The organism is Streptomyces sp. NPDC051104 (genome assembly GCF_040682835.1).
Lineage (GTDB): Bacteria > Actinomycetota > Actinomycetes > Streptomycetales > Streptomycetaceae > Streptomyces > Streptomyces cynarae.
This window is the reverse complement of the sequence record NZ_JBFBBS010000027.1, coordinates 56,416-100,084: the sequence shown is the minus strand read 5'-3', so window position 1 is coordinate 100,084 and position 43,669 is coordinate 56,416. Positions and strand designations below refer to the sequence as shown.

Genomic DNA, 43,669 nt, shown 5'->3' with positions numbered 1-43,669 from the left:
TCTTCAGTCCACACACCTGACGATGATCAACGGTGGCCGCACCCGTGTCCCCACCGGCCCCTACCAACAAGATCACATCTCCGGCTGGAGTACTAAGCGCTCACCCCCACGGCACGGATGTACGGAAAGCGCCGGTCACAGGCCCGCGGCCGGATTGTCGGCGGCGGCCGATAAAGTCGCAGGCATGGCACGGATTGCGGTGATCGGCGCCGGGATGGGCGCGATGGCGGCCGCCGCCCGGCTGGCCGTCGCGGGCCACCGGGTGGTGGTGTACGAGCGTACGGAGACGTACGGCGGTGCGGTGCGCCGTTTCTCGCGCGACGGCTTCTCCTTCGACACCGGCCCGGGCCTGCTGCCGCTGCCCGCGGTCTACCGCGACCTGTTCGTCAAGACCGGCAAGGAGCCGCTGGAGGACTGCGTCGAGCTGGTCCAGGTGGACCCGTCGTCACGGCACGTCTTCGCGGACGGCACCGAGGTGGCGCTGCCCAACGCCTCGCGCGCGGGTGTGGTGTCCGCGCTGGAGGCGGCGCTGGGTGCGGGAGCGGGCGGGCGCTGGGGCGACTTCCTGGTGCGGGCGCGCGAGGCCTGGGACCGCACGCGCCGTCCGCTCCTGGAGGAGCCGCTATGGCCCAACTGGCAGGTGCTGGCGGAGAAGGAGCCGTATCCGGCGGTGCCGCACAAGCGACTGCTGCGCACGCGCCGGGCCGGCACGCTCGCCGAGGTCGGCGCCTGGGAACTGCGCGATCCGCGGCTTGTGGCGGTGCTGGAGAGCCATGCCCTGGCCTGCGGCCTGGATCCCCGGACGACGCCGGCGAGCGCGGCGGTGCTGCCGTACCTGGAGCACGCCTTCGGGATGTGGTACGTCCGGGGCGGGATGCGGGAATTGGCGCGTGCCGTGTACGAGCGGTGCCTGGCCCGCCGGGTGGAGTTCGTCTTCGGCGCCGAGGTCACCGGGATCGTCGAGAAGGACGGCCGCGCGGCGGGGGTGGACCTGGCCGACGGTGTCGCGGCGGAGGCGGACCACGTGGTGGCCGGGGTCGCGCCCACTGTCCTGGACCGCCTGGTGCCGGGGACGGCGGCGCGCGGTGCGGACGAGGTCGCGCCGCAGCACGGTATGCCCAGCCGGCTGACGGTGCTCCTGGCGTTGCGCGGGGGCCGGCCGGAGGGCGCCGCGCACCGGACGGTGGTCCACGCGGCCGGCCGTGAGGGCGAGCTGGACCGGCTGTTCGCGGAGCCCGCCGGGCTTCCGCCCTCCGCGACGGTGACCGTGCTGCGCCCGGACGACCCGGCGCTGGTGCCCGACACGGCGCACGAGGCGGTCACGCTGACGGTCACGGTGCCCAAGGGGCTGGAGGTCTCCGAGTCCGATGTGGACCGGATCGTCGCCGCCGCCGGGCGTGCGATACCCGGCCTGGCCGACCGTGTCCTGTGGCGCGAGGTGCGCACGCCCGCCGACATCGCCGAGGACACCGGAGCGCCCGGCGGCGCGGTACCGGCGCCGGCTCTCGCCGCGGCCGGGGGCCGTCTGCTGCAGCCGTCCAACAAGACCCGTACACCTGGCCTGTTCACGGTCGGCGGCTGGTCCCACCCCGGTGGGGGCCTCCCCCACGCCGGCATGTCTGGCGCCCTGGTGGCCGGGCTCATCGTGGAGGGGCCGGACTTCCGGGGCTCTCAGTGACCGTCCCGGGGCCCACGGCTCCGGGACGTCAGAAGCGGTAGCGCTCGTCGTAGCCGTTGCCGTGCGGGGTGCCGTTGTGCTGGTAGGGGTACGGCTGCTCGGGCGGGAGTTCGCCGTCGAACGCTTCGTCGGTGGTGCGCTGCTGGGGCACCCAGACACCGGCGGGCGGGGTCTCGCCGTAGGTGCCGGTGGCGTACTGGTCCTGACCGTAGGCCTGCTGTGTATACTGCTGCTCGCCGCCGTACGTGGTGTCGTACGAGCCGCCGCCGTAGGTCCGCGTGCCCTGGTACGGGTCGGAGTACCCGCCGTACTGCTCCTGGCCGCCCTCGTAGCCGTAGTGCTGCTGCTGGCCGTATCCGGAGTAGCCGTCGTAGGCGTAGGCCTGCTGCTCCTGGGGCTGTCCGGCGGTGGTGTAGGTGGCATCCGCGTAGACGCCGTAGGAGCCGGTCTCCTCGGGCAGGGGCTGCGGCTCGTAGACGGAGGTGGCCTCGGCCGCGGTATCGGCGGGCGGGGTGGCCCCCGGGCGGGTGAAGACGTCGTCGTGGTCGTCCTCGTCGTACGCGTCGTCCTGGCGGTACGTTCCGGCGGGCATCGTCGTCGCGGCCGTCGGCTCGACGTCGATGTCCTCCGCCGCCTCCTCCTGGCGGGCCTTCTCTGTCCGCCGGCGCTTGCTGCCGGTGCCCGCACCCTCGCGCGGGCGGTTGCCGACGGCCCAGCCGGCCGCGAACCCGCGGCGGAACGACAGGGTGACGTAGGTCTGCCCGACCGCGAAGGCGGCGGCGCCCAGGCCGATGACCACGACGGATTGGATGAGCACGCCGAACACGACGCCGAGGAATCCGACGAACGCGAGCAGCCGCCAGCGAAGGCGTGCCTTGTACTGCAGCAGCACCTCACCGAGCAGCCACAGCGCGACGATGCCGAACGCGATGTAGAGGACCGTCCAGCCCATGTACGCCCCTCTCCCAGTGGCCGCTACGCAGTGTGTCGTATACGGGTGCGGCGGTCTAGGCCCGCTGCGGGTGGTGCAGGCCCAGGTTCTCGTAGATCTCCAGCGTCGCCGTGGAGTTGTTGAGTGTAATGAAGTGCAGTCCGGGGACCCCCTCGGCCAGCAGCCTCGCGCAGAACTCCGTGGCGAAGTCGATGCCGGTCGAGCGTACCGCCGCCGGATCGTCCTTCGCCGCGAGGATCCGCTCTTTCAGGCCGTCGGGGATGGGGGCGTTGCTGAGCTGGGGCAGCCGCTCCAGCATCCGCACGCTGGTCACGGGCATGATCTCGGGGATGACCGGGGTGTCGCAGCCGGCCGCGGCGACCCGGTCGCGCAGGCGCAGGTACGACTCCGGCTGGAAGAACATCTGCGTGATCGCGTAGTCGGCGCCGGCCCGGCACTTGTCGACGAAGTGCGTGACGTCGGTGTCCCAGTCGCTGGAGCGGGGATGCATCTCCGGGAAGGCGGCGACGCCCACGCAGAAGTCGCCCGACTCCTTGATGAGCCGGACGAGTTCGGACGCGTAGGTCAGACCCCTGGGGTGCGGCACCCACTCGCCCATGGGGTCGCCAGGCGGGTCGCCGCGCACCGCGAGGATGTTGCGGATCCCGGCGTCGGCGTACTGGCCGATGATGTTGCGCAGCTCGGCGACGGAGTGGTTGACCGCGGTGAGGTGGGCGACCGGGGTGAGCGTCGTGTCGGCGACGATCTGCTCGGTCTCCTTGACCGTGCCCGCACGGGTCGAACCGCCGGCGCCGTAGGTGACGGACACGAAGTCGGGGGCGACCGCCTCGACCCTTCGGAGCGCGCTCCACAGATTCCGCTGGCCCTTGGGGGTCTTCGGCGCCGAGAACTCGAACGAGTACGTCGTCTTGCCGGTGGCGAGGATGTCGCGCACGGTCCGTGCGCGATCAGTCCTCGTGGATGCGGTTCCGAGGGCCATAGTCGCAGGTTAGCCAGGGCGCGGCGGTCCCCCAACCGGACGCCCGGAATTTGCCCGAAATGTCGACTTGTTGTCCACCCATCGGACAACGCGGGGCAGGATCGGCCTCCAGGCGCTCCTACGCGGCGCGCAGCCGCTTGGCGAACTCGGCCGCCGCCGCGCCGGGGTCGTCAGCCTCCGTGATCGCGCGGACGACCACCACGCGGCGGGCGCCGGCATCGAGGACCTGGTCCAGGTTGCCGAGGTCGATGCCGCCGATGGCGAACCAGGGGCGGTCGGTGCCGAGCGCGGCGGTGTGGCGGACCAGGCCGAGGCCGGGGGCGGGGCGGCCGGGCTTGGTGGGGGTGGGCCAGCAGGGGCCGGTGCAGAAGTAGTCCACACCCTCCTGGACGGCGGCGGCCTCGGCCTCCGCCTCGGAGTGGGTGGAGCGGCCTATCAGGATGTCGTCGCCGAGGATGGCGCGGGCCGCGGGGACGGGGAGGTCGCCCTGCCCGAGGTGCAGGACGTCGGGGCGGGCGGCGTGGGCCACGTCCGCGCGGTCGTTCACCGCGAGGAGCTTGCCGTGGCGGGCACACGCCTCGGCGAAGACCTGGAGGTGCTCCAGCTCCTCGGCGGCCTCCATGCCCTTCTCGCGCAGCTGCACGATGTCGACGCCGCCGGCGAGGACCGCGTCGAGGAACTCGGCGAGGTCGCCCTGGCGCTTGCGTGCGTCCGTGCACAGATAGACGCGGGCGTCGGCGAGCCGGGTGGTGCGGGCGGTGTCGGGCACGGTGGTGTTCCCCCGTTTGTCGGTGGCGTACGGGCCGCGGCGGGGCGCGGTCGGCCGGGGCCGGGGCGTGTCCCTTGGCCCGCGGCCCGTACGCGGACGGTTGTTCTTGTGTGCCGGCCTGATCAGACCGGAACCGGTCCGATCGGGTCCGGTCCGATCGGGTCCAGCTCGATCGGGTCCAGGTCGATCGGGTCCGGTCCGATCAGACCGGATCGATCAGACGGCGAGCGCCTGCGCGCGGCGCTTCACCTCCGTGCCGCGATTCTCGCTGAGAGCCTGCGCGGGGGTGCCGGGCAGGGTCGGGTCGGGGGTGAAGAGCCACTCGATCATCTCTTCGACCGTGAAGCCGTCGTCCCGCAACAGGGTCAAGGTGCCGGACAGGCCCTTGACCACCTTGTCCCCGTCGATGAAGGCGGCGGGGACGTGCAGCGCCTTGTTCTCGCCTCGGCGGACGGCGATGAGCTGGCCCTCCTTGACCAGCTGCCGCACGCGTGTCACCTCCACGCCGAGGGCATCGGCGATGTCGGGCAGGGTGAGCCAGGCGGGGACGAGAGCATCGATCTTTGCGTCAATCTCGGTCACGGGATCAAGCGTGCCATCCCGGACTGACAGTCGGAAGCGGAGCGCCTCCGGCGGGGTTAGGCGGAGGGGGTGGTTGCGCCCTACGCCGTCGCCTCCTTCAGTGGGCGGGACGGGTCCGACAGCAGTGCGGTGTTCATGGGGGTGCCCGATTCGATCAGGCGGCGGCCCTGCGCAAGGTCCCGGGGGCGGCCCACGGCCAGCAGGGCCACCAGGCGGCCCTCGCGCAGCCAGCAGACCGTCCAGGCCGCGCCCTCGGGGTCGCCGCGCCACACCGTCGTGTCGGCGGACGCGTGGTGGCCCACGTACTGGACGAACCGGCCGAACTGCTCCGACCAGAAGTACGGCACCGGGTCGTACGCCACCGGTGTCTGACCGATGATGTTCGCGGCCACGGTGCGCGGACCCTGGAGGGCGTTGTCCCAGTGGTGGACGAGCAGGCGCTCCTCGTAGCGGCCCGACGGGAAGGACGCGCAGTCACCGACCGCGTACACGTCCGGCACCGAGGTGCGCAGATGATCGTCGGCCGGCACCTCGCCGTGCACGCCCAGCTCGATCCCGGACCCGGCCAGCCAGGCCGTGGCGGGCCGGGCCCCGATGCCCACCACCACCGCCCCGGCCGGCACCCGAGAGCCGTCGTCCAGCACCACCGCGCCCGGCTCGATGCGCTCCACGCACGCGTGCGTGCGCAGCTCGGCCCCGCTGTCCGCGTACCAGGACGTCATCGGCGCCGCCACCTCCGCCGGCAGTGCGCCGGCGAGCGGCCGGTCCGCGGCCTCCACCACGGTCACCGCGCAGCCCGCCTCGCGCGCGGCGGTGGCGAACTCGGCACCGATCCAGCCCGCGCCGACGACCACGACGTCGTGCTGCTGGGCGAGCACCGGCCGCAGCCGCTCGGCATCGTCCAGCGTGCGCAGCAGATGCACCCCGGGGACGCCCTCCGCGCCGGGCAGCTGGATCGGTTCCGCCCCGGTCGCGATGACCAGGACGTCGTACGGGACAGGGCCCCGCTCGGTGTCCAGCTCGTGGTCCTCGGGACGCAGGCCGGTCGCCTCGCGGCCCAGCTCGAGCTCGATGTCCAGCGCCTCGAAGTCGACGTCGAAGGCGGAGCCCTCGGCCTTGCCGAGCAGCACGGCCTTGGACAGCGGCGGCCTGTCGTACGGCTGGTGCGGCTCCGCGCCGATCAGCGTCACGCCGCCGGTGAAGCCCTGCTCCCGCAGGGCGACCGCGGTCTGCACCCCGGCCATGCCCGCGCCCACGACGACGACGCGCCGTGCCGTACCGCCCCGTGCCTGCGTCTGCTCGCTCACCTGATCACCATAGACAATTGACGATTTGTCAGTCAGGGGGCGTGCTGAGTGACGTCCTGCACAGCCCTTGCCGGGCGGAGGCCGCCTTACAAGGGCGACGCTCTGCGGGCTAGTGTTGCCACCGTAAGCACTCGCGGGAGCCCGGCGCACCGGGCTGAGAGGGAGGCTGGGACGGCCTCCGACCGTACGAACCTGATCCGGGTCATGCCGGCGAAGGGAGGGGCTGGACGCCCATGTCGCGTACACCGGACGAACCGTCGACATCGCGCGATGCGTCGACCGTGTCGGACGTCCTCGTCATCGGGGGCGGGATCATCGGCCTGGTGACCGCCTGGCGGGCGGCGCAGCGCGGGTTCGCCACGGCCGTGGTGGATCCGGATCCGGGCGGCGGAGCCGCGCAGGTGGCCGCCGGGATGCTGGCCGCCGTCACCGAGCTGCACTACGGCGAGCAGACGCTGCTCGCCCTGAACCTCGCCTCCGCGCGCCGCTACCCGGACTTCGCCGCCGAGCTGGCCGAGGTTACCGGCCGGGACCTGGGCTACCGCCGCTGCGGCACGCTCGCCGTCGCGCTCGACGCCGACGACCGCGCCGAGCTGCGCGAACTGCACGCCCTGCAGCAGCGCTCGGGGCTGGAGTCGGAGTGGCTGAGCGGGCGGGAGTGCCGCCGTCTGGAGCCGATGCTCGCGCCGGGCGTGCGCGGGGGGCTCAGGGTCGACGGCGACCACCAGATCGACCCGCGCCGCCTCGCCGCCGCCCTGGTGACGGCCTGCGAACGCGCCGGGGTGGTCTTCCACCGGGTGTGGGCCGAGCGGCTCACGGTGGTGCGGGAGCGGGCCTGCGGGGTGCGGACCGCCGACGGCACCGAGCTCGCCGCCGGGCAGGTCGTCCTCGCCGCGGGCAGCCTCAGCGGGCGGCTCGCGGGCGTCCCGGACGACGTCCTGCCGCCCGTACGTCCCGTGAAGGGGCAGGTGCTGCGGCTGACCGTGCCCGAGCGGTACGCGCCGTTCCTGAGCCGTACGGTGCGCGCCGTCGTCCGCGGTGGCGCGATCTACCTCGTGCCGCGCGAGAACGGCGAGCTGGTGGTCGGCGCGACCAGCGAGGAGCTGGGCTGGGACACCACGGTCACCGCGGGCGGGGTGTACGAGCTGCTGCGGGACGCGCACGAGCTGGTGCCCGGGATCACCGAGCTGCCGCTCACCGAGACGCGGGCGGGTCTGCGCCCGGGCTCCCCGGACAACGCGCCGCTGCTCGGCCCCACCGAGCTGGACGGCCTGCTGCTGGCCACCGGCCACTACCGCAACGGTGTCCTGCTCACCCCGGTCACCGGCGACGTCATGGCGCACGTGCTGACCACCGGTGAGCTTCCCGAGGAGGCCCGCCCCTTCACCCCCCGGCGCTTCACCGCCGCCGCACTCACGGAGCAGCCGGCATGAACATCTCGGTCAACGGGGAGACCCGCGAGGTCACCCCCGGTGTCGCGCTCGACGCGGTGGTGCGGAGCCTGACCGCCGCCCCCTCGGGCGTGGCCGCCGCCGTCAACGAAACCGTCGTCCCGCGCGGGCAGTGGGCGTCGACGTCCCTCAGCGAGGGAGACCGCGTCGAGGTCCTCACCGCCGTCCAAGGAGGCTGACCATGGCTGACGATCCCTTCGTCCTCGGTGGGACCACCTACTCGTCCCGGCTGATCATGGGAACGGGTGGCGCGCCCAGCCTGGACGTGCTGGAGCGGGCGCTGGTGGCGTCCGGCACGGAGCTGACGACGGTCGCGATGCGGCGCGTCGACGCCTCGGTGCACGGTTCGGTCCTGTCCGTGCTCGACAAGCTGGGCATCCGGGTGCTGCCGAACACCGCCGGCTGCTTCACCGCGGGCGAGGCCGTGCTCACCGCCCGCCTGGCGCGCGAGGCCCTCGGCACGGATCTGGTCAAGCTGGAGGTCATCGCCGACGAGCGGACCCTGCTGCCGGACCCGATCGAGTTGCTGGAGGCGGCCGAGACGCTGGTGGACGACGGCTTCACCGTGCTGCCGTACACGAACGACGACCCCGTGCTCGCCCGCAAGCTGGAGGACGTCGGCTGCGCCGCGATCATGCCGCTCGGCTCCCCGATCGGGTCCGGGCTCGGCATCCGCAACCCGCACAACTTCCAGCTGATCGTGGAGCACGCGCGCGTGCCGGTCATCCTGGACGCGGGCGCGGGCACGGCGTCGGACGTGGCGCTGGCGATGGAGCTGGGGTGCGCGGGTGTGATGCTCGCCTCGGCGGTGACCCGGGCGCAGGAGCCGGTCCTGATGGCGGAGGCCATGCGGCACGCGGTGGAGGCCGGCCGGCTCGCCCGCCGGGCGGGCCGTATCCCGCGCCGGCACTTCGCGGAGGCGTCGTCGCCGATGGAGGGCATGGCCCGGCTGGACCCGGAACTGCCGGCCTTCTGAGCCGGACCGGAGGTCGCGTCACAGGTCGGCTGCAGTCGGGCCCCGGTGTCCCCGCAGCGGACGGTGAGTGACAGTGCGCCCTCGTAGACTCACCAGCGTGGATACGACCCTTCAGGACCCTCTCGTCGGGCAGGTGCTCGACGGCCGCTATCGCGTCGAGGCGCGGATCGCAGTCGGCGGGATGGCCACGGTCTACCGGGCCCTGGACACCCGCCTGGACCGTGTGCTCGCTCTGAAGGTGATGCACCCGACGCTGGCGGCCGACGGCTCGTTCGTCGAGCGCTTCATACGGGAGGCCAAGTCGGTCGCCCGTCTCGACCATCCGAACGTCGTGCAGGTTTTCGATCAGGGTGCCGACGGATCGTACGTCTACCTCGCCATGGAGTACGTCGCCGGCTGCACCCTGCGCGACGTGTTGCGCGAGCGCGGGGCGCTGCAGCCGCGCGCGGCCCTGGACATCGTGGAGCCGGTGCTGGCCGCCCTGGGGGCCGCGCACCGCGCCGGGTTCGTGCACCGGGATATGAAGCCGGAGAACGTCCTCATAGGTGACGACGGCCGGGTCAAGGTGGCCGATTTCGGCCTCGTCCGGTCCGTCGACACCGTCACCAGCACCACGGGCGCCGTCCTCGGCACCGTCTCCTACCTCGCCCCGGAGCAGATCGAGCAGGGCGTGGCCGACCCGCGGGTCGACGTGTACGCGTGCGGGGTCGTCCTCCACGAGATGCTGACCGGCGCCAAGCCGCACCACGGCGACTCCCCCGCCCAGGTGCTCTACCAGCACCTGAACGAGGACGTGCCGCCGCCGTCGGCTGCCGTGCCGGGGCTGTCCGTCGAACTCGACGACCTTGTCGCGTCGGCGACCGCGCGCAACCCCGAGCTGCGCCCGGCGGACGCGGTGGCGCTGCTGGGTCAGGTGCTTCAAGCCCGTGGCGCGCTGACCGACGAGCAGCTGGACGCCGTGCCGCCGGGGGCCATCGCCGCGGAGCACGACAATGCCGAGGACCGCACGAGCGTGATCCCGCACCTGCTGCCGGCCCGCCCTGTGGGCGGGGACCGGGAGGCCGTCCTCAACCGGACGAGCCGGCTTCAGGCCCCGCCGCCCGAGCCGCCTCGGCGCTCGCCGCGGCCCCGCCGCGGGCTGCTCGCGCTGATCCTCGCCGTGCTGGTGGTGTTCGGTGTCGGGACGGGGGTCTGGTACATCAACTCGGGCCAGTTCACCGAGGTCCCGCCGCTCCTGGCGAAGACGGAGGCCGACGCCCGGGCCCGGCTGAAGGAGGCCGGTCTCGAGGTCAAGCAGGTCAAGCACGCCTACAGCGACACGGTGAGGCGCGGCACGGTGATCAGCACCGATCCGGCGGTGGGTGCGCGGATCCGCTCCCACGACGCGGTGACGCTGACGCTCTCGGACGGTCCCGAGACGGTGCAGGTGCCCGATCTGAAGGGCTACCCGCTGGACCAGGCGCAGGCCCGGCTGAAGAAGGACGGCCTGGTGCCGGGCATGGTCACACAGGCGTTCAGCGCGGACGTGCCCAAGGGGTCCGTGATCGGCACGGACCCGGAGGCGGGGACCGAGCGGCACGGCGGCTCGGCGATCGCGCTCGTCGTCAGCAAGGGCAGCCCGGTGGACGTGCCCGACGTCAGGGGCGACTCCATCGACGACGCCACCTCAGAGCTGCAGGACGCGGGCCTGCAGGTGAAGATCGCCGACACGCAGGTCACCTCGGAGTACGACGCCGGGAAGGTCGCCCAGCAGTCGCCGGACGCGGGCAAGCAGGCCGGCCAGGGCGACACCGTCACGCTGACGCTCTCCAAGGGTCCCGAGATGGTCCAGGTGCCGGACGTGACCGGGCAGAACGTCGACGACGCCAAGAAGACGCTCGAGGCCGCGGGTTTCCAGGTCGAGGAGGACCGGGGCCTGCTGGGCCTGTTCGGCGACACGGTGAAGAGCCAGTCGGTCAAGGGCGGGGACAAGGCGCCGAAGGGGTCGACGATCACGATCAAGATCCGCTAGCCGGCCGGTGGCCGAAGACCGGGCACCCTGGGCGACGTGACACCCTTGGGGGGGTGAGCACTGAGCAGTCCCGTGGCGCCCCCGGCACCTTCGGCCCCTCCCGCAACCCGATCGGCAGCCACGTCCCGGTGGCCGGTGGGCTGAACTCCGTCGGGCTGGCCTACGCCCGCGACATCGGGGCCGAGACGGTACAGGTCTTCGTGGCCAACCCGCGCGGCTGGGCGACGCCCGCGGGCAGTCCGCGTCAGGACGAGGAGTTCCGGGCCGCGTGCGCCGCCGAGTCGATCCCGGTGTACGTCCACGCCCCCTATCTGATCAACTTCGGCTCCCACACCGAGGCGACCGTGGACAGGTCGGTGGAGTCGCTGAGGCACTCGCTGCGGCGAGGCCGCCAGATCGGCGCGCGGGGTGTGGTCGTGCACACGGGCAGCGCGACCGGCGGCCGGGACCGTTCGGTGGCCCTGAAGCAGGTACGGGAGCGCATGCTGCCGCTGCTGGACGAGCTGACGCACGACGACGACCCGTGGCTGCTGCTGGAGTCGACCGCGGGCCAGGGCGCCTCACTGTGCTCCCGCACCTGGGACTTCGGGCCGTACTTCGAGGCCCTGGACGCCCACCCCAAGCTCGGTGTCTGCCTGGACACCTGCCACATCTTCGCGGCCGGGCACGACCTGACCGGGCCGGACGGGGCGCATCGGACGCTGGACCTGCTCGTGGACACCGTCGGCGAGGGCCGGCTGAAGCTGATCCACGCCAACGACTCCCAGGAGGCGGTCGGCGCCCACCGGGACCGTCACGCGAACATAGGCGCCGGCCACATCGGCGAGGTCCCGTTCCGCGCGCTGATGACGCACCCGGCCACCGAGGGCGTGCCGCTGATCGCCGAGACGCCCGGCCGCAAGGAAGGGCACGCGGCGGACGTGGAGCGGCTGAAGAAGCTGCGCGACGGCTGACCCGCAGCCCCCTGGACCTCAGAGCTCGGGACCGTCCCCGGGCTCCTCCTGGTAGGAGTAGCGCTGCTCCTTCCACGGGTCACCGATGTTGTGGTACCCGCGCTCCTCCCAGAAGCCGCGCCGGTCGGTGGTCATGTACTCGACGCCGCGGACCCACTTGGGGCCCTTCCAGGCGTACAGGTGCGGCACGATCAGGCGCAGCGGGAAGCCGTGTTCCGCGGTGAGCAGCTCGCCGTCCTTGTGCGTGGCGAAGATCGTGCTGTCGGAGGCGAAGTCGGACAGGCGCAGATTGGAGCTGAACCCGTACTCCGCCCACACCATCACGTGGGTGACGGTGGGCGCGGGCGGGGCGATCTCCAGGATCGTACGGGCCGGGATGCCGCCCCATTCGGCGCCGACCATGCTGAACTTCGTCACGCAGTGCAGATCGGCCACGACCGTCGCGTACGGCAGCGACGTGAACTCCTCGTGGTTCCAGCAGTGCTTCTCGCCGCCCGCGGTGGCGCCGAAGACCCGGAACTCCCAGCGCTCGGGGCGGAACTTGGGCACGGGACCGTAGTGCGTGACCGGCCAGCCCCGCTGGAGTCGCTGTCCCGGCGGAAGCTGTGACCGTGCCGTTTCTCCAGATTCGCGCTCCACCGGATGACCCATGACTCCATCCTGACAGACCGCGGAGGGTGCACATGACCAGTCCGGGTTCAATTCGGGCAACTCAGGCTAAATATGGACTTACTGGACGCCCCTGGGTGCCAGTGCCATGATGCGGCGCAGCCCGCTCGTCCCCGCCCGGAAGGATCCGCGCCATGCAGGGCGACCCAGAGGTCATCGAATTCCTCAACGAGCAGCTCACCGGTGAGCTGACCGCGATCAACCAGTACTTCCTGCACGCGAAGATGCAGGAGAACCTCGGGTGGTACAAGCTCGCCAGGTACACGCGGCGGGAGTCGTTCGACGAGATGAAGCACGCGGAGCTGCTCACCGACCGCATCCTCCTCCTCCAGGGGCCTGCCCAACTACCAGCGACTCTTCCACGTGCGGGTGGGGCAGACCGTCAGGGAGATGTTCGAGGCGGACCGGCAGACCGAGGTGGAGGCGATCGACCGGCTCAGGCGCGGGATCAAGGTGATGCGGGAGAAGGGCGACATCACCTCCGCGAACATCTTCGAATCGATCCTGGCGGACGAGGAGCACCACATCGACTACCTGGACACCCAGCTGGACCTGCTGGAGAAGCTGGGCGACGCGCTGTACATCTCCCAGGTCATCGAACAATCGGAGAGCTAGGGGCGCCAGGCGGCGCTAGGCGGCTTCTTCCAGGGCGGACAGCACCGGCTCGGCGATCTCCGGGGCGGGGGCACGCGCCGCGTCCCAACAGCGCCTGGATCCTCCGTACGCAGGAGCCGCAGTCCGTGCCCGCCTTACACGCGGAGGCGATCTGCCGCGGAGTGCAGGCGCCGTCCGCCGCGTGCTGCCTCACCTGCTGCTCGGTGATGCCGAAGCAACTGCAGACATACACGCGGTGCACCTCCCGCCGGGTTCGATAAGGCAAACCTAACCTTACCTGCCCCACCGGGGGCGCAACAGCAGAGTGGGGCGCGGATCGTGTGATCCGCACCCCACTCGCGCGTCGGTCAGCGCCCGCAGGCTACTGGTCCCGGTACATCTCCGCGACGAGGAACGCCAGGTCCAGCGACTGGCTGCGGTTCAGCCGCGGGTCGCACGCCGTCTCGTAGCGCTGGTGCAGGTCGTCGACGAAGATCTCGTCGCCGCCGCCCACGCACTCGGTGACGTCGTCGCCGGTCAGCTCCACGTGGATGCCACCCGGGTGCGTACCGAGCCCCTTGTGGACCTCGAAGAAGCCCTTGACCTCGTCGAGCACGTCGTCGAAGCGGCGGGTCTTGTGCCCGGAGGCCGCCTCGAACGTGTTGCCGTGCATCGGGTCGGTCACCCAAGCCACCACCGCGCCGGACGCCGTGACCTTCTCCACCAGCTCGGGGAGCCGGTCACGGATCTTGTCCGCGCCCATGCGGACGATGAAGGTCAGCCGGCCGGGCTCACGGTCCGGATCGAGGCGGTCGATGTACCGCAGCGCCTCCTCGGCCGTCGTGGTCGGGCCGAGCTTGATGCCGATCGGGTTGCGGATCTTCGAGGCGAACTCGATGTGCGCGCCGTCCATCTGCCGGGTGCGCTCACCGATCCACACCATGTGCGCCGAGACGTCGTACAACTGCCCGGTACGGGAGTCGGTGCGGGTCAGCGCCGACTCGTAGTCGAGCAGCAGCGCCTCGTGCGAGGAGTAGAACTCGACGGTCTTGAACTCCTCCGGGTCGGCCCCGCAGGCGTGCATGAAGTTCAGCGCGTTGTCGATCTCGCGCGCCAGCTGCTCGTAGCGCTGGCCGGACGGCGACGACTTCACGAAGTCCTGGTTCCAGGCGTGCACCTGGCGCAGGTCGGCGTAGCCGCCGGTGGTGAAGGCACGCACCAGGTTCAGCGTGGACGCCGAGGCGTGGTACATGCGCTTCAGGCGCTCCGGGTCCGGGATCCGCGACTCCTCGGTGAACTCGAAGCCGTTGACGGAGTCGCCCCGGTACACCGGCAGCGTCAACCCGTCGCGGGTCTCGGTCGGCTTGGAGCGCGGCTTGGAGTACTGGCCGGCGATACGGCCGACCTTCACCACCGGAACCGAGGCGGCGTACGTGAGCACGGCGCCCATCTGGAGCAGCGTCTTGAGCTTGTTGCGGATGTGATCGGCGGACACCGCGTCGAAGGCCTCGGCGCAGTCACCGCCCTGGAGCAGGAACGCCTCGCCCCTGGCGACGGCTCCCATCCGGGCGCGCAGCTGGTCGCACTCGCCCGCGAAGACGAGCGGCGGATAGGACGCGAGGTCCGCGATCACCTTGCGCAGAGCCTCGGGGTCGGGGTACTCGGGCTGCTGCGCCGCGGGCAGGTCTCGCCAGGTGTTGCCAGCGCTGGGGCTGGTCTTAGCGTTCACGGTCACCCCCTAAACATTACGTGGTCGTGTCCACCGCTTATCGATGCGCTCGACTGATGAGACGGGTCGTCCCGTCCGGGGGCGGGGGTTCGTGTAGGGTGCGGGACATGTTCGCGCACTCGACCCAGAAACAGAACTGGTGGTGGACCGCTCGTCCGGCGGCCCACTGACTGCGCGTACGCACGACTTCGCGAAGGCCGCCCGAGGGGCGGCCTTCGGCGTTTTCGCGACCGGGCCGTTCCCTCTCACCTCACCGAGAAGGACACCGCCCATGAACCTGCTCGACCTGCTGGACGACCCCCGCCCGTTCGCCCTGCTGCGCCGCCGCACCCCGGGGCGTGACCACGACACCGTCGAGGTGCTGACCGGTCCCGTCGGTCGTTTCGAGCGCCTGGCCGACCTGCCCGGCGAGGCCCTCGCCCTGGTCCCCTACCGCCAGATCCGCGAGCGCGGCTTCGACGTCCGCGACGACGGCACACCGCTGCTGGCGCTCACGCCCGAGGAGTCGTACGAGATCCCCCTGGACCAGGCGCTGGCGCAGCTGCCCGGGCACGACGTCCGGGTCGAGGACGGCGGCTTCGACGTCGCCGACGAGGAGTACGCCGGGATCGTCGGGCGGGTGCTGGAGGAGGAGATCGGGCGGGGCGAGGGCGCCAACTTCGTGATCCGGCGGACGTACGAGGGACGCATCCCGGGGTTCGGCCGGGCCGACGCCCTCGCACTCTTCCGGCGGCTGCTGGTCGGGGAGCGGGGCGCGTACTGGACGTTCGTCGTGCACACCGGGGACCGGACGCTGGTCGGGGCGAGCCCGGAGGTGCACGTGCGGATGTCCGGCGGGACCGTCGTCATGAACCCGATCAGCGGCACCTACCGCTATCCCGCCGGCGGCCCGACCCCCGAGGACCTGCTCCGCTTCCTCGCCGACGGCAAGGAGATCGAGGAACTGTCGATGGTCGTCGACGAGGAGCTGAAGATGATGTGCACGGTCGGCGACATGGGCGGGGTCGTCGTGGGGCCGCGTCTGAAGGAGATGGCCCACCTCGCGCACACCGAGTACGAGCTGCGCGGGAAGTCCACGCTGGACGTGCGCGAGGTGCTGAAGGAGACGATGTTCGCGGCGACCGTCACCGGGTCCCCCGTGCAGAACGCCTGCCGGGTGATCGAGCGGCACGAGGTCGGCGGCCGGGGCTACTACGCGGGCGCGCTGGCGCTGCTCGGCCGGGACGCCGGAGGCGCGCAGACCCTCGACTCCCCCATCCTCATCCGCACCGCCGACATCGCCGGTGGGGGCACCTCCCGCTCATGGGGGTCCCCCCGCTCGAGCGAAGCCGAGAGTGGGGGAGAAGCCGAGAGCGGGGGAGGACGGCTGCGGGTGTCTGTCGGGGCCACGCTCGTACGCGGCTCCGACCCGGCGAACGAGGTCGCGGAGACCCACGCCAAGGCGGCCGGGGTGCTGGCGGCGCTGGGGGTACGGCCCGGGCGGCCGCGCGAGGAGCACGAACGGCCGAACCTGGCGGAGGATCCGCGGGTGCGGGCGGCGCTGGACGGGCGGCGGGAGAGCCTCGCCCCGTTCTGGCTGCGGATGCAGGAGCGGGCCTCGGAGCTGACCGGGCACGCGTTCGTCGTGGACGGCGAGGACACGTTCACCGCGATGCTCGCGCACGTCCTGCGCTCGACCGGTCTTGGGGTGACCGTACGGCGGTACGACGAGCCGGGGCTGCGCGAGGCGGTGCTCGCGCACTCCGGTCCCGTGGTGCTCGGGCCGGGGCCGGGCGACCCCTCGGACCTGGCCGATCCGAAGATGCGGTTCCTGCGGGAGCTGACGGCCCAGGTGATCCGGGGCCACCGGCACGGCGTGCTGGGCGTCTGCCTGGGCCATGAGCTGATCGCGGCCGAGCTGGGCCTCGCGATCGTCCGCAAGGAGGTTCCGTACCAGGGCGCCCAGACGGAGATCGACCTGTTCGGGCGGCGGGAGACCGTCGGCTTCTACAACAGCTTCGTGGCGCGCTGCGACGACGACGCGGCGGCCGAGCTCGTGGCGCACGGCGTCGAGGTCAGCCGCAGCGCGACCGGGGAGGTCCATGCTCTGTGCGGGCCCGGGTTCGCCGGGGTGCAGTTCCACCCGGAGTCGGTGCTGTCGGTGGGCGGTGCCGACGTCGTACGGGAGCTGCTGGACGGGCTGGCCGCCGCGGGCACGAGCCCGTTCGCGGAGCGGCGGCCGGCGCTGTAGAGGGCGGCCGGCGCTGTGACAGGCGGGGAGGGCGCGGCCGGGGTGGGACCGCCCCGGCCGGGTTTCCTCGAGGTGCGACGTCAGCCGAAGAAGACGCCGACCTCCTGGTACAGCTTCAGGTCGACCGTCTTCAGCTTGGCGGTGGCCTCGGAGAGGGGGACGCGGACGATGTCCGTGCCGCGCAGGGCGACCATCTTCCCGAAGTCGCCGTCGCGGACGCAGTCGATGGCGTGCAGGCCGAAGCGGGTGGCGAGCCAGCGGTCGAAGGCGCTGGGCGTGCCGCCACGCTGGACGTGCCCGAGCACGGTGGTCCGGGCCTCCTTGCCGGTGCGCCTCTCGATCTCCTTCGCCAGCCACTCGCCGACGCCGGAGAGGCGGACGTGCCCGAACGAGTCCAGCGACCCGTCCTTGAGCACCATGTCGCCGTCCTTCGGCATCGCACCCTCGGCCACGACCACGATCGGCGCGTACGACGCCTTGAACCGGGACGTCACCCAGGCGCACACCTGGTCGACGTCGAAGCGCTGCTCGGGGATGAGGATGGCGTTGGCGCCGCCGGCCAGCCCGGAGTGCAGGGCGATCCAGCCCGCGTGACGCCCCATCACCTCCACCACCAGCACCCGCATGTGGGACTCGGCCGTGGTGTGCAGGCGGTCGATCGCCTCCGTCGCGATGTTGACGGCGGTGTCGAAGCCGAAGGTGTAGTCCGTGGCGGACAGGTCGTTGTCGATGGTCTTCGGCACGCCGACGACGTGGACGCCGTACTCGTCGGACAGGCGCGAGGCGACCCCGAGGGTGTCCTCGCCGCCGATCGCGACGAGCGCGTCGACCTCCTCCTTGGCGAGGTTGTCCTTGATGCGGCGGATGCCGTTCTCCTGCTTGAGGGGATTGGTGCGCGAGGAGCCGAGGATGGTGCCGCCGCGGGGCAGGATGCCGCGCACGGCGGGGATGTCGAGCCGGACGGTGTCGCCTTCGAGAGGACCCCGCCAGCCGTCCCGGAAGCCGACGAAGTCGTAGCCGTACTCCTGCACGCCCTTGCGCACGATGCCCCGGATGACGGCGTTGAGCCCGGGGCAGTCGCCGCCTCCGGTCAGTACTCCGACCCGCATGGAAATGTCCCTTCGCCGCGGTTGCCTGGTGCAGGTCACGCTAATAGTGACCCAGGTCACTTCGGCATGGGCGGGAAGGTCAATTCCGGTGAATTGTCCGGCAGTTGATCACGGTCAATCCACTCGAAAGCGGGACATCCCTCGGGAAATTGACGCGGTCGGGGCCTTTGTGGCCCGGCCGGGGTCTACTCGCCGTCGAGTCCCCGCTCGATCGCGTACCGGACCAACTCCACCCGGTTGTGCAACTGGAGCTTGCCCAGGGTGTTCTGAACGTGGTTCTGCACGGTGCGGTGCGAGATCACCAGGCGTTCGGCGATCTGCTTGTAGCTCAGGCCCTTGGCGACCAGACGCAGCACCTCGGTCTCACGGTCGGTCAGCCGCGGCGCCTTCGGCTCGTCGGCGCCGGCGGCGGGGGCCGGTTCGGAGGCGAGGCGGCGGTACTCGCCGAGGACGAGCCCCGCCAGGCCGGGGGTGAACACCGGGTCGCCGACCGCCGTGCGGCGCACCGCGTCGATCAGCTCCTGGGTGGACGCCGACTTCAGCAGGTAGCCGGTCGCACCCGACTTCACGGCCTCCAGCACGTCCGCGTGCTCGCCGCTGGCCGACAGCACCAGCACGCGCAGCGCCGGATCGGCGCCGACGAGCTCCTTGCACACCTGGACGCCGGGCTTGGCCGGCAGGTTGAGGTCCAGGACGAGCACGTCCGGCGAGGCGGCCCGGGCCCGGCGCACGGCCTGCTCACCGTCCCCCGCGGTGGCGACGACCTCGAACCCGGACTCGGCGAGGTCACGCGCAACGGCGTCCCGCCACATGGGGTGATCGTCGACCACCATGACCTTGACCGGTGCCTGCCCCCGCTCGTCCGTCGTCGTGCTGCTCTCCGTCACCGCTGCTCCGCCTTTCCCCGTGCCGCCTTCGGGTCCTGCCCGTCCCCCACGGCCTTCGGTAGCTTCAGTTCCACTTCTGTGCCCTGACCCGGGACCGAGATCCACTCGGCCGTGCCGCCGATGTCGCGCAGACGGCCGCGGATCGACCGGGCCACTCCGAGGCGTCCCTCCTCCTCGGCCCGGGCGAGGCGTCCCTCCGCGATGCCGGGCCCGTCGTCCCGCACGGTCACCACGATCCCCTCGGTCTCGTCCTCGACCAGGATCCAGGCGCGGGCGCCCTCCCCCGCGTGCCGGTGGACATTGTCCAGGGCGGCACCGACAGCGGCGGCCAGCTCCCGCGCCACGGCCGGGGCGAGCGGCACCGGGCAGCCCGGTTCGGACAGCGTCACCCGGGCGCCCGCGTACCGGGCCAGCAGGGTGCGCAGTTCGACCGGGCCCTCCTCGGCGTCCGGCTCGTCGACCGCGCGGACGACCGCGCCGAGCGCCGCGTCCTCCGACACCCGCGACGGCGGCACCAGGCCCCCGGAGACCAGGGTGCGCAGCGCCACCTCCTGCTCCCCGGCCAGCCGGCCCAGCTCCGCGGCCTCACCGCCGAGCGCGGTGCCGCGCCGCTGCACCATGGCGAGCACCTGGAGCACGCTGTCGTGGATGTTCCGGGCCAGCCGCTCCCGCTCCCGGGTGGCGGCCTCGATCTCCAGCGCGCGGGCCAAGGTGCGCTCCGAGGCGCGGGCGACCTCGACGACGTAGCCGATCGCGATGGAGGCGACCCAGACGAGGACCACGTTGTGCACGGTGTCCCGGGCCGGGGAGCCGCGCTCGACCAGGTTCGCCGCGGCGACCGGTGTGGAGGCGAAGGCCGCCCAGCGCCAGCCGCCCTTGAGCGCGTACGCCAGGACCGACCCGGCGGTCCATATCGACGGCAGGGTCGGGCCGCCGGAGGCGATCCGCTCGTGCGAGTCGGCGACGGGTGTGAGGAGGATGCCGGTGAGCGCGATGGTGAGGTCGACTGCCAGGAACCACCTGGTGCAGCTCGCCGCGTTCGCGACCCGGGGGAGCGTGGCCAGGGTCCACGCGCTCAGCACGAGGTAGTACGCGATCGCCGGCCAGGGCCGGGTGAAGGTGTCGTAGGCGGTCGCGAAGAACCCGATCGCGTACAGCATCGTCAGGACCCGGTACCCGGCCAGGGCACGCCACAGCGGCTGCTCGACGGACATCCTGATGACACGCTCGCGCTTGGCCATGTCCCCCCTCTTTTCCGGCCGTTCCCCGCCGCCCCAGCCGTACGGGCCGTGTCCTAAGAGCCCGCCGGTCCCTTCCCCGCGTCCTTCTGCGCGTCCTTCTGCGCCTGCTTCTCCGCCTTGGCCGCCTCCGCGATCTGCCGCTTCGCGGCGGTCGCGTAGATGTCGACGTACTCCTGGCCGGAGAGCTTCATGATCTCGTACATCACCTCGTCGGTGATCGCGCGCAGCACGAACCGGTCCTGCTCCATGCCCCGGTAGCGGCTGAAGTCCAACGGCTTGCCGATCCGGATCCCCGGCCGCATCAGCTTGGGGATGACCTTCCCCGGCGGCTGGATCTTCTCGGTGTCGATCATGGCGACCGGGATGACGGGCGCCCCGGTCGCGAGCGCCACGCGCGCGAGGCCGCCGGGCTTGCCCCGGTAGAGGCGGCCGTCGGGCGAGCGGGTGCCCTCCGGGTAGATGCCGAACAGCTCGCCGCGCTCCAGCACCTCGATGCCGCTCTTGATGGCGGCCTCGCCCGCGCCGCGCGCTCCGGAGCGGTCGACGGGAAGCTGGCCGACGCCCTTGAAGAAGGCGGCGGTCAGCCGGCCCTTCACACCGGGCGTGGTGAAGTACTCGGCCTTCGCGATGAAGGTCACCTTGCGGTCGAGCATGACGGGCAGGAAGAACGAGTCCGAGAAGGACAGGTGATTGCTCGCCAGGATCGCGGGGCCCTCGGCGGGAACGTTCTCCAGGCCTTCCACCCACGGCCTGAAGGCGAGCTTCAGCGGCCCCCCGATGGATACCTTCATCGCGCCGTACAACAACCGAGTGCCTCCTGTGTCTGTAGATCAGACCTTAACGCGGCCCGCCGACAAAGGATCCGACGACCCTGGTCGGTGTCAGTGCCGTCGCGTACGGTGAAGTACCTGCATTCGACGTGCCCAGCCCCTTTTCATGAACAGGAGACCGACGTGCCGGTCCTCCCCGGAGCCGAGCCGTACCGCCACGAGGGCGGGGAGATCGGCGTCCTCCTCTGCCACGGCTTCACCGGTTCCCCGCAGTCGCTGCGCCCCTGGGCGGAGCATCTGGCCGAGCGCGGCCTCACCGTCTCGCTGCCGCTGCTGCCCGGGCACGGCACACGCTGGGAGGACATGCAGCTCACCGGCTGGCAGGACTGGTACGGGGAGGTGGACCGCGAGCTGCGCGCCCTGCGCCGAAGCTGCGCGCAGGTGTTCGTGGCCGGCCTGTCCATGGGGGGCGCCCTGGCCCTCCGGCTGGCCGCCAAGCACGGGGACGCGGTCAGCGGCGTCATCGTGGTCAACCCGGCGAACAAGGTGCACGGCCTGTCCGCGTACGCCCTGCCGGTCGCCCGCCACCTCGTGCGGACGACGAAGGGGATCGCCAGCGACATCGCCAAGCCGGGCGGCGTGGAGCTGGGGTACGACCGGGTGCCGCTGCACGCGGCGCACTCGTTGCGGAACTTCTTCCGGGTCGTCGACGGCGAGCTGCCGCAGGTCACCCAGCCGCTGCTGCTCCTGCACAGCCCGCAGGACCACGTGGTGCCGCCGGCCGACTCGGCCCGGATCCTGAGCCGGGTCTCCTCCACGGACGTGCGGGAGGTCCTGCTGGAACAGAGCTACCACGTGGCGACGTTGGACCACGACGCGGACCGGATCTTCGAGGAGAGCCACACGTTCATCGGCCGGCTCGCGCCCAGTGTCGGCAAGGAAGGGACGGCCGCAGGTGGCTGAGCACGACTCCGACCGCGAGGACCGCGAGCCGGATGAGAAGGGTGTGCCCTTCGACGAGGAGGCCGCGTGGGCGGCGATCGTCGCGGGGTACGGCGATGAGCCGCCGGACCCGCCGGGTTCGAAGCCGTTCAAGCCGATCGAGGACCTGGCGCTGCCCGACTGGGAGCCGAACAGCGTCACGTTCAAGGACGACGAGACGAAGGACGGGCCGGTGAAGCCGCTGGGGAGCTCGGTGTCCTTCGCCCCCGGGGTGGGCCCCCGGGACTACGCACCGTCGGAGCCGTCCGAGGACGACTTCGACGAGGACGACGAGGGCCACTTCGTGCCGCCGGAGCCGCCGCCGCTGCCTGCGGCGGACACGACGGCGAAGTTCGCGTGGCTCTCGGTGATCGGCGGCCCGGTGCTGCTTCTGCTGGCGGTCGTGCTGGGCTGGAGCATGACCTGGTGGCTCGCCACGCTCGGCGTCGGCGGCTTCCTGGGCGGCTTCGCGACCCTGCTCGTACGCATGAGGACGGACGACGACGGGGACGACGAACCGGGTGGCGGCGCGGTGGTCTGACGCGGTGGTCCGACGCGGTGGTCCGATCCCCTACGAGGCGGGGACCCTGAGGGCGGCGAGCACCGGAAGGTGGTCCGTGGCCGCGGTGAGGTCCCGCTCCGTAACGCCGGGGTGGCCGAGGGGGACCCCGCAGCCGAGGACCTCGATGCCGCGGGTGGCGAAGACGGCGTCGATTCGGCGTGGGGGGCCGGAGCGGGTCCAGGTGTGCTCGCCGCCCCAGGGGGCGGTGGCCCAGGCGTCCTGAAGATCGGCGGCGAGGCGCTTGAAGGTGGGCCCGTCCGGGGTCTCGTTGAGATCGCCGCCCGCGATCGCGTGCTCGACGCCCATCGCGGCCAGGCGGTCGAGGAGCATGCCGCCCTGTTCGTTGCGCTCGTCGTCCTGCAGGCTCAGATGGCAGCCGATGACGCCGAGCCGGGCGCCGCCGAACCGCACGACCGCCGTCGCGAAGCCGCGGCGGTGCAGGCCGGGGGTGAGGGGCAGCAGGAGGTCCTCGGTGCGCTCGACGGTGGCCCGCAGCGAGCAGAGCAGGGCCGGCCCGGCGGCGGTGGCACCGCCCGAGAGGATCACGAGGCCGGAGGCCGCCGCGAGCCGGGCGAGCTTCTTGCGCCACCGGAAGAAGCGGGGGGCCTCCTGGACGAGCACGAGATCGGGGGCGCAGGCGCGGATGACGCGCGCGAGCGCGTCCGTGTCGTCGCGCATCGACCGGATGTTGTAGCTGAGCACGCGGAGGACGGCGGATCCGTCGGCTTCGGTTCGGGAGTCGGGCAGCAGCGGGTCGGAGGTCGCCATGCGGATCAAGATACGCCGCGCCCGGCTGCGGCCCCGCAGGGGTTGCTCGCCCCCGCCGCCCCTACCCGTCCCGTCCCGTCCCGGAGGCTCCGCCCCCGGACCCCCGGCGGGGACTGCGCGTCCCCTGCACCCCGCCTTCCTGCACCGCGCGCACGTCGACCTGGGAGTTCTTCCCGCCCGCGCGATGACACGGGGCTCCGCCCCGGACCCCGGGGAACCCCGCCGACTCCCGCCGGAACGCCGACCGGCACCAGGCACACGTCCACCCGAGACTGCCGTCGGCCCACGCACCGACACACGGCTCCGCCCCCCACCCCGAGAAACCCGCCCACTCCCGCCGGAACGGCGGCGCCCGCCGGGCCCCTGGGGGCGCGGCGGGCGCTGTCGTGCGTGGAACGGAGTTACATGATCGGGTCGGGTTCGCGGGCCAGGTCCGCCGCGCCCACCAGGCCCGCCTTGTTGCCCAGCTGGGCCGCGATCACGTCGGCGACCGGGCGCCAGTTGCCGCCCACCAGCCAGCGCTTGTAGGACTTGCGGATCGGCTCCAGGACCAGTTCGCCTTCGTCGGAGAGGCCGCCACCGACGATGAACGCCGAGGGGTCGAAGAGCGAGGCCAGGTCGGCGAGGCCCGCGCCGGCCCAGCGGGCCAGTTCGCGGTAGGAGTCCACCGCCACCGGGTCGCCCTGGCGCGCGGCCATCGAGATGTGCTTGCCCTCGATGCCGTCCGGGGTGCCGTCGCCCAGCGACAGCAGCACCTCCGCGCTCTCGGGTGTCGCGTTCGCGCGCTGCTTGGCGTAACGGACCAGCGCGCGGCCCGACGCGTACTGCTCCCAGCAGCCCTGCGAGCCGCAGCCGCACAGCAGCCCGTCCGGGACCATCCGGATGTGGCCGAACTCGGCGGCCACGCCGAAGTGCCCGCGGCGCAGCTTGTTGCCGATGATGATGCCGCCGCCGAGGCCGGTGCCGAGCGTGATGCAGATGACGTTGCGGTGGCCCTTGCCCGCGCCGAACTTGTACTCGCCCCACGCGGCCGCGTTCGCGTCGTTCTCGACGACCACCGGGAGGCCCACGCGGGCCTCGACCTTCTCCTTCAGCGGCTCCTGACGCCAGTCGATGTTCGGCGCGAAGTACACCGTCGAGCGCTGACGGTTGACGTATCCGGCAGCACCGATCCCCACGCCGACGATCTCGTGTCCGGTACGGGCGCCCTCGACGGCAGCGGCAATGGCGTCCACGATGGCCTCGGGCGTGCCCGGAGTCGGCACCTTGTGGGTCGAGAGGATGTTGCCTTCCTCGTCGACCACACCGGCCGCGATCTTCGTGCCGCCGATGTCGACGCCGATGGTGAGTCCCATGAATCCCTCAGTTTCGGTCGAGCCCCGCTACGGCCCACCGTACCCGAGGGGCCGTTAGGGCGTGGGACAGCTCCCTCCGGCCCCCGGAACCCCGGCCTCTGCGGCCTGTGACGGCTCTCCCCTCTCCCTGCCCGGCCTAGTCGAGGTCGATGTGCTCGCCGGGGCCCTCGTCCCCGTCCTGTCGGCGAGGGTCCATGTCGCCGGACGTGCGGTCGGTCCAGCGCCGCTCCTGGGCCTCGACCGCGGAGCGGTAGGCCGCGAGCAGCTCCGAGCCGGCCGCTGCGAGGTGGTCGAAGACGTCCGGGTTGCGCTCGATGACCGGCTCCACCGCCGCCTTGGCCTGCTGCACGACCTGGCGGACCATCTGCTGGGCCGTGCCCGATGCCGCCGCCCCTAGCAGCGGCGCCTGCAGCCCGGACAGCTTGTCCGCGACGGTGTCGACGAGCTTCTTCAGCTCCTCGGCGGCCGACCCGGGCGGCGGGCCGTACCTGTCCCGGCGGCGGGCCTTCTCCGCGGCGAGGTCCTCGGCGCATGCTGTCGCCCAGGCGTCGGCGTCACTCACCCGCACTTCCTCGGCCTCCTCCTGAGCGGCGTCGGAGGAGGGGCGCTCTTCGCTCATGGCGGACTCCTGACTGCGGTTCGTACTCCCGACGTTACCCGAACGGGGGTACGCGCTTCATCAGATGAGGCCGGGGGCGTACACCGGCCCTACGACGTGCGCGGCCACAGCTCGGGGTCCGGTGCGAAGCGGATGCGCAGCTCGGCCTCGCGCAGTGCCGCCCCGGCCACGGTGCAGCGGCGCAGCGCCGACGGAAGGGGGACGATGCGGCGGAACGGCCCCACGGTCACCACGATCTCGTCGCCGCGCCGGACGAGGTCCAGTTCCTCACGTATCGCGCCGGGCAGCGGGATGTGCCACACGAGCACTCCGTCCTCGGCGAGCCGGTCCCTCACTGGCCACTCGGCCGGGGAGGGCGCCGGGTTGACGTCCGGGACCGCGAGCGCGGCGAGGTCGTCGGCGCCGCGCGGGTCGTGGCCGAGGTGCGGGACGCCGTGCACGGCATACGCGCCCTGCCACTCCTGAAGGGTCTTGCGCTGCTGGGCGGCGAGCTGCGCGAGCCAGGCGTCGTGGCCGCTGTCGGGCAGGACGCGGTTCGCGACCAGGGTCTCGGGGCGCAGGGTGCGCAGGGCGAGGCCGGTGACGGCGGTACGGACCGCGTCGGCGGCGGCCGGGCCCGGTTCGGCGACCAGCCACACGCTGGTGGCACGGTCGGCGAGCACTGCCTCGACGGCGGCCAGTTCGACGTCCCAACGGGCACTGGTCTCGTACAGCCACTCGGCGGGCATCGGCACGCCCGCGAGCCGGCCGAGGACGGGGCGCAGGGCGCGCGCGGCCTGCCGCTCCGGCGGGAGCAGCCGGCGCAGATAGCGGCGGAGTTCCTCGGGCAGGGCGAGGAGGACGAGCGCCTGCGGAACGGGGGGCAGGTCGACGACGAGGAGGTCGTAGGACTCGGAGAGCGCGGCGTCGTGCAGGGCGCGCAGCAGGGCGAGTTCCTCGGCGCCGGGCAGGGGGGTGACCTCCTCCGCGTCCAGCGGGGCGGCGCCGAGGAGGTCGAGGGCGGTGGCCGCGCGGTCCTGGAAGGCCACGAGGCCGTCGCGGAAGCGGGCGGCGGCGTCCGGGCGCCAGGCGGTGAGGCCGGGTGCGGCCTCGACGGGGCGGGCGCCGGTGGGGACGCCGAGTACGGCACCGAAGGTGTCGGTGCGGTCGGCGCTGAGCACGAGGGTGCGGCTGCCCCGACGGGCAGCGTTCAGCGCGGTGGCCGCGGCGACGGTGGTCCGGCCGGAGCCGCCGGGGCCGGTGATCAGGATGGTGCGCATGACCGTGAACGGTAACGGAGAGGTACGGCCCCGACGCGACAGCACCCGGCGCGTGCCGTGCCCGTCACCTGTCCCCCGGCCGCACGTCACCTCTCCCGCGGCTCGAAGGCCGTTACTTCTCCCCCGACTCCACCCGCTTCTTCAACCCGGCCAGCGCGCGGTCGATGATGACCTTCTCCGCCTTGCGCTTGATCATGCCGAGCATCGGGATCTTGACGTCGACGGTCAGCCGGTAGGTCACCTCGGTCGCGCCCGCACCGGCCGGCTTGAGCAGGTACGAGCCGTCCAGGGAGCGCAGCATTTGCGACTTGACGAGGGTCCAGGAGACCTCGCTGTCGCCCGTCCAGGTGTACGCGAGCGTCTGGTCGTCCTTGATGGCACCGGCGTCCATGACGAGGCGCACCTGCTCGGCGCGGCCCTGGTCGTCGGTGGAGAGGACCTCCGCCTCCTTCACCTCGCCCGTCCAGTCCGGGTAGCGCGCGAAGTCGGCGATCACCCGCATGACGTCGGCCGGGGCCGCCTCGATCGTGATGCTCGAGCTGGTGTGTTCCGCCATCGCCGTGGCTCCTCCAGATGCGGTCCGGTGAGGGAGGGTGGTGCGCCGTGCGCACGTGTGTGCAGCGTGAAGGCTACCGCGCACACGCGGCGCCGCTACCACCCCACCTGGGCTTGGGCCCACGGGGCCGTCTCGGAGCCCGGGCGCCGCCCCTCGGGCCGCTCACCACTCCAGTACCCAGGGCTTCCCGCTCCCCGCGAAGTGCCCCACGTTCACGCACTCCGTAGCCCCGATCCGCATCCGGCGCACCAGCGGCTGGTGGACGTGGCCGAACAGGGAGTACCGCGGCCGGGTGCGGCGGATGGCGTCGAGCAGGGCGCGGCTGCCGCGCTCGAAGCGGCGCGCCACCGTGTCGTAGACCAGCTCCGGGACCTCCGGCGGGATGTGGGTGCACAGCACGTCCACCTCCCCCACCGCCTCGATCTTGGCCGCGTACTCCTCGTCGCTGATCTCGTACGGGGTCCGCATGGGGGTGCGCAGGCCGCCGCCGACGAAGCCGAAGGTCCAGCCGCCGATCTCCACGCGTTCGCCGTCCAGCACACGGGTGCCCTCGCCGGCGTACTCGGGCCACAGGGGCGGCATGTCGACATTGCCGTAGGTGGCGTACGTCGGGGTGGGGAACGCGGCGAACAGCTCGGCGTACTGCCGGCGCACCGCCTTCTCGATCGCGGCGGCTCGGTCCATGCCCACCCCGGCCCACAGCTCGGCGCCGAACGCGCGCGCCTCCTCGTAGCGGCGGGCGGTGCGCAGTTCCACCAGTCGGTCGGCGTTCTCCGTGCCGAACAGGTCGGCGAATATCCCGCGCGAGTGGTCGGCGTAGTCGAGGAAGAGGATCAGGTCACCCAGACAGATCAGGGCGTCCGCCCCCTCGCCGGCTTCGGCCAGGTCGCGCACGTTGCCGTGCACGTCGCTGACCACGTGGACACGCGTCCTGGTGTTACCGCCCGATGTGGGTGCCATGACGATCAAGCGTAAGGCTGTGGGGCAAACGTGAACAGTAACGGCGGGGCATGCTTCTTACTGGCCGGTAAGTCAAGGGGTGGACTACTGTGCGCCGAGGAACGCCAACACGTGTGACGCACGGAACATCTCGTCGGGACCCCCTGTCGGAGAAGCCATACCGGCGGGTAACGTCCGGGCGGTCCAGTCGTGCTCAGGGTTTCAACCAGTGAATCCCGGAGGAATCCTGAGCACCTGACCGAGCCTTGGACCACACCGTCGCAGCACACAGAGTCGTGGCGTCGGCGCCCTGTGAGGAGCAGCAGTCTTGCGCGAGTTCAGCCTTCCGGCTTTGTACGAGGTCCCTGCGGACGGAAACCTGACCGACATCGTCCGCAGAAACGCCGCGCAGCATCCGGACGTCGCCGTCATCGCCCGCAAGGTTGCGGGCGCCTGGCAGGACGTCACCGCCGCCGCCTTCCTCGCCGAGGTGCAGGCCGCGGCGAAGGGCCTGATCGCCTCCGGGGTGCAGCCGGGCGACCGGGTGGGCCTGATGTCACGGACCCGCTACGAGTGGACGCTGCTGGACTTCGCGATCTGGAGCGCGGGCGGGGTCACCGTGCCGGTGTACGAGACCAGCTCTCCGGAGCAGGTGCAGTGGATCCTCAGCGACTCGGGCGCGACCGCCTGCATCGTGGAGCAGGAGGCGCACGCCGCGGCCCTCGAGACGGTGCGCGAGAAGCTGCCCGCGCTCAAGCACGTCTGGCAGATCGAGGCCGGGGCGGTGGAGGAGCTGGGCCGCGTCGGCCGGGACGTCAGCGACACCGCGGTCGAGGAGCGCAGTTCCCTCGCCAAGGCCGACGATCCGGCGACGATCGTCTACACCAGCGGCACCACCGGGCGCCCCAAGGGCTGTGTGCTGACCCACCGCAACTTCTTCGCCGAGTGCGGGAACGTCGTGGAGCGGCTGCGCCCCCTGTTCCGTACCGGCGAGTGCTCGGTCCTGCTCTTCCTGCCGCTCGCGCATGTCTTCGGACGTCTGGTGCAGATCGCGCCGATGATGGCGCCGATCAAGCTGGGCTGTGTCCCGGACATCAAGAACCTCACCGACGAACTGGCCGCGTTCCGGCCGACGTTGGTCCTCGGCGTGCCGCGCGTGTTCGAGAAGGTGTACAACTCGGCGCGCGCCAAGGCGCAGGCGGACGGCAAGGGGAAGATCTTCGACAAGGCGGCGGACGCGGCGATCGCCTACAGCAAGGCGCTGGACTCGCCGTCCGGTCCGTCCCTCGGTCTGCGGATCAAGCACAAGGCGTTCGACAAGCTCGTCTACAGCAAGCTGCGCGCGGTGCTGGGCGGCCGCGGCGAGTACGCCATCTCGGGCGGCGCCCCGCTGGGCGAGCGCCTGGGCCACTTCTTCCGCGGCATCGGCTTCACGGTCCTGGAGGGCTACGGCCTGACCGAGTCCTGTGCGGCGACGGCGTTCAACCCGTGGGACCGGCAGAAGATCGGTACGGTCGGCCAGCCGCTGCCGGGTTCCGTGATCCGTATCGCGGACGACGGCGAGGTGCTGCTGCACGGCGAGCACCTGTTCAAGGGCTACTGGAACAACGAGGCCGCGACCGCGGAGGCGCTGGCCGACGGCTGGTTCCACACCGGTGACATCGGCACCCTCGACGAGGACGGTTACCTCAGGATCACCGGTCGCAAGAAGGAGATCATCGTCACCGCGGGCGGCAAGAACGTGGCCCCGGCCGTGATCGAGGACCGCATCAGGGCACATGCGCTGGTCGCGGAGTGCATGGTGGTGGGCGACGGGCGGCCGTTCGTGGGCGCGCTGATCACGATCGACGAGGAGTTCCTGGGCCGCTGGGCGGCCGAGCACGGCAAGCCTGCGGGCTCCACCGCGGCGTCGCTGTGTGACGACCCGGATCTGCTCGCCGCGATCCAGGACGCGGTCGACGACGGCAACGCCGCGGTGTCGAAGGCGGAATCGGTGCGGAAGTTCCGCATTCTCTCCTCCCAGTTCACCGAGGAGTCGGGCCACCTCACGCCGTCCCTGAAGCTCAAGCGGAACGTGGTGGCGAAGGACTACGCGGAAGAGATCGAGGCCCTCTACCGGAAGTAGTCGGCCCCTCTCACGGCTTACGTCATGGCGCGGTGTCCTCGGCGAGGACCCGCGCCATGGTGCGTTCCGCGAGCGCGGTGATGGTGAGGAACGGGTTGACGCCGAGGTTGCCTGGCACCAGGGAGCCGTCGGTGACGTACAGCCTCGAGCAGCCCTTCACCCGGCCGTGGTCGTCGGTCGCCCTGCCCAGCACACAGCCGCCGAGCGGGTGGTACGTGAAGTCATGGCGAGCGGGGCCTCGGTGCGGGTGCGGAACCACATGGATCTGCGGTCCGGGGCGCTGGTGGAGCAGAACACCGTGCCGTCGGGGCCAGGGGTGTTCCACAGGCGGCCCATCTCCAGGACGAGGGTGCGGATGCCGGCCTGGCCGAGGCGGAGGGCGGCTACGGCGCCGCCGTAGCCGGAGCCGACGACTATCGCCGGGGCGGATTCGACTGCGTCGGGCTCTGCGGCTTGGGCCGACTGCAGGTTGATGCGGCTGGAACCCAGTGCGGCTGCCGTTCGGAGGGCTGCGATGCCCAAGATCTGACGGCGCGTCAGGTTTGTTGTCATGGGCGCAGCATCGGCGGATTTTCGGGTTCCGGCCAGGGGGTTCGGGCGCCTTCCGGGGTGCCGCGTTCTGCCGTCGGGCGGATGCGGGCCGTCTGTGGTTGATCGCGCAGTTCCCCGCGCCCCTGAAGGGGCGCAACCACCCCTCTTACAAAAGGTCCCGGAGCCTCTCCGCCAGCAAGTCCCAGCGCCACTTCTCCTCCACCCACTGCCTGCCGCGCTCCCCCATCCTGCGGCGCAACTCCGGGTCTCCCAGGAGGGTGATGATGCGGTCCGCCGTCTCCTCCTCCGAGCCGCCCCGCACCACCCATCCCGTCTCGCCGTCCAGGACCGCGTCCGGGGCGCCGCCCGAGTCGCCGGCCACCACTGGGAGGCCCGTCGCGGAGGCCTCCAGGTAGACGATGCCGAGGCCCTCCACGTCCAGGCCGCCCCTGCGGGTGCGGCACGGCATCGCGAAGACGTCGCCCGCCCCGTAGTGCGCGGCCAGCTGGGACCAGGGCACGGCGCCGGTGAAATGGACCGCGTCGGCGACCCCGGTCTCCTGGGCGAGCCTGCGCAGGTCCCTCTCGTAGGGCCCGCCCCCGACGATCAGCAGGACCGTCTCCGGCTCCTTGGCGAGGATGCGCGGCAGCGCCCGGATCAGGGTGTCCTGGCCCTTGCGCGGGACCAGACGGGAGACGCAGACCACCACCGGGCGGTCCGTGAGCCCCAGACGGGCGCGGACCTCGTCGCCGCCCGAGCCGGGGTGGAAGGTCTTCTCGTCGACGCCCGGCGGCAGCCGCACCATCCGGTCGGCCGCCTGAGGGGTGAGCGCGGTGGCGATGCGGGAGCGGGTGTACTCGCCGAGGTAGGTGATCGTGTCCGTGGACTCACCGATGCGCCGCAACAGGGTGCGCGCGGCGGGCAGTTGGGCCCAGCCCGCCTCGTGGCCGTGCGTGGTGGCGACCAGCCGCCGGGCGCCGGCGCGCCGCAGCGCCGGCGCCATCAGGCCGAGCGGTGCCGCCGCCCCGAACCACACCGAGGTGCAGCCGTGCTCCCGCAGCAGCCCCACGGCCCGCCGGGTCGCGGCCGGCGTCGGCAGCAGCATCGTCGTCCGGTCCCGTACGACGGTGAAGGGCTGCTCGGCGTCGAAGGCGGCCGTCGCCTCGGCGCCCTCCCGGCCGCGCTTCCAGGTGGAGGCGTAGACGACCAGCCGGTCGGGGTCCAGGCGGAGCGCCATGTTCTGCAGGAACGCCTGGATGCCGCCGGGGCGCGGCGGAAAGTCGTTGGTCACGATGAGGGTCTTCTGCATCGTCGTCGACAGTACCGAACCGGTTGTGCGACCGTACTCACAGCGCCGTACGGCCGCGTTTGCCGCCCCCCGCCCGGCTCGACGCGAGATCATGACCCCTCGGCCACAGCGGTACCCGACGCGTGAGGACAGGGACTGAAGGTGTACATGGCGGGCGCACGGCGCATTCCGGTCTGGCTGCTGCTCGCCACCTGGCTGCTGACGAGACTCGTCCTGCTGCTCTTCGTCTTCAAGGTGTGGGTCTTCCCCGGGCCGGACGTCACCAGCGACGTCTCGGTGATCTACCAGGGCTGGTACGAGACCCTGCGCACCGGCAGGTTCCCCCAGGGCGACGTCACCTGGCAGTACCCGCCCACCGCGGCGCTCGCGATCCTGTCCCCCGCGCTGCTGCCCTTCCTGCAGTACGCGCAGGCGTTCTTCGTGCTCGCCTGCGTCGCCGACCTGGCGGGTTTCGGCCTTCTGCTGTACGCGGGCCTGAGGCGCGGCAAGTCCCTGCGTGGCGCCTGGGTGTGGGTGGTCGGGGTTCCGCTGCTCGGCCCGACGGTGTACGCCCGCTACGACCTGATGGTGACGGCCGTGGCGGTCGCCGCGCTGCTGGCCGGGATGCGCCGCCCGCGGCTGATGGGAGCGCTCGCGGCGTTCGGCGCGCTGCTGAAGGTGTGGCCGGCGCTGCTGCTGGTGGGCGCCGGCAGGCGCCGGGCCTGGATCTCGGCCGCGGCGACGGCGGGCGCTCTCGCCCTGCTGTTCGCCGTGGCGATGCCCGGCGCCTTCTCCTTCCTGACAGCCCAGCGCGACCGCGGCACCGAGGTGGAGTCGCTGGGCTCGCTGGTGTTCCACGTGGCCCGGCACCACGGCTGGGAGGGCCGGGTGATGCTCAACTACGGCTCGGTGGAGTTCCTCGGCCCCTACGTCGACCGGGTCAGCGCGGCGGCCCTCTTCCTGACCGTGATCGCGTTCGGTTGGCTGCTGCTGTGGCGGGTGAGCGTGCGCCGCCTGCCACCGCACGCGCTCGCGGACGCGGCCTTCGTGGCGGTGCTGCTGTTCACGCTCACCAGCCGGGTGATCAGCCCGCAATACATGGTGTGGCTGGTCGGGCTCGCGGCCGTCTGCCTCTGCTTCCCCGGCAGCCGGATGCTCCTGCCCGCCGGGCTGGTCCTGGCCGCCTGCCCAGCCACGGTCCTGGAGTTCCCGGTGTACTTCGCGAACGTCGTGGCGAGCGACCGGCTGGGCGTCACCCTCCTCGCCACGCGCAACGGCCTGCTGCTGCTCGCCGCACTGACCGCGGCCAGGGCCCTGTGGCGCACCACGGTCTCCCGCCCGACCGCGACGGTGCCGCCTCAGACCGCCCGCACCAAGGAGACGCTGACGCCCTCCTGAGCGACGTCCCCCGCTCAATGCCGGGCCCGAACCGGCCACGGCATCAGCCCAGTTGAGACCTCAGATACGCCCGCCACTGCTGCGTGAACTTCTCCGGGGTCGTGCCCAGCACCCTTGCGAGGGCCGTCTCGACCGATCCCGCACGCTTCCCGTGGTCGCCGACAGCCCGGTAGAAGTCGTTCAGCCGGGCCTCGCCCCAGCGGTCGGCGATCATCCGGCAGGCCATCCAGCCGCTTTCGTAGGCCTGCGCCAGTTTGCCCGCGTCCCCGGAGAAGGCGAAGTCGGAGTCCCGCGGCAGCGCGGACGGGGCGGTGCCGAGCCCGACGGCGCGCTCGAGTTCGGGTGCCACCTGGGCGGGGGCCCGGCCGGTGCGGCGGTAGCCGACCCAGTCGGCGTACCCCTCGGAGAGCCACAGGGGTGTGGCCGCCGTGGTGTGGCGGCGGGTGGCGACATGGGTGGTCTCATGGGTGAGGACGACCTGTTTGCCGAGGTCGCCGAGGATGGCGTAGGCGTCAGGGTTGACGGTGATCCGGTCCGCGGGCGCCGTCCCGCTCCCGCCCACTTCTCCGGTGGTGACCGCGGCTATCCCCTGGTACCCGGACGCCGGAGCGCCGAGCAGCGCCGCCATGCCCTCCAGCGACTTCGGTACGAGCACCACGACCCGGCCCGGCCAGCCGGTCCCCCACGCCTCGGTGACGGCGGGCACCGCCCGGTCCGCGAGGCGCGCGTACTCCCGCAGCTCCTCCCGTGGTTGTCCGACGCCGAGGACGAGGCCGTGCGCGCCGCGAACCGCCTCGACGGTGCCCTGGTCCCACAGCTGCCGGGCGGCCTTCCGCGCGGGCTCGTCGGAGGTGACGTACCAGCGTCCCCCGGTGCGGGTCAGCCGCAGTGACCGGGCGGCGGTGACCGGCGCCCGGTCGTATCCCCTGACGCGGTAGCGCAGTTCGGCGTCGGCGGTGGCCCGGTCACCGGTCAGGTGAACGGCGGTGAGCCGGTACGACCAGGCGGCCAGCGGCACGGCGCGCAGGTTGTCGTACCCGGAGGCGCCTGCGGTGCGGGTCTGGGTCGCGAGGAACGCGGACCGGTCGCCCTCCAGGACCGCCGTCGCCCGCCGGTCGAGCAGCTGCCGCACGGCGGCCGTCCCGTTCTCGGCGGGGGCGGCGCCGCCGCAGCCGACGAGCCCGGCCAGCAGCAGGACACAGCACGCCACGATCCCCGACGCACGCCCACGATCAGCCACCGTCCGATCGTACGCGGCGCCCGCACGCCACTCGTGCGCCGGTTTCGGCCGCGGACCGGTGCCTTCAGGGCCTGGTGACCGAGGCGATCGGCATCATGCCGACCGGGTCGTAGCGCACCGCCGCCCCCGGGTGGGGTGCATGGATGACCTGGCCGTTGCCGACGTACATCGCCACATGGCTGGCGTCGGAGCGGTAGACCACCAGGTCCCCGGGCTGGGCCTGGGAGAGCGGCACCTGGCGGCCGGCGTACCGCTGCTCCTGCGAGGTGCGCGGCAGGCCGATGCCCGCCCGTGCGTACGCCCACTGCATGAGGCCCGAACAGTCGAAGCCTCCCGGCCCGTTGGCGCCCCACACATACGGGCGGCCGAGCGCGGAGCGGGCAGCGGTGACGGCGGCCGCCGCGCGGGAGTCGGGCGCCGCGGCCGGGGTGAGGCCGGGGACCTCGCCGGCGGAGCGGGAGGCCCGCTGGTAGACGGTGCGCTCCTCGGCCGGCAGGGAGTTCAGCAGCCGCTGCGCCGCGACGAGCTTCCGCTCCACGGCCTTCTTGTGCTGTGCGACCGCCTCGCGGCTCTTCTCCAACTGGGCTAGTTCACCGGCCACCACCGCGCGTTCCCGGGCCAACCGGCGCAGCGCTCCCTGGAGTTCCTTGAGCTGCCCGGCCTGGCGGGCGCCGATCCGGTCCAGCGCGGCCGCCTTGTCGAGGTACTCGCCGGGGTTGTCCGACAGCAGCAGCGCGAGGGGCGAGGCGAGTCCGCCGGAGCGGTACTGGGCCCCGGCGAGCGCACCGAGCGCGTCCCGCATGCTGTTGACGCGGTCCTGCTGCCGGGCGACGCGGTCCTGTGCCCGGCCGACGTCCCGGCGCAACGCGTCGGCGCGTTCCCCGGCCTTGTTGTACGCCTCGGTGGCCTGCTCCGCCTCCTGGTACAGCCGGTCCACCGTGGCCCGGGTGTCGCGTGGCGCGGCGTTCGCCGGTACGGCGCCCAGTGTCGCCGCGGCCGCCGCTGCGGCGGACAGTACGGCGGCTGCCCTCTTCAGGGCTCGATTGGACTCCGCGGCGCTGGCGCCCTGGCGCATGCCGGACGGTGCAAGGCGGCGATGGGACCCCACGACCGGTCGCTCTCCTTCCGCTGAGGAACCGCCCGCCGGGCGGCGGGGGAAACGCGGCAGACAGTAGCGGGGTGATCACCGCGGGTCCAAAGCCCTCGAGGGGCCGACAGAGCGACGCCCCGCCGCTGACGCAGGTCATCGGCGGGGCGTGGAGTCAGCGGGAGTCGCTGGAATTCGCTCGTTCGGGCGGTGTGGTGTCGTGCGGTTCGAGGAACCGGACAGCCGGGTCAGACTCGGACGCCGAACTGGAACGGCATGTCGCTCATCGACTCGTACCGCACGTAGGCGCCGGTGTGCGGCGCGTGCAGCACCGTGTGGTTGCCGGCGTAGAGGCCGACATGGTGGATGTCGCCGTAGAAGAAGACCAGGTCGCCGACCTGGAGGTCGCTGATGTTGTAGATGCGGGTGCCGATGTTGGCCTGCTCCTGCGAGGTGCGCGGTATGGAGACGCCGGCCTGGGCGTAGGCCCAGGAGGTCAGGCCGGAGCAGTCGAAGGAGTTGGGGCCGGAGGCACCGTAGACGTAGGGCGCTACGCCGACCTTGCTCTGGGCGGCGGAGAACGCGGCACCGGCGCGGCCGGAGCCGACGGAGACACTGAGGGCGGCGCGCTCACTGGCGCGGCTGGCTCTCTGCTGGTCGGCCTGGAGGGCGGCCCGCTGCTGGGCGGTGAGGCTGTTGAGGAGCTTCTGCGCGTCGGCGAGCCTGCTCTGGACTTCCGCCTTCTTCTTGCCGAGTTCGGTGCGGGCGGCGGCGAGGTCCTTGAGCTTGTCGGTGGCTTCCTGGCGCTCCTGGGCCAGCTCGCGCTGTTTCTCCTGGATCTTCTTCAGCGCCTCGACCTGCTGGCTGCTCAACTGGTCGAGGGTGGACGCCTTGTCGAGGTAGTCGTCCGGATTCGAGGAGAGGAAGAGCTGGAGGGAGGGGTCGATGCTGCCGGTGCGGTACTGGGCGCTGGCCATGGTGCCGATGCCGTCGCGCAGCTTGTTGAGCTCGTCCTGCCCCCGGGCGACCCTGTCCTGGAGGGTGGATATCTCCTTCTGGAGCTGCTGCTGCTTCTCCTTGGCCCCGTTGTACTGCTCGGTGGCCTTCTCCGCGTCCTGGTAGAGCTTGTCGACCTTGGACTTGACCTCGTCCACGCTCGGCTTGGCACTGGGCGCCGCGTTGGCGGCGTTCGCGCTGAACGCAACGGCGGCGGCAGCTGCGGTGGTCAGCACGGTCACACGTGCACGGCTCGGCTGCTTGGGTCGACGGTGGGACGCCACTGGAAGCAGGCTCCTTCTTCTGAGTGATCACCCGCTCGGAGGTTCGAGGCCAGACCCTAGTGACCTCATCGTGATGAATTCAAATCCTCACACCAAAAAACCCTGTCACGCAATGCATTCTTTGCACATGAGGCACAGGAAGTGACGCAGTCCTGACGCTACGTTGCGCGACGGTTCCGCCAATTCGGGCATTGGGCCTGTACGTTGCGGTTGGCGACGTAGGGGACCTCAGGTCCGATTTCAGCCGCGCGAGAGACGCTTCAGCAACACCGCCGAAGCCACCGGGCGCGCTCCCGCCCTCGCGACCCCGTCGGCCACCTCGCGGTCCGTGGAGGCCACGATGACGGGCCGGCCCGGCGGCTCCGCGCGCACCAGCTGGCGGATCAACTCGTCGGCGGTGACGCCCGGTTTGGAGAACAGCACCCGCACCCCGCGCGGCGGCGCGAGCAGCACCGGTGCGGCCAGTTCGGCCCCGTCGAAGACACAGGTGACCTCGGCGCCGGTCTGAGCGGCGAGTTGGGAGAGCTGACCGAGGAGCCTCAGGCGCTGCTTCTCCAGCGGCATCTGCGGATAGCCGGTCTTGGTGACGTTGTAGCCGTCGACGACCAGATGCACCTGGGGCAGTGCGAGCAACTGGTCGAGAATCGCGGGATCGTTCTCGGACAGCGCACGGGCGGCGATGTCCTTCGGGGTCATTCGTCCCGGTTCGACCGCGTCCACGGTCTCCGCCGGCCGTACGGAGACCGGTGGCAGCGCCAGTTCACGGCGCAGCCCCTGGGCCGCGTCGAGCAGGGTGTCGAGCAACAGCCGTACCCGCATGTCCTCGACGCTGCGCCCCTCGCGCGCCGCCCTGCGCGTGGCCTCCAGGGTGGCCTCCGCCTCGCCGAGGCGCGCCTTGAGCCGCCGGGTCTCGCTCTCGGCGGCGGAGAGCTGGGCCTGTCCTTCGGCGCGCACCGCCTCGATCTCGCCCTGGGCCTTGCGCAGGGCGGCCTCGCCGCGTCTGACGTCACTGAGGGCGGCTCGCAGTTTGCGGTGAAGCGAGTCGGCTTCCTTGCGCGCCGCGTCCAGCTCCGCCCGCAGCCGCTCGGTCTCGGTGCGGGTGTGCTCGCGCGCGGCCGCCAGCTCCGCGCGCAGCCGCTCCAGCTCGGCCCGGCTCTCCTCGTCGGCACGCTCGGCGTCGACGCGCTGGGCCTCCTCGCCGGCGGCGGTCACCAGCTTCACCCAGCCCGCCGGGCGCACTACATAGGCCGCGGCCGCCACGTCGAGCGGGTCCGCGGCCGGGGGCGGCGAGCCGGAGTCGAGGGCAGCGGTGAGCTCCGGCTGCGCCTCTCTGAGCTTCTCGGCGATGCGCTGCCGGAACAGCGCGTCCGTCTCCACGGCCGCCGCCATGGCGTTGCCGGCGAACTTGGCCCGGCGGGTCGGGGTGAACCGGCCGTACTGCCGCAGCTGTGCGGGCAGTTCGGCGAGGGTCAGCCCGCCGAAGCCGTCGGACACGATCTGCACGACCCGGCGGCGCACGCCGTCGGGCAGCGGGCGGTCGAGCACCTCAGCGGTGCCGTCGACCGGCTCCCCGCCTGTGGTCTCAGCCATCCCTCACCCCATACGCCCTGCGGGGCCGCCTCCCTCAGGAGCCGGCACCCGGCCTGTCCACGAGCTCCACCTGGTCGACCGCGTTGCACCAACGGCAACGGACCGACTCGATGGTCTCACTGACCACCTCGCGCTCCTCCACCTTCGGCTCCCCTGCCAGATCGAGGTGCATGTACTCGACGACCTTCGACGAGCGGGTCACGTCGAAACGGGTGAGGTTGCCGCAGAGCGTGCAGCGCCAGCGGGTCGTCTCCGTCGGCAGGGGAACCGTCATCGTGGGTGCTCTTCCTTCTTCCAGTCTCCGTGATGCGCCAGTTTCCCTGGAGCGTGTGGCTCGTAACCCTACGGCCTGGCGAGTACCCGCCGCCCGCCCGTTCCACGGCGGCGAGGCACTCTGTGCGGATCGGTCCGGTTACGCCATGCTCTATACCATGATCAGCACCTGGACCAGGACGGCCGTGGGAGCGCTGCGCGGACAGTCGGCGCCGGTGACGTACGGGCTGATCGTCCTGTGCTGCGCGCTCTTCGTCGTCGGACCGGCCGCGGGGCTGAGTCCGACCTACGGGACCGGGGACGCGCTGCTCGCCGCGCAGCGGGCCTACTTCGCCCGCTGGGGCGTGGTGCCGGTGGAGCTGTTCAGCGGGGCGCCGCGGGCGGCGCTCACGCCCGCGACCGCGCTGTTCGTGCACGGCAGCTGGGTGCATCTGCTGGGCAACATGCTCTTCCTCTACGTCTTCGGGGCCATGGCCGAGGAGCGGATGGGGCATGTGGAGTACGCCCTGTTCTACCTGGGCTGCGGCTGTCTGGCGCTGCTGGGGTACGCGGCCGCCAACGCCGCGTCGGCGCAGACGCTGGTCGGAGCGTCCGGGGCGATCTCCGCGGTCCTGGGTGCGTTCCTGTTCCTCTTCCCCAAGGCGCGGGTGACCAGTCTCTTCCCGTTCTTGTTCTTCCTGCCGCTGAGGTTCCCGGCCTGGGTGGTGCTGCCGTTCTGGGCGTCCCTGCAGTGGATGGCGGCAGGCCGGGCCGCCCAGGGGCCCGGCGTGGCGTATCTGGCCCACCTGGTGGGGTTCTCGCTGGGGTTCCTCTACGCGTGGGTGCGCTATACGCGTACCAGTAGGGTGAAACCACCAGCCGAGGCCCCCGAGGGAGAACAGCAGCCGTGATCACCGCGATCGTGCTCATCAAGACCAGCGTGGACCGGATCCCCGAGATCGCGGAGCGGATCGCCTCGCTGGATTCCGTCAGCGAGGTCTTCTCCGTCACGGGGACGTACGACCTGATCGCCATGGTGCGGGTGAAGGAGCACGAGGAGCTGGCGGACGTGATCCCCGGGCGGATCAGCAAGATCCCGGGAGTCGAGGCGACGGACACCCACGTGGCGTTCCGTACGTACTCCCAGCACGACCTGGAGGCGGCGTTCGCGATCGGGCTGGACTCCTGATCGGCCAGGGCCTGTCTGACAATTCCCGTCGTCCGCTCGAAGGGCGGCCCCCGCGGGCGGCGATCGGGGGGGCGCCCCCGCGCGAGCCGAGTGAAGCCGGTGCGAGCCGGGGGGAGCGTGCGATCGCAAGGCGCCCGAGCGCCCTCGATGGGGGTGCCCCCAGCGCCCTCGATGGGGGGCACCCTGCTCGAGCGATGCCGAGAGCTTGGGCGAGGAGCCACGCGGGCGTTTCGGCAACGCGGCCGGGGGTTCCCCTCTGGGGGAGTGCGTGCCAGACGCCGCGGGGCAGACGGGAATTGTCTGACAGGCCCTGACGCCGCCTCACCGGCCCCTGTGAGGACTCAGACCGCCGGGACGCAGCGGCCGTTCTCCGTGCGGTACTGCCACCGCGCGCCGTCGCTGACCAGTTCCTTCACGGCCTTGACGAAGCGCTCGACATGCTCGTCGGGGGTGCCGGCGCCGAAGCTCACCCGGATCGCGTTGAGGGACTTCTCCCCGGGCTCCGCCTCGGGGGCGCCGCATTCGCCCTGGGTCTGGGGGTCGCTGCCGAGCAGGGTGCGGACCAGCGGGTGGGCGCAGAACAGGCCGTCGCGGACGCCGATGCCGTACTCGGCGGAGAGAGCGGCGGCGAAGTGGGAGCTGTTCCAGCCCTCGACGACGAAGGAGATCACGCCGACGCGGGGGGCGTCGTCGCCGAAGAGGGAGAGGATCCTGACCTCGGGGACGTCGGCGAGACCCTCCCTGACGTTGCGGATCAGGTGCTGCTCGCGGGCGACCAGGGTGTCGAAGCCCGCCTCGGTGAGGGCCTTGCAGGCGGAGGCGATGGCGTAGGCGCCGATCACGTTCGGGGAGCCGGCTTCGTGACGGGCGGCCGTGTCGTGCCACTCCACGTCCACTCCTCCGTCCGTCCTGCGCGTGACCTTGCGGCTGGCGCCGCCGCCCGCGAGGTACGGCTGGGCCTGGCGCAGCCAGTCGGCGCGGCCGGCCAGGACGCCGGAGCCGAAGGGGGCGTAGAGCTTGTGGCCCGAGAAGGCGGCCCAGTCCACATCGAGGTCCTTGACGGACACCGGGTGGTGCGGGGCGAGCTGGGCGGCGTCCAGGACGATACGGGCGCCGTGCGCGTGGGCGGCCGCCGCCAGCTCCCGTACCGGCCACAGCTCGCCGGTGACGTTGGAGGCGCCGGTGACGCAGACCAGGGCCGGGCCGTAGGGGTCGCGGTCGGCGAGGGCGCGTTCCAGGGTCTCGACGGCCTGCCGGGGGCTGCTCGGGGCGTCGAGGTAGGTGACCCGGGCGTCCCGCCACGGCAGCAGGGAGGCGTGGTGCTCGGTCTCGAAGACGAAGACCTGGCAGTCGGCCGGGAGGGCGGCGGCGAGGAGGTTGAGCGAGTCGGTGGTGGAGCGGGTGAAGACCACCTGGTCGCTGTCGCGGCAGTCGAGGAACGCGGCGACCGTGCGGCGGGCGTTCTCGAACAGGTCGGTGGACAGCTGGGAGAGGTAGCCGGCGCCGCGGTGGACGCTGCCGTAGTAGGGCGCGTACGCCGCCACGTCGTCCCAGACGCGCTGCAGCGCGGGGGCGCTGGCCGCGTAGTCGAGCGCGGCGTAGGTGACGTCGCCGCCGGTGACGAGCGGGACGGTGACATCACGGCCCAGAACGGGCAGCGGGGCAGAGACGGCCTGGTCGGCGGCAAGGGTGGAGACGGACATGGGTGTACTCCCGTAGGGCAGGCGAGACTCACCGGTGCCGGAGGCGCGCACGGGCGCGGCGGTGTGCACGGCACGGAGAAGGTGAAAGGAAAAAAGGGGTGCGGAGGCGGGGCTCTGCGGCCCTAACGCATTCGCTTGCTCACGGAAGGCTCCCTCGAACGACCAGGACCCCTGGAAGACACGAGGGGTCCGCGCTTGCCGCAGACCTCGCTGCCTGCGACCTGGTCTTCACCCGGGGCACCCCGCCACGGACGGAGGGTTGCCGGACAGCCGGCCGGGGCCGAATGACTGTCGCTCATGACCTGATGTGAAAATTACGGCAGGTGATCACCTGCTCGCAACTTCTGTCCGTATACCGGGACGGGCGGACCCGTCCCGGTGCGTCATCGAACGAGGTGGTGCTTCGAGCGCCTCCCCCAGCGCATGCCGAACAGGACGAGGCTCGCCAGGAACACCACTATGCCGATGATCAGGAGGTAGAACAGCCCCTTCGCGACCGCGCCGATGATGCCGAGGGCGACCGCCGCGAGGATCAGGAACAGGAAGACCGCCATGGTGACCACTTCTTTCGGCCCGGGGGTCAGCGGCGCGCGAGGCGGCGTCCGCCGTCGGCACCGGGCTCATAGGCCCTGTCGTAGTGTTTGAAGATCTCTTCTTCCCGCTCGACCGGCAGGACGTCGTCCACGCCGATGGACGGCGCCTTGCGCACTCGCCCTTTGGAGTGCGCCACCTGGACGTACCCGGGTCCCACGGTCGCCTCGTCCAGGGGGACGAAGACGAGCCTGTGCCGGGTCGGCACTCCGGTGCGAACGGTGACCATGGCCGGCGTATCGGTGGTGGTGTCGACGTAGACCGCCTCAAGGGAGCCGATCTTGCGGCCCTTGGCGTCGATCACGTCCCGGTTGCGCCACTCGCGGATATCGGCTGAATGGATCATGCCCAGCCTCCTTGCGGCCCGCGGGGAGAGCTGCCACTTACTCACTTTACTCCAGCCAGCCTGACCTGGCCTTTTCCGCGGGCGCGCTCGGCGTCAGGCGTTGCTGGCGGCCACCCACCGCTCCAGGGCACGCTTGGCCGCGCCCGAGTCGATCGACTCGGCGGCCTTGGCCATGCCGGTGCGGATCTGGTCGGCCAGCGGGCCATCGCCCGGCTCCAGCGCCACCAGCGCCGCAGCCGAGTTCAGCAGGACGGCGTCCCGTACCGGGCCCGTCTCCCCGTCGAGGAGGCGGCGGGCGACCTCGGCGTTGTGGGACGGGTCGCCGCCGCGCAGGGCCTCCACCGGGACCAGTTCGATACCGGCGTCCCGCGGGTCGAAGGTCTCCTCGGTGACCTTGCCGTCGCGGACGATCCAGACGTGGGAGGTGGCAGTGGTCGTCAGCTCGTCGAGGCCGTCGTCGCCGCGGAACACCAGGGAGGAGTTGCCGCGCTCGGCGAGTACCCCGGCGATCATCGGCGCCAGGCGCGGGTCTGCGACGCCGACCGCCTGGGCCTTCACCTTCGCCGGGTTGGTCAGCGGGCCGAGGGCGTTGAAGACCGTCCGGATACCCAGCTGACCGCGCGCGGCGGCGACATGGCGCAGCGCGGGGTGGAACTTCACCGCGAAACAGAAGGTGATGCCCGCCTCCTCCGCGACCTGCGCGACCCGCTGGGGCGTCAGGTCGAGGTTGACGCCCAGCTTCTCCAGGACGTCCGACGAGCCCGACGCCGACGAGGCCGCGCGGTTGCCGTGCTTGACGACCTTCGCGCCCGTGCCGGCCACCACCAGCGCCGACATCGTGGAGATGTTCACCGTCTTCGCGCCGTCGCCGCCCGTGCCGACGATGTCGACCGTGCGGCCCGACACCTCGATCACGTTGGCGTGCTCGTACATCGCCCGGACCACACCGGTGATCTCCTCGACGGTCTCGCCCTTGGCCCGCAGCGCCACCACGAACCCGGCGATCTGCGCGTCCGTGGCCTCGCCCCGCATGATGCGGTCCATCGCCCAGGCCGTGTCGTCCGCGCTCTGGTCGCGGCCCTCGAGGAGCCCGTTCAGCACCTGGGGCCAGGAACGGCCCGCC

43 protein-coding genes, 2 pseudogenes and 2 riboswitches (1 of these 47 cut by a window edge) are annotated in these 43,669 nt (G+C 71.9%); of the genes and pseudogenes, 15 read left to right on the top strand and 30 right to left on the bottom strand.

All coding sequences use genetic code 11. The features are described 5' to 3' along the window. The first annotated feature begins 184 nt into the window (after positions 1 to 184). Positions 185 to 1,678 carry an NAD(P)/FAD-dependent oxidoreductase gene (locus tag AB0N14_RS28760; protein WP_366028624.1) on the top strand — a complete coding sequence of 498 codons (1,494 nt, stop codon included), beginning with the start codon at positions 185 to 187 and terminating at the stop codon, positions 1,676 to 1,678. A 28-nt stretch (positions 1,679 to 1,706) separates the two neighbouring features. On the opposite strand, the gene AB0N14_RS28755 is transcribed toward AB0N14_RS28760, so the two are convergent. From AB0N14_RS28755 to AB0N14_RS28735, 5 genes are all read right to left on the bottom strand, one after another. Then, positions 1,707 to 2,630, bottom strand: a complete 924-nt coding sequence (locus tag AB0N14_RS28755; RefSeq protein ID WP_366028623.1) for a hypothetical protein — start codon at positions 2,628 to 2,630, stop codon at positions 1,707 to 1,709. Positions 2,631 to 2,685: 55 nt separating this feature from the next. After that, entirely contained in the window at positions 2,686 to 3,609 is a 924-nt protein-coding gene (gene metF, locus AB0N14_RS28750) for a methylenetetrahydrofolate reductase [NAD(P)H] (RefSeq protein WP_366028622.1), read from the bottom strand. A gap of 118 nt (positions 3,610 to 3,727) precedes the next feature. Continuing rightward, positions 3,728 to 4,378 (bottom strand): thiamine phosphate synthase, encoded by a 651-nt coding sequence (gene thiE, locus AB0N14_RS28745; RefSeq protein ID WP_366028621.1) that lies wholly within the window; start codon positions 4,376 to 4,378, stop codon positions 3,728 to 3,730. Between the two features lie 216 nt (positions 4,379 to 4,594). Next, the gene (locus tag AB0N14_RS28740; protein WP_366028620.1) at positions 4,595 to 4,960 is read right to left on the bottom strand and encodes an Rv2175c family DNA-binding protein; all 366 of its coding nucleotides are present in this window, start codon (positions 4,958 to 4,960) and stop codon (positions 4,595 to 4,597) included. A gap of 80 nt (positions 4,961 to 5,040) precedes the next feature. Beyond that, entirely contained in the window at positions 5,041 to 6,267 is a 1,227-nt protein-coding gene (locus AB0N14_RS28735) for an FAD-dependent oxidoreductase (protein WP_366028619.1), read from the bottom strand. 123 nt (positions 6,268 to 6,390) lie between these two features. Further along, positions 6,391 to 6,503: riboswitch (TPP riboswitch) on the top strand. Here AB0N14_RS28735 and thiO point away from each other — a divergent pair. The 5 genes from thiO (at position 6,501) to AB0N14_RS28710 (ending at position 11,658) form a co-directional block, all read left to right on the top strand. After that, on the top strand, positions 6,501 to 7,700 hold the full coding sequence (gene thiO, locus AB0N14_RS28730; protein ID WP_366028618.1) for a glycine oxidase ThiO: 1,200 nt from the start codon (positions 6,501 to 6,503) through the stop codon (positions 7,698 to 7,700). (Overlaps the previous riboswitch by 3 nt.) Further along, the gene (gene thiS, locus AB0N14_RS28725; RefSeq protein WP_103839848.1) at positions 7,697 to 7,897 is read left to right on the top strand and encodes a sulfur carrier protein ThiS; all 201 of its coding nucleotides are present in this window, start codon (positions 7,697 to 7,699) and stop codon (positions 7,895 to 7,897) included. The genes thiO and thiS overlap by 4 nt, the downstream gene beginning before the upstream one ends. 2 nt (positions 7,898 to 7,899) lie before the next feature. Next, entirely contained in the window at positions 7,900 to 8,694 is a 795-nt protein-coding gene (locus AB0N14_RS28720; RefSeq protein WP_103839847.1) for a thiazole synthase, read from the top strand. Between the two features lie 97 nt (positions 8,695 to 8,791). Then, positions 8,792 to 10,705 (top strand): Stk1 family PASTA domain-containing Ser/Thr kinase, encoded by a 1,914-nt coding sequence (pknB, locus tag AB0N14_RS28715; protein WP_366028617.1) that lies wholly within the window; start codon positions 8,792 to 8,794, stop codon positions 10,703 to 10,705. A 53-nt stretch (positions 10,706 to 10,758) separates the two neighbouring features. Then, complete coding sequence (locus AB0N14_RS28710; RefSeq protein ID WP_366028616.1) at positions 10,759 to 11,658, top strand: deoxyribonuclease IV; 900 nt, start codon at positions 10,759 to 10,761, stop codon at positions 11,656 to 11,658. Positions 11,659 to 11,676: 18 nt separating this feature from the next. Here the strand turns inward: AB0N14_RS28710 and AB0N14_RS28705 are convergent, their stop codons facing one another. Beyond that, positions 11,677 to 12,309: a sulfite oxidase-like oxidoreductase gene (locus tag AB0N14_RS28705; RefSeq protein ID WP_366028615.1), complete on the bottom strand. Its 633-nt coding sequence runs from the start codon at positions 12,307 to 12,309 to the stop codon at positions 11,677 to 11,679. Between the two features lie 152 nt (positions 12,310 to 12,461). Between AB0N14_RS28705 and bfr the strand changes: the two are divergent. Next, positions 12,462 to 12,942 (top strand): annotated as a pseudogene (bfr, locus tag AB0N14_RS28700) (bacterioferritin). Here bfr and AB0N14_RS28695 read toward each other — a convergent pair. Next, on the bottom strand, positions 12,920 to 13,135 hold the full coding sequence (locus tag AB0N14_RS28695) for a (2Fe-2S)-binding protein (protein WP_366028628.1): 216 nt from the start codon (positions 13,133 to 13,135) through the stop codon (positions 12,920 to 12,922). The pseudogene bfr and the gene AB0N14_RS28695 sit on opposite strands and share 23 nt — an antisense overlap. 168 nt (positions 13,136 to 13,303) lie before the next feature. Continuing rightward, complete coding sequence (locus AB0N14_RS28690; protein ID WP_366028614.1) at positions 13,304 to 14,656, bottom strand: class II 3-deoxy-7-phosphoheptulonate synthase; 1,353 nt, start codon at positions 14,654 to 14,656, stop codon at positions 13,304 to 13,306. A 50-nt stretch (positions 14,657 to 14,706) separates the two neighbouring features. Here AB0N14_RS28690 and AB0N14_RS28685 point away from each other — a divergent pair, with 50 nt between their 5' ends. Next, complete coding sequence (locus AB0N14_RS28685) at positions 14,707 to 14,820, top strand: trp operon leader peptide (protein ID WP_366028612.1); 114 nt, start codon at positions 14,707 to 14,709, stop codon at positions 14,818 to 14,820. 101 nt (positions 14,821 to 14,921) lie between these two features. Next, positions 14,922 to 16,880, top strand: a complete 1,959-nt coding sequence (locus AB0N14_RS28680) for an anthranilate synthase family protein (protein WP_366028611.1) — start codon at positions 14,922 to 14,924, stop codon at positions 16,878 to 16,880. An 80-nt stretch (positions 16,881 to 16,960) separates the two neighbouring features. Here the strand turns inward: AB0N14_RS28680 and AB0N14_RS28675 are convergent, their stop codons facing one another. The 4 genes from AB0N14_RS28675 to AB0N14_RS28660 form a co-directional block, all read right to left on the bottom strand. Continuing rightward, positions 16,961 to 17,989: a 6-phosphofructokinase gene (locus AB0N14_RS28675; RefSeq protein WP_366028610.1), complete on the bottom strand. Its 1,029-nt coding sequence runs from the start codon at positions 17,987 to 17,989 to the stop codon at positions 16,961 to 16,963. A 185-nt stretch (positions 17,990 to 18,174) separates the two neighbouring features. Continuing rightward, positions 18,175 to 18,822, bottom strand: coding sequence for a response regulator transcription factor (locus AB0N14_RS28670; RefSeq protein ID WP_200417752.1), 648 nt, complete (start codon positions 18,820 to 18,822; stop codon positions 18,175 to 18,177). 50 nt (positions 18,823 to 18,872) lie between these two features. Further along, on the bottom strand, positions 18,873 to 20,117 hold the full coding sequence (locus AB0N14_RS28665; RefSeq protein WP_366028609.1) for a DUF5931 domain-containing protein: 1,245 nt from the start codon (positions 20,115 to 20,117) through the stop codon (positions 18,873 to 18,875). A gap of 53 nt (positions 20,118 to 20,170) precedes the next feature. Then, a complete protein-coding gene (locus tag AB0N14_RS28660) occupies positions 20,171 to 20,908 on the bottom strand; it encodes a lysophospholipid acyltransferase family protein (RefSeq protein WP_366028608.1) in 738 nt (245 codons plus the stop codon). Between the two features lie 162 nt (positions 20,909 to 21,070). Here AB0N14_RS28660 and AB0N14_RS28655 point away from each other — a divergent pair, with 162 nt between their 5' ends. Together AB0N14_RS28655 and AB0N14_RS28650 are read left to right on the top strand one after the other, a co-directional pair. Further along, positions 21,071 to 21,850: an alpha/beta fold hydrolase gene (locus tag AB0N14_RS28655; protein WP_366028607.1), complete on the top strand. Its 780-nt coding sequence runs from the start codon at positions 21,071 to 21,073 to the stop codon at positions 21,848 to 21,850. After that, complete coding sequence (locus tag AB0N14_RS28650; protein ID WP_366028606.1) at positions 21,843 to 22,409, top strand: hypothetical protein; 567 nt, start codon at positions 21,843 to 21,845, stop codon at positions 22,407 to 22,409. The genes AB0N14_RS28655 and AB0N14_RS28650 overlap by 8 nt, the downstream gene beginning before the upstream one ends. A gap of 30 nt (positions 22,410 to 22,439) precedes the next feature. Here AB0N14_RS28650 and AB0N14_RS28645 read toward each other — a convergent pair whose 3' ends face one another. The 6 genes from AB0N14_RS28645 to AB0N14_RS28620 form a co-directional block, all read right to left on the bottom strand. Next, the gene (locus tag AB0N14_RS28645) at positions 22,440 to 23,198 is read right to left on the bottom strand and encodes an endonuclease/exonuclease/phosphatase family protein (protein ID WP_366028605.1); all 759 of its coding nucleotides are present in this window, start codon (positions 23,196 to 23,198) and stop codon (positions 22,440 to 22,442) included. Positions 23,199 to 23,599: 401 nt separating this feature from the next. After that, the gene (locus tag AB0N14_RS28640; RefSeq protein WP_366028604.1) at positions 23,600 to 24,553 is read right to left on the bottom strand and encodes an ROK family glucokinase; all 954 of its coding nucleotides are present in this window, start codon (positions 24,551 to 24,553) and stop codon (positions 23,600 to 23,602) included. Positions 24,554 to 24,689: 136 nt separating this feature from the next. Further along, positions 24,690 to 25,172, bottom strand: a complete 483-nt coding sequence (locus AB0N14_RS28635) for a DUF5304 domain-containing protein (RefSeq protein ID WP_366028602.1) — start codon at positions 25,170 to 25,172, stop codon at positions 24,690 to 24,692. An 89-nt stretch (positions 25,173 to 25,261) separates the two neighbouring features. Then, positions 25,262 to 26,431, bottom strand: coding sequence for an ArsA-related P-loop ATPase (locus AB0N14_RS28630; protein WP_366028601.1), 1,170 nt, complete (start codon positions 26,429 to 26,431; stop codon positions 25,262 to 25,264). Between the two features lie 112 nt (positions 26,432 to 26,543). Beyond that, a complete protein-coding gene (locus tag AB0N14_RS28625) occupies positions 26,544 to 26,987 on the bottom strand; it encodes an SRPBCC family protein (RefSeq protein WP_366028600.1) in 444 nt (147 codons plus the stop codon). Positions 26,988 to 27,149: 162 nt separating this feature from the next. Next, positions 27,150 to 27,947: a metallophosphoesterase gene (locus AB0N14_RS28620; protein ID WP_366028599.1), complete on the bottom strand. Its 798-nt coding sequence runs from the start codon at positions 27,945 to 27,947 to the stop codon at positions 27,150 to 27,152. A gap of 307 nt (positions 27,948 to 28,254) precedes the next feature. Here AB0N14_RS28620 and AB0N14_RS28615 point away from each other — a divergent pair, with 307 nt between their 5' ends. Continuing rightward, complete coding sequence (locus AB0N14_RS28615; protein ID WP_366028598.1) at positions 28,255 to 30,051, top strand: AMP-binding protein; 1,797 nt, start codon at positions 28,255 to 28,257, stop codon at positions 30,049 to 30,051. 22 nt (positions 30,052 to 30,073) lie between these two features. On the opposite strand, the gene AB0N14_RS28610 is transcribed toward AB0N14_RS28615, so the two are convergent. The 3 genes and pseudogenes from AB0N14_RS28610 to AB0N14_RS28600 all read right to left on the bottom strand — a co-directional run bounded on the left by AB0N14_RS28610 (position 30,074) and on the right by AB0N14_RS28600 (position 31,891). Continuing rightward, positions 30,074 to 30,211, bottom strand: a complete 138-nt coding sequence (locus AB0N14_RS28610; RefSeq protein ID WP_366028597.1) for a GMC oxidoreductase — start codon at positions 30,209 to 30,211, stop codon at positions 30,074 to 30,076. Positions 30,212 to 30,276: 65 nt separating this feature from the next. Continuing rightward, positions 30,277 to 30,603: pseudogene (locus AB0N14_RS28605) on the bottom strand (NAD(P)-binding protein); the annotation flags it as partial. A gap of 145 nt (positions 30,604 to 30,748) precedes the next feature. Continuing rightward, on the bottom strand, positions 30,749 to 31,891 hold the full coding sequence (locus AB0N14_RS28600) for a glycosyltransferase family 4 protein (protein WP_366028596.1): 1,143 nt from the start codon (positions 31,889 to 31,891) through the stop codon (positions 30,749 to 30,751). A 147-nt stretch (positions 31,892 to 32,038) separates the two neighbouring features. Between AB0N14_RS28600 and AB0N14_RS28595 the strand changes: the two genes are divergently transcribed. Next, positions 32,039 to 33,268, top strand: coding sequence for a glycosyltransferase family 87 protein (locus AB0N14_RS28595; RefSeq protein WP_366028595.1), 1,230 nt, complete (start codon positions 32,039 to 32,041; stop codon positions 33,266 to 33,268). A 43-nt stretch (positions 33,269 to 33,311) separates the two neighbouring features. Here the strand turns inward: AB0N14_RS28595 and AB0N14_RS28590 are convergent, their stop codons facing one another. From AB0N14_RS28590 to AB0N14_RS28570, 5 genes are all read right to left on the bottom strand, one after another. Then, positions 33,312 to 34,508, bottom strand: coding sequence for a hypothetical protein (locus tag AB0N14_RS28590; protein WP_366028594.1), 1,197 nt, complete (start codon positions 34,506 to 34,508; stop codon positions 33,312 to 33,314). 64 nt (positions 34,509 to 34,572) lie between these two features. Continuing rightward, a complete protein-coding gene (locus tag AB0N14_RS28585) occupies positions 34,573 to 35,616 on the bottom strand; it encodes an NlpC/P60 family protein (RefSeq protein WP_366028593.1) in 1,044 nt (347 codons plus the stop codon). A gap of 227 nt (positions 35,617 to 35,843) precedes the next feature. Beyond that, positions 35,844 to 36,875 (bottom strand): NlpC/P60 family protein, encoded by a 1,032-nt coding sequence (locus AB0N14_RS28580; protein WP_366028592.1) that lies wholly within the window; start codon positions 36,873 to 36,875, stop codon positions 35,844 to 35,846. A 240-nt stretch (positions 36,876 to 37,115) separates the two neighbouring features. Then, a complete protein-coding gene (locus AB0N14_RS28575; RefSeq protein WP_366028591.1) occupies positions 37,116 to 38,465 on the bottom strand; it encodes an NYN domain-containing protein in 1,350 nt (449 codons plus the stop codon). Between the two features lie 34 nt (positions 38,466 to 38,499). Beyond that, on the bottom strand, positions 38,500 to 38,739 hold the full coding sequence (locus tag AB0N14_RS28570) for a hypothetical protein (protein ID WP_366028590.1): 240 nt from the start codon (positions 38,737 to 38,739) through the stop codon (positions 38,500 to 38,502). Between the two features lie 157 nt (positions 38,740 to 38,896). Here AB0N14_RS28570 and AB0N14_RS28565 point away from each other — a divergent pair, with 157 nt between their 5' ends. Together AB0N14_RS28565 and AB0N14_RS28560 are read left to right on the top strand one after the other, a co-directional pair. After that, positions 38,897 to 39,628, top strand: coding sequence for a rhomboid family intramembrane serine protease (locus AB0N14_RS28565; protein ID WP_366028589.1), 732 nt, complete (start codon positions 38,897 to 38,899; stop codon positions 39,626 to 39,628). After that, a complete protein-coding gene (locus tag AB0N14_RS28560; protein ID WP_366028588.1) occupies positions 39,625 to 39,906 on the top strand; it encodes an Lrp/AsnC ligand binding domain-containing protein in 282 nt (93 codons plus the stop codon). Before AB0N14_RS28565 ends, AB0N14_RS28560 begins: the two co-directional genes overlap by 4 nt. Positions 39,907 to 40,247: 341 nt before the next feature. Here the strand turns inward: AB0N14_RS28560 and AB0N14_RS28555 are convergent, their stop codons facing one another. From AB0N14_RS28555 to trpD, 4 genes are all read right to left on the bottom strand, one after another. Continuing rightward, positions 40,248 to 41,609, bottom strand: a complete 1,362-nt coding sequence (locus AB0N14_RS28555) for an aminotransferase class V-fold PLP-dependent enzyme (RefSeq protein ID WP_366028587.1) — start codon at positions 41,607 to 41,609, stop codon at positions 40,248 to 40,250. A 186-nt stretch (positions 41,610 to 41,795) separates the two neighbouring features. After that, a riboswitch (SAM riboswitch) is annotated at positions 41,796 to 41,912 on the bottom strand. 80 nt (positions 41,913 to 41,992) lie between these two features. Next, positions 41,993 to 42,163: a hypothetical protein gene (locus AB0N14_RS28550; RefSeq protein ID WP_263229499.1), complete on the bottom strand. Its 171-nt coding sequence runs from the start codon at positions 42,161 to 42,163 to the stop codon at positions 41,993 to 41,995. 26 nt (positions 42,164 to 42,189) lie between these two features. Next, a complete protein-coding gene (locus AB0N14_RS28545) occupies positions 42,190 to 42,546 on the bottom strand; it encodes a PRC-barrel domain-containing protein (RefSeq protein ID WP_366028586.1) in 357 nt (118 codons plus the stop codon). Between the two features lie 93 nt (positions 42,547 to 42,639). Then, positions 42,640 to 43,669, bottom strand: the 3' portion of a protein-coding gene (gene trpD / locus AB0N14_RS28540; protein WP_366028585.1) for an anthranilate phosphoribosyltransferase. It continues 35 nt past the right edge of the window; 1,030 of the gene's 1,065 nt are visible here — the last part of the coding sequence; its start codon lies off the right edge, out of view; the stop codon is at positions 42,640 to 42,642.

Bases quoted from the DNA above. Each gene is read 5' to 3' on its own strand.
- AB0N14_RS28755 (WP_366028623.1), bottom strand. From the start codon at position 2,630: ATGGGCTGGACGGTCCTCTACATCGCGTTCGGCATCGTCGCGCTGTGG.
- AB0N14_RS28545 (WP_366028586.1), bottom strand. From the start codon at position 42,546: ATGATCCATTCAGCCGATATCCGCGAGTGGCGCAACCGGGACGTGATC.
- AB0N14_RS28645 (WP_366028605.1), bottom strand. From the start codon at position 23,198: ATGGCGACCTCCGACCCGCTGCTGCCCGACTCCCGAACCGAAGCCGAC.
- AB0N14_RS28550 (WP_263229499.1), bottom strand. From the start codon at position 42,163: ATGGCGGTCTTCCTGTTCCTGATCCTCGCGGCGGTCGCCCTCGGCATC.
- AB0N14_RS28570 (WP_366028590.1), bottom strand. From the start codon at position 38,739: ATGACGGTTCCCCTGCCGACGGAGACGACCCGCTGGCGCTGCACGCTC.
- AB0N14_RS28625 (WP_366028600.1), bottom strand. From the start codon at position 26,987: ATGGCGGAACACACCAGCTCGAGCATCACGATCGAGGCGGCCCCGGCC.
- thiO (WP_366028618.1), top strand. From the start codon at position 6,501: ATGTCGCGTACACCGGACGAACCGTCGACATCGCGCGATGCGTCGACC.
- AB0N14_RS28635 (WP_366028602.1), bottom strand. From the start codon at position 25,172: ATGAGCGAAGAGCGCCCCTCCTCCGACGCCGCTCAGGAGGAGGCCGAG.
- AB0N14_RS28595 (WP_366028595.1), top strand. From the start codon at position 32,039: ATGGCGGGCGCACGGCGCATTCCGGTCTGGCTGCTGCTCGCCACCTGG.
- AB0N14_RS28630 (WP_366028601.1), bottom strand. From the start codon at position 26,431: ATGCGCACCATCCTGATCACCGGCCCCGGCGGCTCCGGCCGGACCACC.
- metF (WP_366028622.1), bottom strand. From the start codon at position 3,609: ATGGCCCTCGGAACCGCATCCACGAGGACTGATCGCGCACGGACCGTG.
- AB0N14_RS28565 (WP_366028589.1), top strand. From the start codon at position 38,897: ATGATCAGCACCTGGACCAGGACGGCCGTGGGAGCGCTGCGCGGACAG.
- AB0N14_RS28720 (WP_103839847.1), top strand. From the start codon at position 7,900: ATGGCTGACGATCCCTTCGTCCTCGGTGGGACCACCTACTCGTCCCGG.
- AB0N14_RS28675 (WP_366028610.1), bottom strand. From the start codon at position 17,989: ATGCGGGTCGGAGTACTGACCGGAGGCGGCGACTGCCCCGGGCTCAAC.
- AB0N14_RS28760 (WP_366028624.1), top strand. From the start codon at position 185: ATGGCACGGATTGCGGTGATCGGCGCCGGGATGGGCGCGATGGCGGCC.
- AB0N14_RS28670 (WP_200417752.1), bottom strand. From the start codon at position 18,822: ATGGTGGTCGACGATCACCCCATGTGGCGGGACGCCGTTGCGCGTGAC.
- AB0N14_RS28575 (WP_366028591.1), bottom strand. From the start codon at position 38,465: ATGGCTGAGACCACAGGCGGGGAGCCGGTCGACGGCACCGCTGAGGTG.
- AB0N14_RS28640 (WP_366028604.1), bottom strand. From the start codon at position 24,553: ATGGGACTCACCATCGGCGTCGACATCGGCGGCACGAAGATCGCGGCC.
- AB0N14_RS28555 (WP_366028587.1), bottom strand. From the start codon at position 41,609: ATGTCCGTCTCCACCCTTGCCGCCGACCAGGCCGTCTCTGCCCCGCTG.
- AB0N14_RS28680 (WP_366028611.1), top strand. From the start codon at position 14,922: ATGAACCTGCTCGACCTGCTGGACGACCCCCGCCCGTTCGCCCTGCTG.
- AB0N14_RS28620 (WP_366028599.1), bottom strand. From the start codon at position 27,947: ATGGCACCCACATCGGGCGGTAACACCAGGACGCGTGTCCACGTGGTC.
- AB0N14_RS28685 (WP_366028612.1), top strand. From the start codon at position 14,707: ATGAGACGGGTCGTCCCGTCCGGGGGCGGGGGTTCGTGTAGGGTGCGG.
- AB0N14_RS28705 (WP_366028615.1), bottom strand. From the start codon at position 12,309: ATGGGTCATCCGGTGGAGCGCGAATCTGGAGAAACGGCACGGTCACAG.
- AB0N14_RS28665 (WP_366028609.1), bottom strand. From the start codon at position 20,117: ATGGCCAAGCGCGAGCGTGTCATCAGGATGTCCGTCGAGCAGCCGCTG.
- AB0N14_RS28600 (WP_366028596.1), bottom strand. From the start codon at position 31,891: ATGCAGAAGACCCTCATCGTGACCAACGACTTTCCGCCGCGCCCCGGC.
- thiS (WP_103839848.1), top strand. From the start codon at position 7,697: ATGAACATCTCGGTCAACGGGGAGACCCGCGAGGTCACCCCCGGTGTC.
- AB0N14_RS28660 (WP_366028608.1), bottom strand. From the start codon at position 20,908: ATGAAGGTATCCATCGGGGGGCCGCTGAAGCTCGCCTTCAGGCCGTGG.